Consider the following 56,139-nt stretch of genomic DNA (forward strand, 5'->3'; position numbering starts at 1 on the left):
TGGTAAAGGTGGTGGGTGACTCTGTCAAAGTGGAAAGTATTGAAGGTATTATTCTAAACCTTGAAAACATCGAAAAAGGTTTAGGAAAAGCAATGAGTGAAGTATCTAATAAATTGACGGTAGAGGCGGAGATGTTGGCTGAGTTAACCGAAGATATCAATGAGGAAAAAGAAGATTTAGCGAAGTTGTACGACTTAAAAGTTGAAAACGGTATTTTGGATGAATTGGTGAATGATTATGAAGCATCGAAAGAAACTTTTGAGGATGAATCGGACAAGAGACGCAAAGAGTTTGAAGAAGATATTGCCGAAAAACGCAAATCTTGGGACAAAGAACAAGACTTGCACTACCAGAAAACAGCTGAAAGAGATGAGGAAAACCAAAAACGACAAGAAAGAGAGCGCGAAGAGCACGAATATAGCCTTGAGCTTGAGCGAAGCTTGAAAGATGACGAGTATGAGCAAAGAAAAAATGCCTTGCAGCTTGAACTCGACGAATTACGCGAAGCAAAAGAAACTGCCTGGGCTGCTGATGAAAAAATGCTTTCTGAACTCGAAAAAGAATTTAATGATTATAAAACTAAGTTTGAGGAAATTCCTGAAAAACTGGACAAGGCGATCAAAAGGGCAGAAGCTGAGGGCAAGGCAGTGATTGAACGCGACGCCAAAGAAAAAGCAGAACTACTAGAGAAAGAGGTGGAAAGCGAGAAACGAATATTTGAGCTTACCATTGAATCTTTAGATAATACTATTCAAAGTCAAAACTCACGCATCACAAGTCTATCCAAACAACTTGAAAATGCTTTACAACAAGCACAGGATTTGGCGGTTAAAGCAATTGAAGGCTCGTCAAACAGCGAATCTTTCAATGCCATTCGGGAAATTGCTCTCGAACAAGCCAAAACCCAGACTAAATCTAAGTAGTGTTATTTTTATTTAGTAAGTTCACGAAAAACTGTGCTGTCTCGATACGGCACAGTTTTTTTGTGTGCTCAAAACAATGTTCAACCTCTTTTGTGGATGCTTTGCGGTGAATTGAGTATTTAGATTATTTGTTTTTTGTAATATTATTGGCTAATAATAGGCAAAATATCAAACGATACTTTTAGTATCTTTCGGTGCTATACAAAAAAACAGATAAATGTTGTTATGAATCGTGAAAAAAATAAAGTAGTAAAACCGGTTAAAATATCAGAAAGGCTTGTATACTTTGTGATTATTATAGGCTTGGTTGGTTTTGCTGTGTACCAAACTACCAAATCGTCGACACTGAAGCAAGACAATGAGATTGCCTTGCAAAAAAACGAGGTTTTGAACCGTTATACCCTTTCGCTCGATCAAATTATTAAAGAAAAAGAAGGCAGGCTAGGGCAACTTCGCCAAGCCGATACCCAACAAAAGTTGCGAATTCAGGAGCAAATAGAGCAACTAAAGCAAAAGAAAAGAGAAGTACAACAACTGAAAAAAGCCCGTCAGGTAGATTTTCAAAAACTCATTAAAATCTCTGCCGAACTGGAGCAAATGCGTCAAAAAGATGAAGCACTGCTTGCTCGTTTGGCATCTCTTAAAGAGAATACAAAGCAAAAAAAACCGCTAGTAAATCGTCCAAATCTTCCAAATCGTCAAGAGCATAAGGACTTACAAGCTGAGTACGGAAAGTTAGAAGCAGCACTTGAGCAAGCACTGAAAGAAAACACTGAGCTTAGTGGGCAACTATTCGCCACTCATTTTGTAGTTACCCCCGGCGAAATCAAAAAAGGTCACTTTAGCCCTTCTACCCGTGCCCGTCGTACTACACACCTTAAAGTAGGGTTTACGCTTACTCGGTCGCTTAAGTCAGGCGAATCTATTGTACTCGATCTGTATAACAATGGAGAAGTTTTGCCAGTGATGCAGGTATACAGTAATGAACTGAAAGTATTGTCAGGCAACCGGGTAACCATGAATGTGGTACGAGTAGGAGGTAAACCTTTCAGGAAGGGCAACAATGTATTGAATATTTACCGAATGCATGAGGGAGTAAAAAGCAAGATAGGGAGTCATGTGGTGTACTTACGGTAGTATTGTTTATGTTTCTTTGTGTTTCAAAATAGCTGTACCATTGGGTACTCAAGAACGAAGGGTTTGATGAGGTGGTCTCGCCATTTAAACATTGCCAAGTTGTATGAAGGAAAAACGTTTTTAAAAACCTCTACCTTCCAGATTTCTGAAACCTGAAAGGTAGAGCTTAGAGGTGTCCATTTATTAAGTATTTTTCTCTAATTGATTCACCAATGCTCGCATATCTTTAGGATAAGGTGCTTCTACTATTTGGGTTTCGCCATTGAGCAACTTAAAGTGCAAAGCGTGGGCATGCAATGCGACCCTTGAGATCAAAGGTCGTTCTTCCTCATATTTTTTAAGGTTAAAGTGTCTTTTAATTTGAGAAAGAAAAATCGGCTTGCCTCCGTATTGCTCATCTTGTACTATAGGTGACCCCAACACCGCCAGGTGAATCCTGATTTGGTGCATACGCCCTGTTACTGGGCGTGCTTCTATCAAAGTGTGAGCTTTGTATATTTTCAGGGTTTTAAAATAAGTTTGTGCAGGCTTGCCTTTGAGGTCTATCTTGACTGTACCAGTGCGGTTGGGCAAAATAGCCCTGTCTACCAAAGTATCTTTATACTCTTGAATCCCACCAATTACAGCATGGTACACCTTGTTTACTTGCCTTTTTTCAAATTGAATGGCAAGGTGTCGGTAAGCCTCTGGGTTTTTGGCAATGGCTAATATACCTGATGTTTCTTTATCAAGGCGGTGGCAAACCTGTGCCGACTCCAGATAGTCTTTTGCCATCCCTATGATATTATCTTTCCCTTCAGGGGCACGATCGTCCAAGGTAGACATGTGTGGTGGTTTATTTATTATGAGGTAATCTTCATCTTCAAACACAATTAAATCTTTGAACTGGAGTTTTTTCATCTATTTCTATCAATAAAGTTATTTAAGGGGGAGTTGCAATAAATTTTTTGCGAGGTAAACATCAATACAACCCAAAAAATCAATTTACAATAATGCTAAAATTAACGAAAAAAGTGATAGAAGCCGAACTAAGGAATGCTTCCAAAATAAATTTACACTCTTAACCTCATCTTTTGTTGCTATACTTTGTTAAAAAATAGCCGAATAGCGCTGCTATTAGCCGACCATCCCTCAAGCTCGCTCAATATCCACTGGATATTGCCGTACCGCGTCTAGCTTCAAAATATTTTGTAAACTATAGAAATTTATTTTTACACCATTCCTAATGCGTTATCAAGACTAAACTTTAGGGGCGATACCATAGATTTAGCGCTTGATTCCCATCCAAAGAATATCATCGTGTTGTTTGGTTTGACTCCTGTGTGTTTCTAAAGCCACCTCCAATGTTCCTTGTTGTTTTATTAAACTTAGGTGTGCATGTTCTTCTAGTATATCTTTTGCCCTGGGTTGTGTCCTCATAGCCCGATCGATAGAATTACGCAAGCTCCACTGACAGTGTATTGAGATTTCTCATTTTTTATAAGTAAGTCCTACTTGTTTTTAATCTTCTATAGAGGTAGGTTCTAATGCTCTAGGGGGTATTACCTTAGTAATTTCTTCGTTGTCAACCGGAGTAGTCTGTAGTTGAAAAGTAAATGCAGTACCTTTTTTTACCTTACTGTTTACCTTTATCTCAGTATCATGAGCGCTTAAAATATGTTTGACAATGGCCAGCCCCAACCCTGAGCCTCCTTTGTCTTTAGAGCGGCTTTTCTCCACCCGGTAAAAACGCTCAAAGATGCGGTCAAGGTGTTCTACCGAGATACCCGGACCATCATCTTTTACCATTATATCTAATAAGTTTTTTTCACTGTTTGAAAAGCCTACCTCTACATTGCCGTTTTTAGAGCCATATTTGATTGCATTTTCCAGCAAGTTAATCATTACCTGGCGTATACGCTTGGCATCGGCATATACCATTACTTCTTGGTAGGGTTGGTCAAAACGTAAAGTGATTTTTCGTTGGGCGGCTTGCTCTTCCAGTTGCTCAAATACATCGCGGGTAAGCTGACTTATGTCAAAAATGTCGTAGTCCATTGTAATAAAACCTGCCTCCATTTTCGAGAGCGTCAACAAGTCCTGAATCATCGTATTCAAACCGTCCAGACTCTTTACTGCTTTAAGCAAAAACTTGTCACGCACATTTTCGTCGTCTATGGCACCATCAAGCAAAGTATGCAAAAAGCCTTGGGCAGCAAAGATAGGGGTTTTTAGTTCGTGCGATACATCAGCAAGAAACTCCCGGCGAAAAACTTCCATTTGCTTAAGGTGATCAATTTCTTTCTGTTTATTGGCACCATAAGTGTAAATCTCCTGGTTGAGTTTTTTTACAAAGCTCAGTAAGGGTTTACTTCGTTTTTTAGCTATTTTAAAATCCTTTTTTCTAAGCTTTTCTATCATTCGGTATGCCTCGTTGATTTCTCTGAATACCAAAAACTCAAGGGCAAAATAAAACAGTAAATAAGAGGAGAAAAAAGCCATTGTAAAGCATACCAACAGTGCTACTGTAGATACCCCCGACAATAATGAGGTAAAAGCAGTAGTAACTATGGCTATAGATACAGACAGCAGTAAAGAAACAATACGCGAAGACATAAATTTAGATGTTTATAGTATAGCAATGATAGCATTGGAGTAAGGAGGACAAAAGATTAATCCGTCACTAGTTTATAACCCACCCCTTTCACAGTTTTGATATAGCCACCACCTATTTTTTCGCGTACCTTTCTAATGTGTACGTCTACTGTTCTTGCCAATACATATACATCAGTTCCCCAAATGTTTTGTAGCAATTCGTCGCGGCTAAATACCTTGTTAGGGTTTTGTGCTAAAAAGAACAACATTTCAAACTCTTTTTTAGGTAACGTAATGGGCGTTTTATCATTATACACAATGTAACTTTCGCGATCTATAGTAAGGTTGCCCACTTGTATTTTATCTTTTTTCTCGTTTTTCTGGTGCTTCTTTTGTTCACGACGAAACAACGCAGCAATGCGACTCAACAAAGCCCTTGGGCGAATAGGTTTAGTTATGTAATCATCAGCACCCACATCAAACGCGGCAAGTTCTGAGTATTCTTCTACTCTTGCGGTAAGATAAATAATATAAGTATCTGCAATCTCAGGAATTTCTCTCAATTGTCTACCAGCCTCTACCCCGTCCATCTTAGGCATCATGATGTCCATCAAAATCAAATGAGGCAGAAACGTTTTAGCTACCTTAATTGCTTCTTTTCCATTGTTAGCAGTTTTTACTTCGTATCCGGCTTTTTCGAGGTTGTATTGCAACAACTCTACTATATCCGGCTCATCATCAACCACCAATACTTTATATACAGGGGTATCTTCCATTGTAGTATTCCGATTTAAGTTTAATTATGCACTTTTCGTCAACAGTTCTGTAGAACTGTAATGTTTATCAATGTTTTAAATAATAATAGTCCTTTTACCCTATGCTTCAACTTACACCAAGTTTACCTGAGGGCAAAGTGTTGAGTGTAATAGATATTTTGTAAAACAAGTTTGAAGAGACATTAAAAGGTTGTACCTCAGTAAGGGAAAGGTGTGGGAGTTAAAAAAAATACAGTATATAGCAATGAGTGCTCTTGTATTTTTCACGACTTAATAGGTTAATTTTTTGTTAATCGTTTAACACAAAGTTACAACAAATATTGAGATTATTATGCTAAATATCCGGTCTTATCCTTACATAGCGTTGTTTTTACTAAATAAAATCAGTCTTGAAAGACAAGCCATTTCCTGTTTCTTTATAAAACAAAATATAATAGAAAAATAATGCTTTTTTTGTAACCCAAACCACTGATAGAATACATAATTCATTTACTTAACTATTCCAGTGTGGTTCTGTCTTCTAAAAACAGCGCACAACTTAGGCAGTTTTTGGTATTGCTTTGCTGCAAAACTTACACTTGTCGCTGAATGATTTTGTAAATGTTTGTTTTGGAAGTTACGTAATGGGAGCGTAACAAAGATAAACAGGAAAGGTTGGAAGGTATTTATAGGCTGGTGATAAGTAATTATAAATAAAAAAAGGCGCCTAAGCGCCTTTTTTACGGTTAATTCAAATACTTTTTATTTGCGTGCCATTGCTTTGCCATCTTTTTTGTTTTTTGCTTTGAAGGCAGCCAAACCTGCATCCAAAAACTTGACAAACTTATCTACATCAGGGTCATAGCCTGGAGTATTTTTTACCAGCAGTGTTTCGGTAGCAGGGTCAAGCAGGCAATAATAAGGCTGAGCATTTCCGTTAAACTTACTTACCTGGAAATCAAAGTTTTGAGCACCAATGGTTTTCTTCACCTTATTGTCATAGGTAGAGGTATACCACTCCGACTCAGGCAAAGTAGTTTTATCATCTACATACAAGGCTACTACTACATAATCTTCTTCCAAACGCTTTAGCACTGGCGCTGCTGCCCACACCGATTGCTCCATTTTTCGGCAGTTTACACAACCGTGTCCGGTAAAATCAATAAAAATAGGCTTGTTTACTTTTTTGGCGTAAGCCAATGCCTCTTTATAGTCAAAGAAACCCTTAAGGTCGTGGGGGAGGTGTAACTTATCGCTGTGTTTTACTTTTGAGAAATCTACCTTATCATTTTTTGTTCTAGAGTTCTTTGCTAGTTGTACGTTGCCATTCTGAATAGCCTCTACCAATTTCTCTAGCTTACGTTCGTTTTGTTCTAGTTTGCGGTTTACCCGGTGCAGGTCAAATTTTTGGGTATTTTGTGGAGGCAAATAACCCGCCAAGCCGTCTAACGGGGCACCAAACATACCAGGAATCATATACACTACAAACGAGAAAGTAATCACTGCAAGCACTGCTTTGGGTACGCTTATTTTCTCTACCGGACTGTCGTGGGGCATTCTTAGTTTGCCTAACAGGTAAAAACCTATCATAGATGCAATTACAATCCAAGCGGCAAGGTATACATCACGATTGAGCAGCTCCAGGTGGTATACCTGATCTATTACGCTCAAAAACTTAAGGGCAAGACCAAGCTCCACAAAACCTAATACTACTTTTACATTGTTGAGCCAGCCACCCGATTTGGGCAAACTATTGAGCCACGAAGGAAAAAATGCAAATAGAGTAAATGGCAATGCCATAGCGATAGAAAAACCAAGCATGGCAACGATAGGTTTTACTACAGTACCTCCACGAGTTAGTTCGAGCATCGCAGAGCCAAAAATAGGTCCAGTACAAGAAAATGATACCAACACTAAAGTAAAAGCCATAAAAAATATTCCTGCATATCCACCTTTATCGGCTCTACGATCCATTTTATTCACCCACGAACTGGGCAATACAATCTCGAACATGCCCAAAAAAGAGAGGGCAAATATGAAGAATACGGCAAAAAATATAAGATTAGGCACCCAATGTGTGCTAAGCCAGTTAGCGAAAGAAATACCGAAAATGATCGTAAGCCCAGAACCAATAATAGTAAAAATACTTACAATAGATAACCCATAAATTAAAGCTTTTACTCTGCCTTCTTTTTTGGTTTTGCTTTGTTTGGTAAAAAAAGTAACTGTCATCGGAATCATAGGGAACACACAGGGAGTAACCAAAGCCACAAGTCCACCCCCAAAAGCAAAGAGAAATAAGGTAAGTAGAGATGTAAATGATGTATCGCTAGGCTTATCAGGTGATTTGCTGCCTTTTTTCTGTTGAGTGGTAGCTAACTTTTCGTTATTGACAGTATTACTGGTGAGGGTATCTTTATTCTTAACAGCCACCGTCTCGCTTGAATCTTTCTTCTCTTCATCACCTTTCTCTTCTTTGTCTCTGTCCTCCTTTTTTATCTCTTCATCCCTTTTGTTATTCGCTTCTTCCTTGTCGTTTTGCTTGTCAGTTTTGTCTGTTTTTTTAACTTTTTCTGCTTTTGCTACTTTGAGCAAAGCATTGTCAAAGCTAAAGTCTACATCGCCCGGAATACACTGCCCACTTACCTCAGAGCATACCTGAAAGTTAGCCGAGCCTTTGACATTGAGCTTGGGCTGCAATACTTTGACGGTTTGGCGAAAAGTGGCAGTGCCCACAAAATACTTCACAGTACCTTCAAAAATAGAATCATACTTTACTTTAGGTTTAATTGCCTTTACCCCACCCACCAGTTGATAAGAGGGATCTTTAGTAAACTCAAATGTAGTAACAGTAGGTCCTATCTCTGGCGAGAAATCAGAAGAGTACATATACCAGTTGGGGTCTATCAATACATTAAAAATAAGGTCTACCGTTTCACCGACTTTCACTTCTTTTTTCGACACTTTATAAGACCAACTGTCGTGTTTTTGGATTTGTGCCCACCCACCCAAAGTAGTAAGCAACACGAGTAGCAAAGGCAAGAGTATTTTTTTCATGAATTTTAATATCAGTATAAATATGTTTTTCTGTCAGGCAGAATATATGAGTTCAACCTGTACAGCGTTGTGGCAATACTGCTTATACAACAGGCAATCTATAGTCAAAAGTCGGTGTAAACCCCGTTTAACAAAAGTTTAACAGGCTTTTGGGCTTATTCTCTTTATGGTAAATTGAACTCAATTAAAAAAGCAATTTAACCAATTATGCCGCAGTAATCAATAAAGTATCTTTATTTGCCCACTACTGCCCATCAAAAAAGCCTGATGCTTACTCCTCAATCATTTACTATATCAAGTTTATCCATTATATTGACTTTTTACCATTATACAATTATGAAAATAACGCTATTCAAAAGTATCATCTTAGGGGCGCTGTGTTTGTGGATAGCCACTGCTCAAGCCCAGCCTTCTTCATTGGTAATCAATGAAGCCTACTATTATGTGTTTGCCCCCAATGGTCTTATCCTAAGGCAATCACCCAATACTTCGACTAAAAAAATTGCCAAATTACCCTATGGTACCAAAGTAAAATACCTTGCTGGAGTGCCCTCTAAGCAAATAATAGTAGACAACCTCAAAGGAGGCATGGCAAAGGTAAGTTACCAAGGCAAAACAGGCTATGTGTTTGAAGGCTACCTGAGCAAGTTTGCCGCGCCAGTCAAAAATGCCGAAGTAAGTAAATATGCCGACTTGCTACGCAAAAATGGGGTAGAAGTAATGAATGAAAAGATAAAGCGTGATTGGGGCGGTTACCAACAAATAGAAGAAGCCATTATATTGAACACCCAGAAGTGGTCAGAAGCGTTTTTGGTGGCAAAACAACTATTTGGTATTCCAGCAAATATGCATTTTCCCATACCTACAGGTCAAACCACCTTTATTGTGAAAAACCCGAAGAAGAAAAAGCACGTGTGGACTGACCAGATAGAAGTGAAAAATAACCGTAGAGGCTACCTTCAGTCTATTGTTTACAGCTCGCGGCAGGAGGGAGGCGGTATGCATGTCTCTATTAAAAAATCAACCAACCACAACGCCAAAGGCTTTCGCCTGAGCGTAGTGTATATTGTCGATTGATCAATACTAAGACGGCATTCAGATAGCTGATAAGCAAGTGTAATAAACATTACTTAGCCTGAATAGCTTATGTTTATTATATTTGCAAATACGCAAGTAAGCCCTTTAAAAAATCAACGACCAACGCGTAAAAAACAGACGAATATAGCCTATGACCTTCATAAAAAAATACTGGAAACATATCATTGCTTTTAGCTTACCCATACAAGTACTATTGGTACAGTGGACTGCTGCCCATCCTCAAGCCCTTGAGCGTTGGTATACCTATGGTTTTTATCGTTTTCTGAGCAAAACTCTCCGTCTTATGTTTGGTTTTATGCCCTTTGCCTTTGGGCAAATCGTGTTTTACCTGTTGGTATTTGGAGCAACCTATTGGTTTTTTAAACAAGTATACAAGCGTATTAAAAAACGCCTCACCTGGAAACAATTCTTTAGCAAAGTGGCATTGCATGGGTTATTTGGGGTATCGTTGTTTTATGCCCTCTTTATGCTCTTTTGGGGGCTCAACTATCACCGCCCCAACCTGTTGCAAACGGTAAAGTTGGAGTTGAAAAAAATACAGCCCCAAGAGTTAGAGCAAATGTGTGATCGTCTGGTGACCCTCACCAACGCCAGCCGGAATGAAATCACCAAAGACACCACCCAAGCACTGAAGATAAAAATGACCCACACCGAAATGTTGCAAGGGGCAGTAAAAGGATATGAGAACCTTGCCAAAAAATTTCCTCAATATACCTACGAATACGTCTCAGTAAAAAGCGTATTTGTACCCAAACTCATGTCATGGGTAGGCAACGGAGGTATTTATTTCCCCTTTACGGGAGAAGCCAACGTAAATATGGATATGGTCGATTTTGTACTGCCTGCCACCATTTGCCACGAAATGGCACACCAAATAGGCATTGCCTCCGAAACCGAAGCCAACTATATAGCCTACCTCACCAGCCAGCATCATCCTTCACCCGTGTTTAGGTATTCGGGCAATGTGTTGGCGTTGCGCTATGCCATGAGTGCCTTGCGTTATACCGACTCTACCGCTTTTAAGCGCTTACGCAAAAAGTTTAATCCCGGTTTTGTACACGACTTACGCGCCGATCGTGCCTACTGGCAAAAGTTTAGAAGCCCCCTTGAGCCTATTTCAAGGGTGTTTTATGACCTTTTTCTTAAAGCCAACTCCCAGCGTCATGGGGTAAAAAGCTATAGTTTGATGACCCATTTGATCATGGCTGAATTTAGAAAGAATGGCTTAAAGTATGAGGTAAAGAAGCGAGCCAATGAGTGAAAACTTAGCGTTTACACTGGGCGAAGATCCACACAATATTGGCTACTGCCAATGCCCAAACAAAATAAGAAACGCTTCCTTTTGATGGTTGGTGGCTTGTTTTGTTGTAAACTTGTAGAATACTCATTCCTTTGGAGTAACACTAAATAGAGCATAATCAAGATGAGCTTAAATATAAGACAAGCCACCACACTTGATGTGTACTCAATTACCGAGTTATTTCGTAATACTGTTACGTCTATCAACCGACAAGACTATACAAAAGAAGAAATCCAGGTATGGGCGGAGTCTGCCCACAATATTGCTCGATGGGAGCAAAAAATAGCTACACAGTATTTTCTGGTAGCCGAAATAAATGCCCAAATAGTAGGTTTTGCTTCCATCAACCAAGCAGGCAACTACCTTGATTTTTTGTATGTGCACCATCATTTCCAGCGACAAGGCATTGCACAGAAACTTTACAACACTCTAGAAAACTACGCTATTGGGCAACAGGCAAACGAAGTAACCTCAAACGTAAGTATTACGGCACGCCCCTTTTTTGAAAAAAATGGTTTTGAAGTGCTCCAACCGCAACAAAATCTACGTCAACAGGTGGTATTAGTTAATTTTAAAATGCGTAAAACATTAAAACCTAATCTCACAACCAGGTAGTAAAGCCTGGGCTTGACTTTTGGCTTTTTCATCTTTCTTTATGGGGTTACCTTCCAGGTTCAAGGTTTTTAATTGCTTAAGTACTGCTATGCTTTCGGGCAATTGGCTCAATTTATTGTTGCGCAGGTTAAGGCGTTTTAGTTTGGTTAATTTGCCAATGTTATCAGGCAGTTTTTCAATTTTATTAGACGATAAGTCGAGGTTGTCTAGTTCGGGTAAAGCCAATAGTTGCAAAGGAAACTCTTGAAACTTGTTCTTTTTGAGCGATAACACATACAGCTTTTGTAATTGTGTAAATTCGCCTGGCAAAGTAGATAAACTGTTGTTGTGCAGGTACAAAATTTTAAGGTGGGTATATTTACCAATGCTGTCGCTCAATAAGTCAAGCTTGAGCCCGGTAAGCCTAAGTACCGATCCTTTTACCTCTTGTTGACATACCTCTACAAACGACTTGGGGTAACGCAAACAAAACCGTTTGCCCCGATTGGTAATTTGAAAAAAACGAATGCCCAATTCGTTGGCGTCAATATCAGGGTGTGCACAAATGTTTTCCAGGTAAGTGCTGATGGCGTCTTCGCTGGGATCATTGTAGTAGTTTTTGGCGTTGGTTTTCAGGTGGATAAACAAGTTAGAACTTAGGTGTTTTTCCAGTACCTTTTCAGTTTGGTTTTTAATTTTTAGGTTTCGGTTCCATAAATACAGCAACAATAAATCATAAAAAAATGAAGGGTGTATTCCACCTCCCATGGCCATTTCGAGCCCTAGTTCCTGGTTGTTTTCTTCGTGACTTTGCAGCAAATCCGCCAGATTTTTAGCCATTTGCAAAGTAGCCGCATCATTTTTGGCAAGATAATGATCTTCAATTGTATGCAAAAAGTCTTTCAAACGCCCCTGTGCCACTATCGGGATACCCATCTCCAAGGCTTTATTAAGTTTTTTCTTGGGATTTTCGCCCACTACCAGGTGTGTTGTGCTTTTTTTGAGGCGCTCATCTATTACAATATTAGTGTTTTGCAGTTGTTCTTCCAGCTCTTTAGTGTCAAACCCATTAAACTTACCTGCCAAGTGGATATGCATTTGTTGAGGGTTAGGGTTGATAAAAGGGTTGGGGGCTTTTTCAAGCAAGTAAGACAAAGTATTGAGGCGAATTACTTGATTTGGAGAGTTTAAGCCCTCTAAAAGCTCTTCATAGGATGCCAGTTTTTCTGCTTCGTCAGTCACCCCCATAAAGATTTGAAAATACAATTTACGCTGTTTTTCTGTATAGTTCCTGTGTTGAAATTGTTTAAGCAAAGCCCCAATTGTTTTTTGTTTTTGCCCAAGGTTGTTATAAAAAGGGTTAGATCCCAAGTGTAACTTGCTTACATTGAGCAAGGCAAATTCACTAGGTAAACCCTGAATGTTGTTGTTGGTAAGTATGAGACTCTGGAGTTTACTCAGTTGTCCAATGCTGACAGGTACCTGTTCTATTTGGTTGTTTTCCAGGTTCAGGGTTTCCAGTTGTTCCAGTTTATGAATGTTGGCAGGAAAAGCCTTAAGTTTACAGTTGTGTAGCAAAAGTTCCCGAAGATGTACCAGGTTTTGCGCATTGTGAGGCAGGCGGCTAATAGGGTTGTACGACAAGTTAAGCGACTGCAAAGAGGTAATGTCAAATATAAACTCTGGTACTTTTGCCGAGCGGGTGTGCATCAGGCTCAACGTGTGCAGTTTTGACAAACTCTGGAGGTTTTCAGGTAGGTTTTTAAAAGGATGGTGGTGCAAGTGCAATACCTCAAGGTTTTTTAACTGGGCAATTTCTTCCAGTGGTAAATCTTTCTGGTAGCGTAGTATAAGCTCTGTTACCTGTAAGGGGTTTTTAAGGGCTTGTTCCAGGTTATAAAACTGTTGTTTTGTCATAGTTGTTTGCGTGCCAACTCCATTCAAAAGTAAGAGGTGAAACAGTTAGAGTTTTTTGATAAAATATCAACAAATACCGTGACAAACAATTACTGTTTATTTTTGGTATCAATCATAATCGTTACTGGTCCGTCGTTTAACAACCTTACCTTCATATCAGCCCCAAACTCTCCGGTGGATATAGGTTTGCCTAGTTGCTTTTCCATTATTTTTATAAAGCGTTTGTATATAGGTATGGCCACATCGGGCTTGGCTGCCTTTATATAAGAGGGGCGGTTGCCTTTTTTGGTACTGGCGTGTAAGGTAAACTGGCTAATGAGTAAAATATCTCCAACTACATCATTCAAAGATAAATTCATTTTTCCTTCTTCGTCGCCAAAAATCCTTAAATTGATGATCTTTTTTACAAGCCATTCAATATCCTCATCATTGTCTTCACTTGCAATGCCCAACAAAACCAATAGTCCTTGGTTTATCGCTCCTTTTACTTGTTGGTCTATAGTGACTGAGGCCTCTGATACCCGTTGAATGACTGCTATCATGTGTTTATTTTAGTTTTGCTTCAAAATCAAATTTATATATACTCACACACATTTACAATGAAATTCAACTGTTTGACTCACCACAAATTGTCGAGAAATGACCATCACTACTCAAACTAAACAAAATTTTTTACAATTACTTCAGTCTACACAAGAGCAAAACGTGGCTTTAGCCCTGCAAATGGCTCAAAACAACGCCCAACTTCAGGCGCTCATTCCCAATTACTTGCCTTTGGTTCAATGCTTCATTAATAGGGAGGCTACCCAAGTAGAAGCGAGTCATATTGCCCGGTTCAATCATACTGTTTTAGAGTTTACAGACCACCCTGCAATACAAATACCTAAAGAAATAGCCCTGTTACAACACGTAGAAGAGTTGATGATGTATGATAACTTGCTGACTTGCCTGCCAGTGGAAATGAGCCAGCTTATTCAGCTCAAAAAGCTTAATTTATTTCATAACCCCTTCAAAGAATTTCCCAGGGTGGTTTGCCAAATTCCACACTTGGAATGGCTTTATATAAGCAGCAAAGAAATTTCCAGTTTGTCAACCGACATTGCTCAAATGCAGGCCTTACGTTGGTTTTCGATAGTCAATACCCAAGTGTCAGATTTGCCGCCTGAGCTATTTCAATTACACCAACTCCAGGAATTATTATTGAGTAATAATAAAATTGAAGTATTGCCTGATGCTATTGGGCAACTTACTGGTTTAAAAAGGTTGGTACTGGCTGACAACCCTCTGACCAATATCTCCAACGAAATAGGTAAACTTAAGAACTTAGAATACCTAAACTTGGAAAACACTCAGGTTGATTTGCCTCCTACTTTGGTAGAACTTGATAGGTTAGAAATATTAGATTTATCTCAAAATGTTTTTGCTGAACTACCCTGGCAAGTGTCAGAACTATCAGGTTTACGCTTGCTTATTTTAGGACGAAATAAGCTGACCCAACTGCCTGACACAATCAGCAAGTTACAAGGTTTGCAGGAGTTGTATCTAAATATGAATAACTTTACTTTTTTGCCTGATAGTATAGGCGATTTAATCAATTTAAAAGTGTTGTTCGTACCTGGCAATAAACTTACTACTTTGCCCAAATCATTCAAAAACCTTCAGCAACTCGAAATGTTGCAGATGGATAGTAATCAGTTGAAATACATTCCACCAGAAGTTTTTATGCTTCAAAACCTAAAAGATTTAATTATCCGTGACAACCAACTCGTACGCATTCCTGAAGAAATAAAACAGCTAAAGAAACTGGAATCCTTATATTTAGAAAAAAACCATTTGCCCACAGAGGTTATCCTGCAAGTAAGGCAATGGTTGCCACACTGTGCAGTACACGCTAATTGATAGATCAAATGCCACAAAAAGTTTTTTTGCATATCGCCTTTAGTTGTACAACCGTTTTGGTGTTGTGGTACACCACAAGTATGCAACCTTCGGTACCTTATGATGCTTGTGCACTTTGCGACGGCAAACAGTATTTGGCAGCTTATGATTATTTTAAAGGCAATACAAGTACCTACTGTGTCAAGTTTCCTTTTCATAGCCGGGTGGCAGTACCTTGGTTAGCGGCTCAGCTCCCTACCAATAACGCCCAACAAGCTTTTACCTGGTTGCATTGGGGTTTTACTTTGCTGGCAATACACTTTCTACTTTTTTGCTGGCAAGCAATGAGTTTACCCAGACATTTGCAAGTGATAGGGGGGAGTTGGTTACTTTTTCATTGGACAGGCATTGTACGATTCAATGTATATGACTTTGCTACAGTAGATGTACCACTTTACCTATTGCATAGTTTATTGTTACTGGTATTTATTCGTCCCCGTTGGCTATGGCTACTGTTGCCCATTACTCCTTTGGCAGTGGCTCAGAAAGAGTCTTGGTTTGCCCTGATCATTATATGGGCACTATATGAACTTATTCAACAGCGGTTTTTTTCCGCAAAACCAACTTATAAGCGGTTTAGGTGGTTGGGCATTGCTGTGCTACTAGGCTTTATTACCAAGGTTTTGCTCAATCACTGGTTTGTTCCAGTAGGAGGGGAGGGTAAAAATTCGCTCATCACCTTGCTATTTTTTGTGCGCGAAACCCTACAAAACCCTCTAGACCTGTTGCGTTGGGTAGTAGCCATGTTTGTGGGTTTTGGTGGTTGGTGGTTGCTTGCCTGGCAAAATGTAGGAAAACTTCCTAAAAAACTGAATATATTGCCTATGCTGATTGTGTTCAGTGCTTTACATCTGTTGCTAGGCATATTGGCAGGGCGTGATATGACCCGTATTATGTTTTTGGGTTATCCTTTTATCATGACATTGGTGCTTTGGCGTATTCAAGCCGAAAGCAAGTGGGTACTGGTGGCTACGGCAACCCTAAGTTTACCAATTATCCGATTTTTTTCGCTCATTCCTCTTCAAACTAGCCAAAACGAAGCCTTCAAGACTTGGTTTCCCGAATATGCTGACTTGGGCACAGTAGCTGCGTGGGCAGCCTATATGGTACTTAGTTATTGGCTCATTGCTCAAAGTCGGCGTTGGTGGTCTTTTTTATTCAGGCAATGGCAAAAAAATGAACCAAAAAGTAGGAAGGATTGATAGGAGGAAACCGGCTACATTCGGCAGTATCAGTCTGTTTGTCTAAAAGCATTTACTATCAAAAGCAATTTACTTCACTATTCCTAATTGTGCCAGCTCTTCTGGAGTAACTGTAGGAGGAAAGCCCTGTGTCTTAATCTTATTGACCACAAAATCGGCTACTTTTTGAGCTTGAGCTTTGGTGTCAAACCCCTTAATGCCTGGTAAACTTGGTTTGTGTGTTTGACGGATGCGTTGTGTTTTACCGTTCACTATTGCTGTTATTTCGTAGCCAAAAGTGCCCTCTTCACCATCAATTATCTTGGTCTCAAACAATGCTTCGGCATAAGGATTTACAGCAGGTGTATTACCTTGAGGTTTATTTGGTTTTGAGGGTTGATCAGTAGTAGAATGGCTACTCGAATCTTTTTGATTACCTGAACCCTTAGAGTCAGAAGGCTTACAAGCCCCCATCATCCATAGTAACAATAAGCAAAATAAAGAGAATTGTTTCATCTTGATGTTGAATTGACGATAAAAGTAGGCAACGAGCAACCAACCCGTTGCCTTTAGGTATTTAGGCTTTATCTAACGCCAGGTTTTCCAGGTTCTTTTGCCAATTCCAGGCATCTCGCAGCCCTTCTTCTATGCTCCTTTGAGCTACCCAACCCAATTGTTGCTGGGCTTTGTCTACTGAGGCATAAATTTGTTCAATGTCTCCTGGGCGGCGTTCGCCTAATAAATAATTGAGTGATAAACCACTTACTTGCTCAAAAGTTTTTACTAACTCCATGACCGAGTGCCCCTTGCCAGTACCAATATTAAAAGCTTCGCAAAGCCCTTTCTTGTCAGCAACATTGGCCGCAAATCGCAAAGCCTTTACGTGAGCATCTGCCAGGTCGAGCACATGTATATAGTCACGTATACAAGTACCATCAGGGGTATCGTAGTCGTTGCCAAATACTGTAAGTTGCGGGCGTATGCCAGCGGCAGTTTGTGTAATAAAAGGTACTAAATTGCCTGGTACACCTAGTGGCAGTTCTCCAATTTGTCCACTGGGGTGTGCCCCAATAGGGTTGAAATACCGCAATAATACCGCATTCATTGGCGATTGCTCAGGATTAAGAACATTGCTGGCAACCGTGTCTCTGATAATTTCTTCACACACTTGTTTGGTATTGCCATAAGGCGAAGCCGCGGGTACTACTGCTGCCGTTTCTGTAACAGGAAGCGTAGCTGGTTGCCCGTATACAGTACAAGATGATGAAAAAACCAAACTGCTTACCTTATGCCTCAGCATAGGGTCTAGCAAGTTGATAAGTGATCCAAGGTTATTTCTATAATACTTCAAAGGGTTTGCTACCGACTCGCCCACTGCTTTGTGCGCAGCAAAGTGGATGACCCCCTGAATATTGCCTTCTTGCACAAACACTTGGTCAAGGGCTTGTGCATCGTTGCAATCTACATTATAAAAAGAAGGTTTCATTCCTGTTATTTTCTCTAACGCCTCAAGAATGTAAGGTGATGAGTTATCAAAGTTGTCTATAATCACAGGGTCGAGTCCCTCCTTTACTAATGAAATAACCGTATGTGAGCCAATAAAGCCTGTGCCTCCTGTTATTAAAACTTTCATTAGTGCATGTGGTTAAACCTGGGCTTCTTGAGCCGATTTTTTTGCTAAGTAATTTTTAAAGTATTCGTAAGTAATTTTAAGCCCCTCAGCACGCGATACCTTTGGTTCCCAACCAAGCATTTCTTTGGCGCGGGTAATGTCTGGTTTTCGTTGCTTAGGGTCATCCTTCGGCAAATCTTTGTAAATAATTTTTTGATCGGTACCCGTAAGCTTTATTATTTCCTCAGCAAAATCTTTGATGCTGATTTCGTCAGGATTACCAATGTTTACAGGGTGGGCATAGTCGCTCATTAGCAAACGGTAAATGCCTTCCACCAAATCATCTACATAACAAAACGAACGCGTTTGTGAACCATCACCAAACACTGTCAAATCTTTGCCTTGTAAAGCTTGTCCTATAAACGCTGGCAATGCACGACCATCATCCAGACGCATGCGAGGACCATAAGTATTAAATATTCTAATGATGCGGGTTTCGAGTCCATGAAATGTGTGGTATGCCATAGTAATAGCTTCCTGAAACCGTTTTGCTTCGTCGTATACTCCACGGGGACCAATGGGGTTTACATTGCCCCAATAGTCTTCGTTTTGAGGGTGTACCAAAGGGTCTCCATACACTTCAGAAGTAGACGCAATTAGCATACGAGCCTTTTTTGACCTGGCGAGCCCCAATAGATTGTGTGTACCTAAAGAGCCCACCTTAAGTGTTTGAATAGGAATCTGAAGATAGTCGATAGGGCTGGCAGGTGAAGCAAAGTGTAAAATGTAGTCTAAGTCGCCTGCTACATACACATATTTAGAAACATCGTGATGATGAAACTCAAATTCTTTGAGGGGCATTAAGTGCTCTATGTTATCCATTGAACCTGTAATCAGGTTATCCATTCCTATAACATGATACCCTTCTTTGATAAAACGATCGCTAAGGTGAGAGCCCAAAAAACCTGCTGCTCCTGTGATCAAAACCCTTTTCATGAATATGTATTTATTAGATAAATTTAGAAGAAATCTGACAGTATTATTACATTGTAACTTAAATAAGTTGTTGCGTAGTTCGAGGTTCGTTTGGTTTCTGACGATGATCAAAATTTATCCCGCAGGGAACTAGCAGAGTTAGTTTACAATTCCGATTCATATCGGAACCAAAGCTACGCGATGTTTTTGATAAGAAGTCAGAGGGCAAACGAAGCCGAAAAAAGCATAAGATATTTAGTTTACAGTGTAATTATAACCATCTACATAAAATAAGCCCATAGAACCACTTTATAAGAGTGTTTTATGGGCTTATCATCCTGTCTTAGTTTTTTACTACTTCTCGTCCAATGCTATAGTATTTGTAACCAAGTTCTTGCATTTGCTCCAACTCAAACAAGTTTCTTCCATCGAAGATCACCTTGTTTTTGAGCAACTTGTTTACTACCTCAAAATCTGGTGTTCTGAATACCGGCCACTCTGTAAAAATCAGTAGTGCATCAGCGTCTAACAGTGCACCATAAGGGCTGTCTGTATACTCTATTTTATCGCCAATTACTTGTTTTACATTGTCCATGGCCTCAGGGTCATAAGCTTTTATTGTTACACCCTCCTCCAACAATGCGTGAATGTTTTCCAATGAGGGTGCCTCGCGTATATCGTCGGTATACGGCTTAAACGAAAGTCCCCAAACAGCTAATGTTTTACCTTTTAGATCATTATTAAAATGCGTCTTGAGCTGAGGTAATAACTTGGTTTTTTGTTCTTGGTTTACACTCATTACCGAATTGAGTATTTTGAAATCGTACTCATATTCATTGGCAGTTTTGGCCAGCGCCTGTACATCCTTAGGAAAACAGCTTCCTCCGTAGCCAATGCCTGCAAATAAAAAGCGCTTACCAATACGGGCGTCAGTACCAATCCCTTGACGAACATTGTCAACATTGGCACCAGCCTTCTCGCAAAGATTGGCTATTTCGTTCATAAAAGTGATTTTGGTAGCCAAAAATGCGTTGGCAGCATACTTTGTCATTTCTGCTGAGCGCTCATCCATAAAAATGATAGGATTGCCTTGGCGTACAAAAGGCATATAAAGCTTTTCCATACGTTTACGGGCTTTATCAGATGACGTACCCACTACCACCCGGTCGGGTTTCATAAAATCTTCTACCGCCACACCTTCACGCAAAAATTCAGGGTTTGATACTACATCAAAGTCTACCTTGGCATTTTCGGCAATTTTGGCATGTACTTTTTCGGCTGTTCCTACAGGTACTGTACTCTTGTCAACAATTACAGCATACTCCTCTAGCAAATGCCCTAAATCGCTGGCTACTTGTAAAACATATTTTAGGTCAGCGGAGCCATCTTCACCTGGGGGGGTTGGCAACGCCAGAAAGATGATTTGAGCCCCTTTGATGCCTTCTTCAAGGTTGGTGGTAAACTTAAGGCGTTCTTGTTTGATATTGCGGTCAAACAATACATCTAAACCTGGCTCGTAAATAGTGATTTTACCTTTTTTTAGCTTGTTTACCTTCTCGGTATCTATATCAACGCACGTAACATTATTACCGGTTTCGGCGAAGCAGGTACCTGTAACTAAACCTACATATCCAGTACCAACTACTGCTATTTTCATATATCAAATTATTAGTGATGGCAATGTGTTTTTTATGTCAAAGAGTGCCAATAAAACAACATACATATTCTTATTGTTGTACAATTACTGGATATCCCCTTCATTAAATATGAATAGCTAAATAGCAAACAGTTGCTTGATTTTAGAATGACATAACTAATGAATGTTGATGCTCACATCAATCACAATTTAGTAATTTGTGTGAGAAATTAATACCATAAGGGATATATTTAAGGGTGACAAAGTATAAATGATCCTCTGATCCCTCCTTCATTGGCCAGAACCTGTAATGATGTTTTGTTTGCTCCCTTAGGAATGGTGAACAAAATAAAGCTCTATAGAGTGTTAAATAGTTATTTTTCCGACAAATGAAGTAAGGCGATATCCACTGGGTGCTAAGCCAAATTTACAGGATAAATTGCTTACAAAGCATGTCAGAAAAAGCAACCGTTAAAAAAGTTTATAGCCCTGATTTACCAGAGTAAGCTTATTTTTGACACATTCCTTAGAAATATTCCATTTAATAAGCTTCCCACTTCAGGGTTTGGTAAAGCCTTCGCAGTAAAATATGCCCTAAAATCAGAAAGTTATTTTTTGTCCATTTCTTAAAAGACAAAACTATAAGTTTATTACTTTAATTACCAGTTTTTGTGAAATAATGCAGCAATCATTATCACTTATTCATGAAAGCCATCAACAAGTGTAAATTCAGGTAGGTTGTAATGTTATAAACAAAACAAAAGTATGTCTGATAATGTTAGATGTAAGAATTTGAAACAGAAAAAATTTTTTTGAAAGAAAACTACCTCTCAAAGAAAAATTAGTTCGGCTTTTTAAGTTTTCGCCAAATTATATCTTAATAAACAGTAACTCAGTAGACTTGAATTACCCCTAAAATAAATGAGAATAAGCGAGAGGTTGTTATAGTATGATTTTATTTCTATTTTCGCATTGAAAAATTCAATTTAACATGCACACAGAAACTTTGTCCAATCGAGAAGAAATCATTGCCGAAATAACCCAAAGCGTTACCGATTTTGGTGAAAAACATATCCGCCCCTACATGATGGACTGGGATGAAACACAAACTTTTCCACGAGAAATATTTACCCAAATGGGTGAACTTGGTCTAATGGGAATGTTAGTTCCAGAACAATATGGTGGATCTGGTTTTGGGTATAAAGAATACGTAGCTGCTATTGTGGCGGTATCTAAAATAGATAGTTCTATTGGTTTGTCCATGGCAGCGCACAACTCTTTGTGTACCAACCATATTTTACAATTTGCCAGTGAAGAACAAAAAAAACGCTGGTTGCCTAAACTTGCCACTGGCGAATGGATAGGAGCTTGGGGGCTTACCGAACCCAATACTGGATCTGATGCTGGTAATATGCGTACTACTGCCGTGTTAGATGGAGACGAATGGGTGCTCAATGGAGCCAAAAACTTTATTACACATGGTATTTCAGGAAATATAGCAGTGGTAGTTGCCCGTACAGGCGAACCCAACGAGTCTGGTAATGCATCTGCTTTTGTAGTAGAGCGTGGTACAATGGGGTTTACCGGAGGCAAAAAAGAGAACAAACTTGGAATGCGTGCTTCTGAAACAGCTGAAATGATTTTTGATAACTGTCGCATCCCTAAAGAAAATATGCTGGGTAATGTAGGTGATGGTTTCCGTCAGGCATTGGCGATTTTAGACGGTGGACGTATTTCTATCTCAGCATTGTCGCTTGGTATTGCTGAAGGAGCGTATGAAGCTGCGTTGCAGTATGCCAAAGAGAGACAACAGTTTGGACAGCCTATAGCCAACTTTCAGGGAATATCGTTCAAATTGGCAGATATGGCAACCGAGATAGACGCAGCCAAACTATTGACTGAGCGTGCGTCTGATTTAAAAGATGCTGGTAAGAAAGTAGGTAAAGAATCTGCAATGGCCAAGTATTATTCTTCTGAGGTAGCAGTGAGAGTGTCTAACGAAGCTGTACAAATATTTGGAGGATATGGTTATGTGAAAGACTTTCCGGTAGAAAAGTTTTATCGTGACTCTAAACTCTGTACCATTGGCGAAGGAACCTCTGAAATTCAAAAAGTAGTGATTTCAAGAGCCATTTTGAAAGGATAAGAGTTTTTTGATATATAATAAAAACCCTGAGCATTTTCACGCCCAGGGTTTTGTTTTCGAGGTTAGTATAATACTATTCGCTTGGCAACGTTGTAGTCGGAGGTACTTATTTTTAAAATATAGACTCCTTGCTTATCCTGAGCATTTGTAATGGCAAATGATTGAAATTGAGCCTTGGAAATTTTCCCAGATCTTACCTTTTTACCCGTAAGATCAAATAATGCCCAATCAAGCGTAGTTACTACTGTTGGTAGTTGCAAATTTGCTTTGATATCTGTACCCCGTCCAGGGTTGGGAGTAATGCGCACAAAATCATTGGGATTGGTCGACAAGGGGGCAGTCGTCAAAGATACATCATCTATATAAATATTGTTTCCATAAGCATTTACCCCAATAAATGCTACCTGAAGCTGCGAGTTACCCAGCCAGGCACCTAAGTTTACTTTTTCGGTACGCCAATGACTATCCTGTGTTGGTTTCCAGTTTTCCTTCACTGCCTCATCGGTAGCAAGCGTATCGCCATATTTTTCATAAGCTGTTATAAAGGTTTTACCACAATCAGTAGTTATCCCCACTTTTAGCCCATCTCTCGACACCAAGTCTTCGTCTTTAAAGGGAGCATAAGCCACCCTAAAGCTTAAAGTAAGGCTTTGAGCATTGCTTATATCCAGCAAGGGCGAAATCAGGTAATCGAGTGCACCTGTTTGTGGATAGTCAAAGTAAGACAATAGCATCGCGTCATTTGCCGAAATTTGGTTTTGTACAGCCAATGTAGTGAGTTGCCAGGTTTCGTTATCATCTGGGTTGTTAATTTGCCAGAGGGTGTTTAAGATGGTATTATCAGTAAAGTCATACCTCAAAGGCAGCTCGTTCAATGGCAGTACCTTAAAGGTTTGCGTTTTAGTATCGTTGGCTGGCTGAGAATCGGCATTACCGTTAGGTAGCTCGCTGTATACCTTAAGCTCATGTGTAGTTCTTGATACTTGAGTACCAGGCAAAGCAACTGTAGTGGTGTCCAGCGAGGCAAGGTTACCCTGCCATTCAAAAGTTTGTACATTGTCCCCATCTACCTCATACTTAATCGTAAGCGATGTTAGTTCATTGTTTCCAAAGTTTCGTACCAACACTTTAGGTGCTATTTCCTGTGTACACAACGAGTTTTGGATTTGGCTAATGGTTACTATACTGGCATTGTCTGGTGTAAGTATTGCCACCTGCAAACCAGGAGAGTTCTTAAAGTTTCTCCGAGGACTATTTGCCAATACGGTGCGCATGCGTTTTTTTTGTTCCTCTGTAAACAGGTTCATACAAGGATCATCCGAATAGTCCATGTAGTTTTCTATTTGTGCCTCTGCACCGTCACAGGCAAGTGGTTTAGGATTGGGGCAACCCGATGTCTGAAAGTTTACAGGAGGAGTATCAGTGCAATAATCATCGGTAGGGCAATTACCATCGCCCGATATATGTAGTAAACCCAAGTAATGACCTATTTCGTGGGTAGCAGTACGCCCCAAGTGAAAGGGAGTTTTTACATTGCCTGTATTTCCAAAAGCTTGATAGTCAACAACTACTCCATCTGTTAATGGGTTTTTAGTAGTACCATTCTGAGGAATACCTACTACATCGGTTTCCGGAAACTGAGCATATCCTAAAAAACCGTCCAGATCACATACCCATATATTCAAATAATTAGCAGAGTTCCAGTAACTCAAGGCCTTCAGAGTTTGGTCATCTGGCACATCCCAAATATTTTTGTTTCCTTTTACCCGTACAATACCATCAGTAGGTATACCTTCCGGCGATTGAATCGCAAGTTGAAATTCTACCTCTATATCTGCTCCTGCCGGGTGAGCATTATACCCATTCGTATGGAGTTTTTTTCTGAAATCTTCGTTCAATATCCTGATTTGAGACACTATTTGTGCTTGCGATATATTGGTGCCTTCACCTACTGGTTCGCCGTTATGCACCACATGTACCACCACCGGAATAGTGATTACTTCTTCAGTTGTTCGTTTATTACCAGGGTTGGTGACTTTACGTTGTAACCATTGCTCAAAGTCAGGCGAGGACGAATGGGGCACACAACGCACTGGAGTTTGTTGAGCGTTGGCCTGAAATACATTCGTCAACATCAATAAAAGAACAAGCAGAGGTGTAGTAGTGTAATTTGCCATTAGATAAAGTATTGTTGTGTGCTATACACATTCATAGTAAAAAAATGCCTGTCTGAGAGGCAAAAAAAATGAGGTGACATAAAGTACCTCATTTCTCATATAAAATATGCCTTCCCTTTATATTATTTACATAGGGGTCATGTTAATTGCCTCTACTGCAGTAATCTCTGGTACTGCCTTACGGATAGACTCTTCTATACCTGCCTTTAATGTCATAGCTGACATAGGGCAAGAGCCACAAGAACCCATCAGCTCTAGTTTAACAACCCCATCTTCACTTACTTCCAGCACTTTTACATCACCTCCATCTGTTTTGAGGTAGGGGCGAATAGTATCTAGTGCGTTATCTACGCGCTCTATCATATCTATTGTAGTATCCATAAATTCGTTTGGTTTGAGCTAAGCAACCCCAGGTTGCTATACTTTAATTTCTACTTTTTGTGTTTTAGGCTGGCTTGCATTACGTATAGCTACTTGCTGGGCAAGGCTTTGGGCAAGCCCTTCAAAGGCTTTAACGGTGGTTTCATCAGCATCTTGTACTGCAGGTACTCCATTATCTCCTCCTTCTCTTATACCTTGTACCAAAGGTATTTCTCCTAGAAATGGCACCCCAAAACGTCTTGATAACTCTTTACCGCCATCTTTGCCAAAAATATAATATTTATTATCGGGTAATTCGGCAGGTGTAAAATAAGCCATATTTTCTACTACTCCTAATACTGGCACATTAATTTGAGGCTGACGGAACATAGCCACTCCTTTGATAGCATCGGCCAAGGCTACTTTTTGTGGAGTAGTTACAATCAATACCCCAGTTACAGGAACTGCCTGTACTAAGGTAAGGTGTATGTCGCTGGTGCCAGGAGGCAAGTCAATGAGTAAGTAGTCTAGCTCGCCCCACAAAGTATCACCCAAAAACTGAGTCAGTGCTTTACTAGCCATAGGACCACGCCAAACTACAGCGTTTTCGGCGGGTGCCAAAAAACCCATAGAGATAATTTTAACTCCCAGGCTTTCTATGGGCAAAATCATATTCTTACCATCTACTTCGGTTACTTCAGGTTTGCCGTTTTCTACTCCATACATTGTAGGTATAGATGGTCCATAAATATCAGCATCGAGCAAGCCAACCTTTGCTCCACTTTTAGTAAGCGCCATTGCCAGGTTAGAGGTAACTGTAGATTTACCTACCCCACCTTTGCCAGAGGCTATAGCAATCACATTTTTTACTTTGGGCAATACCGGTGTAGTACCAAATCGAGTAGAAGTGACCTCAGCTGTCATATTAACTGTTACTTCCACTTCTTTATTTACATGTTCATGTATGGCGTCTTCACAACGTTTTCTTATCAATTCTTTTAATGGGCAAGCAGGAGTGGTTAATATTATTGTAAAACTAACTTTATTACCATCTATGCTAATCTTGTCTACCATATTCAAAGTAACCAAGTCTTTCTTAAGATCTGGTTCTTCTACTGTACTAAGAGCTTTTAAAACCGCTTCCTGAGTAATATTCATATATGTTGTTCTTTTCGAATCCTATTTAAATTTTAGCTATACAAAGATAACACATAATTCTAACTAATTTGGGTTTTAAATGGTTTGTCGCTGCACTCACTTGTTTTGTTTTTGAGTGTGCTAAAGATTCATTCAGGAAAAGATTAAGCGGTTTTTTTTGTAAAAATGTGTGGGAAAAAAAAGTGTTAATAAGTAGTAAGAGTGCTTAAAAAGAGCCTTTTTTTGATATTATGTTTTAAAATGAAATATATAGATTGGTTGTAATATTTTTACCCCATTCGAGCATATTATCGATTTTAAACAGCTTTAGAAACCTGCGATAAGAAACAAATCATTGGTTTAAACGGAGCAATCGCTATTTAATAAGTAAAAAACACGATATATCAGATCGATTGGTTTTTTTTAGGAAAGCCAAAGAAATGAAGGTTTAATGGGTGTATACCATATATATGTAAGGCTAAATACACATGTAGCTAAGCAAAAGACATTGATTTTTTTAGGTTAGAGAATAGTAATACTTTTATGATGACGAGAAATATAAATTATTTGACCCTGTAACTTTACAACAAGAGTGAAAAGTTTTTTAAATAAAATCACCTATATATATTACGATTCTAGATTACATGTAATTCGTATTCGCTTATTTGGTTATTCATCTCCTGATTTGTACAAAGAAGCCTGGACTCAAGCACTAAAAATTGCTAAAGACAACCAGTGCAACCATTGGTATTTAGATCAAAGAGAGTGTTATGGCATTACTGCCGAAGACTTGGAATGGCTTACCGAACGTTGGTATCCTCAGTCGGTAGAAGAAATGGCACAATTGAATTTGAGCGAAAAGCGAGTCAATGCATTTTTATTACCCTTAAATATTTCGGGACGTTTTTTAACCAAAATCACGTCTTTTCATCGCAAAGGCAATACACCAGTTACCCATCGTGGTAATTATTACTTTACCCGTGAAAACCAAGCATTGAGTTTCTTGGCGCAACCTGCCTGATCCAGGTTTACAGATAGGTGGTCAATGTTTATTATGAAATTTATTGGTAAAAACCTCTCAAAGCCGTGGAGGTTTTCTCACCCTCAAGCAATATGCTTCTATTAAATCCTTCCCTTATATATTCCAACCAATCCAATTAAACATTTTCTGTTAATTATTTTCACTACAAAACATTGACCATCTACTAAATTAGCTTGCTTCTGATTGAGCGTCTTTCATTCAACCTGAGCCTGTATTGATGATTTACAGCTATGCCAGGTAACAAACTATACCCACCAATATCCCCAAAAAAATAATCCCTACAAACCACATGATCATATCTTTACGTTGACGTTCTTTTCTGAAATGATTTTGCCAGGCTTGCTTCTCCTCTAGTGTTGTATCCCTTTCAGGAAAACCTGTATTTTTAACTTCACCTATCCCTTTAGGGTTTGTGTTATCAAACGGCAATTGTCTGTTACGTTGATTGTTTTTCAAAGACGTAATCATTGCCTGAATAGATCCAAAACTCATACTCATTTATATTTAAGTTGATTACTGATTTATATAAACTTCAACGAGGGTTTAGACCATTGGTTAGGTTTGGCCACGAACAAAGTCAAAATACGGGTTTAAACTTTTTGATTAGCTTGTTTCATGCATTTTTTGATTAGTTTGTAAGCCCAATCATAATGGCTGGCTGTTGCTGAAATCAGGTAAGCCCCCAATGATGTAGACCCTGTCCAAGGGTAATGTTTCTTTTCAAACAACTCTTCATTGCTATGTTGGTGAATGAGTTTTTGGACAATGTTAAAAGAAGTTTCTAGTAGTATTTTTACGCGAAACAACTCTGTATTGGCGTATTTTTTTTGAATTACCTGATTGAGTTTTGGAGTATCCTTCCAGCGATAGCCCTCAGCAGGCATGGCAGGCTTTTGCCCATTCATTCCTACAGTATACCACTCAGTCATTAACAAATGCCAATGATGCAAGTGAGCCAACACATCCCGAATATTACGGTTAAGATACCCCTCAGGAAATGTAGTATTTTGTATATCTTCATCAAAACCAGCAATAAACTCGCATAAACGCGAATAATTTTTCTGACTGGTGTCAAGTAGTTCAGCTTTAGTTCGAGGTTTAGGCATACGATCTTAAAAATGAAAGGTGTATCATATACTGCAAATTTAAGTTTTATAGATCATTTTTCAGATGATCTAAATCATTGTTCAAAAAAAAATAAAGTCGTCTGCCTGTAAAAGATCCTACTGAAGGAATATATCTCGTAAAAGTAAAAATGAAAAAAAGGCTGTACAGAAGTTGTTGAAAAAATAAATGTATATTGTCATATAGCCTTTTTACATTCTTGCAAAAAGGTTACTTTACATCTAATACCTAAACAAATTACTGATATGGCAAAAGCTGTAGTGATTCCGAAAATGAACGAAGTTGAACCTGATTACATTATATTGAGTCATTGGCTAAAAAAAACGGGATCTTTTGTGAAATTAAATGATCCACTGCTAGAGGTAGAAAGTGATAAAGCTGTACTTGAAATAACATCAGATTTAGAGGGGACATTGCTATACAAAGTGGCACAAGAAGATGACAAACTTGTGGAGGGTATGTTGATTGGGATTATAGGCGAAGCACACGAAAAATTTGAGGATTATAAAAGTATTTTGGCTGAATATGGTGTACTAGAGGCTGACGCTCTACTTGTGAGAGAAAAAAAAATGCATGAAACCGAACCTGCTCAATCAACCACTATCTATACCCCTCAACATGGACAGGGTGGCTTTATAGCAAGCAATGCTACAGTTGTGGGTAAAGTTACCTTAGGCAATCAGGTATCGGTTTGGTATCAGGCAGTGTTACGTGCCGATGAAGACCAAATCGTAGTGGGAGATCGCACCAATATTCAAGATGGTTGCATTATTCATTGTGATGAAGGCAAGCCTACCACCATTGGGCAAAGTGTAACTATAGGGCATGGGGCTATCGTGCATGGAGCCTCCATAGGCGACTTTTCTTTGATAGGTATGCGTGCTACGGTGTTAAATGGGGCTCAAGTAGGTAAATACTGTGTCATTGGTGCCCATGCTTTGATTACTGAAAACATGGTTGTGCCTGATTACTCCGTGGTTATGGGGACTCCTGGAAAGGTGACGAAACAACTCCCTGAAAGTTATAAAGCTACTCTTGAAAAAGCTGCCAGTATTTATGTGCATCTAAGCGAAGAGTATATCAAAGGTATTTACAAAGCATTGTAATTTGCTAAATGAGTAGTGAGGCAGGGTTATTTTCCTGCCTGTTTTTCTACTGCCTTCCATACCCTGAGCACGTTGCCAGCACAAATTTTTTCAATATCTTTCTCAGAATAACCTTTTTTAAGCAAGTAATAAATCAGATTTGGGTAAAAAGAAACATCTTTTAAGCCTTCAGGCAGTGCATCCCCCACTCCGTCAAAATCTGAGCCTAATCCTACATGGTTTATTCCCGCTATTTGTACCACATGATCAATGTGTTTGACTACTTCGTGAATGTCAGCCTTTAATGGATGCTGTTTAATATATGCTTTAGCAGCAGCTTCACGCTTTTGGGGTGAAAGCTTTAGGTTTGAACGAATTTGAGTCATTTTGACATAAGCATTGCCTGAGCTTTCATTCAAAAACATTGCGCCAAAATTAATTTGAATTACTCCTCCGTTTTTAGCCAAAACCTTAATCATGTCATCTGTCATATTACGGGCAAATCCTGGGGTGAACTTTCGACATGAAGAATGTGACGCAATGACAGGAGCTTTGGACAATTGAATTACCTGATAAAAAGTCTCATCAGATACGTGCGATACATCTACCATCATTCCCAAACGATTCATTTCTTTGACTACTTTTTTACCAAAAGGACTTAAACCACCCCACGTCTTACGAGGATCGGTAGATGAATCACAAATATGATTATCTTTGCCGTGGGTAAGGCTGATGTATCGTATACCACGTTTGTAAAAGAAACTTAAGTTTTCTAGTCTTCCCTCTATAGGTGCTCCATTTTCCATGCCCATAGGCAGCGAAATAAGTCCTTTACGAAAGTGTTTCTCTATATCACGCGGAGTACGTGCCATCGCAAACTTTTGAGGGTTTCGCTCTGCTAACTCTTCTACTGTTCTTATCAATGCATTGGCAAAAAACTTAGCTCGTCCATTTTTATTTTGAAAAAACGCAGGAATAAAAATAGACATAAAAGGAGCATTTAATCCTCCTTTTTTTGCCCTGTAATAATCAAAGTCTCCCTTAGAAGTAGGCTTGGCTACATTTTCTTTACTGATTTTTATTCTGTATGGTGTATCTATGTGTCCATCAAGTATGATGAATTTTTGAGCCAGTTGCTTTGCTCGTTGATATAGTGGTTGGTCAGAGGTTTGCGATTGACAATGAACTGTGCTTCCAAAAATTAATAACAAACTTAACAGTGTTCTTTTGGTATTATTCATAAGGCGTGTGACTAAAGAATGATAAAAGAGGGTTTTTTCTAATATCAAGAAAATATGGCAGACTTGATAAAACTCTATCAAAATATTTTATCTTGACTACAGTTTATATAGTTAAACTGCTCTTTCCGAATATCCAATAATATGATCTCAATTCCTCAAAGGTTGCTTCATCAGCCTTTTATCCAACAGATATTAAGTGATGGAAAATCTTTTGTTTTAAAAAAGCAACTATCTGAACCTGCAGTTAACCGTGAAGGTTACATTAGTAAAGCTGTACTTTCTATGGTAACGAAAGGTTGCCAGCAAATTACTACCTGTGAGGAGCAAGTTATACAAATACCGGCAGGTACAATGACTTTTCTTCCCAAAGGTTTATACAATGTGTCAGACTTGTTTGCCAACAATGAAGGTTTCGAGAGTATATTGTTTTTTATAAGCGATGATGTTATTACTCATTTTTTAGAACAATCCCCTTTCGCTTCAGGAGTTTCATTAAAATCAACTAGCCATCTATCCTTTGTTGAAGTTAACTTGGTGATGGAATACTTTCAAGGGTTGGTACACATACTACCTAAAATGCCACTCATTCAGCCTGCTTTTGTTCAATTGAAAATATTAGAACTTTTGTATTTATTAGAAGCTCAAAACACTACTTTTCCTTACTTTTTGTGCCAAGCCCAACAAGGTGCCTCCCGAAATATCAAAACATTTATGGAAGCCCACTACGATAAACCACTTAGGGTAGAAGACTACGCCTACCTTACTGGAAAAAGTGTATCGACTTTTAGGCGTGAGTTTAAAGCCCGCTTTGGCAACACTCCACAAAAGTGGTTGATAGAAAAACGTCTTGATAAGGCTTACGAAGTGTTAATAAAAGCTGAAAGTAGTGTAACACAAATTGCTTATGATACAGGGTATGACAACGTATCTCACTTTATCAAAGCATTTAAAAAGAAGTATCAACTTACACCTAAACAACTTTTGCAAGAGCATAAAAATGTAAAATATTGACGCAAAAACACAATGCCTGATCATTTTGGAGTAGATTATCCTTAGTTAGCCCCGTACTTTTGTTTTGTATAACTCAAGAAACCTCTAAATCAAATCAGAAGATGAAAATAGCATTTATTGGATTAGGCATCATGGGGAGTCGCATGGCTAGTAATTTATTAAAGCATAAGGTAGATTTAACGGTCTATAATCGTTCTCTAATAGCAACCACACCTTTGGCGGCTCTGGGAGCCAAAGTAGCACATACTACTGTCGCAGCAGTCAAGGAAGCCGACATTGTATTTAGTATGCTTGCCAGTCCTCAAGTAGTGAAAGCCGTTGCTTACGGTCAGACAGGCTTTTTGTCGAAAATGAAGCCGAAAGCCTTGTGGATAGATTGCTCCACTATAAGCCCCGCATTTGCCCTCGCCTCTGCTCAGGAAGCCTCAAAACATGAGGTAGTATTTGTAGAAGCGCCAGTAGCAGGTACCAAACCCCATGCCGAAAATGCTGAACTGGTATTTCTTGTTGGAGGAGATACTACAGCCATTACACAAGCAACTCCCTATATGGAAATGATGGGTAAAAAGGTAGTACATATAGGCGCCATTAGTAAAGCCTCATCCCTGAAGGTTTTAATCAATTACCTCTTGGCTCAAGGAATGCTGGCTTTTGCCGAAGCTCTGGTAGTAGGAGAAAAACAAGGCTTGGATCGTTGTTTTTTACTTGAGTTTTTACCCAATTTACCTGTAGCAGCACCTTTCTTAAAGTCTAAAGCAAACAAGTTAGTACAACACGATGACGAGGTACAGTTTCCCCTGGAACTCATGTATAAAGATATAACACTGTTTGCTGATACTGCTGAAGCGAATAATATTACCAACTTGTCGACAGATGTAAGCAAGAACTTATACAAAACAGCCATAAAGCAAGGCTTAGGTCGAGAAGATTTTTCTGCAGTTTATAATTCATTGCTTCAACGTTTTTTGCCAATGCATCCACAAGAATAGTAGGGAAGTTATTGTAGCGGGCTAATTTCAATGCTCCAACTTCTTAACAGTTTATTAACAATGTTTAGTTTGCTGATAATAAGTGGGTTAGCTGTTAGGCACAATCTTTCCGAATTTTTTTTATAAAGTAGTGCAACTATTTAGCTTTGTTCAGCATCTTTGAATTGAATATTAATTAACAAACCATTTTCCATATAACCATTTGTTATAACCATATTACCACCATACACCATATAACCAAAATAAACATTAGTCTCAACTTAATGAGACATTTTGAAACCTTACAAATAATTAATCATCAAAAACACCCCCCACTTCTTATGAGTTTTGGAGGGTGTTTTTTTATGTACAGACAGTAAGTTACTCGTTTATGATACCTAAAAAATAATAGAAGAATTAGAAGAAAAGCATAGTTAAAAAACAATGAATTAACGAAGGAAAAAGAAGGAAATTATAAGTTGTAAAAAACACAAAACTTTATTTTGTTTTGTGTTTTTTATAAACGTTATTTGTGCCAAATTTTAGAGCAATTTAAACTTCAAAAAATATGCTGTTGTTTCAAAACGAAGTGGCTGATATCAATTTGGATGCTACTAACAATAGTTTGACGATTTCCTGGAAAGAAATTGTGTTTAAGCAAGATTACGAAGAAGTTTGGAAACATGCCTGGAATCTGGCATCTCCTTATGATATTACTGATTTTGTAAGTGATGAGACCAGGCTCTTAAGTGTAGCTGGTGATGGTATGGACTGGGTAATGAAAAAATGGGAGCCGCTTTGTGCCAAACGCTTGGGACTTACCCGTAAAATTGCTTTTGTACTATCTCCGGGTTTCGATGAAAGATTACAGACTCAAAACCTTATACAACAAGTAGGTTCATTGACTAATGAATTTATTTTTCAGCAATTTACAGATATGTATCAGGCCAAAGGATGGTTGTTTGCAGAAGAAGCAACACTTACAGTCTAGCAATAAGGTTCAAAAATATACTTATTACGAAAATGGCTACTTGTCTTGGATTGAAGACAAGTAGCCATTTTTATGTTTTGTCCTTCTTTATTGCTAAAAATTCACGTAACATAAGTTCTAATAGATGTTGGGATTCAAAGAGTGAACTTTGCTTACTTTTAGTGTCTTGCACTACTTTGCTGTTTCACTAAACCCTATGCTTATTCTATCCTAGACTATAGGTGATTAATCATTTTTAGTTTCAAATCTTTTAAGTATCCTATTTTGGTTGCAGGTTATTTTATCTAAGCAAAGCCTACTTAGTTAAACCTGTTTTTGCGCCTGATGACTACCCCAAAACACTTGAAATTTACTTGGCTAAATCCCGCAAAAACGCTCCAAAACCCTAAAAATCTTTCTTTTCAGACCTATGTTTATTTTTTGTGATCTATTTGCAATCTAATTATTAATTCCTAACTTTGCACTCCGTTTGAAAAATGTGATGGTAACTACTTATTATTCAAGTAAGTAGTTTTATTTTGAATAAAGATTGCTGAAATGTCAGGTCTAATCGGAAAAAAAATCGGAATGACTAGCATTTATAGTGCCGAGGGAACTGTTGCCAAACAGATTCCATGCACGTTAATACAAGCTGGTCCTTGCGTGGTTACGCAAGTAAAAACAACAAAGAATGATGGGTACGAAGCTATTCAAGTAGGCTTCGATGACAAGAAGGAGAAAAACACTCCCAAACCTTTACAGGGTCATTTCAATAAAGCAAATACAACTCCAAAACGCAAGTTGGTGGAGTTTCAGTTCAACAAAAATGTTGAGTTGGGACAGGAAATCACTGTAGGTGATGTATTTGCAGAAGGTGACTTTGTTGATGTCGTTGGAACATCAAAAGGTAAAGGTTTTCAAGGAGTTGTGAAGCGTCACGGGTTTCATGGTGTCGGAGGGGCAACCCACGGACAGCATAACCGACAACGCCATCCTGGTTCTATTGGTGCTGCATCTTATCCTGCAAGGGTATTCAAAGGTCTGAAAATGGCTGGACGTACTGGTAACAAGCGCGTAAAAATTCAAAACTTACGCATTGTTAAGATTTACCCAGAGCAGAATCTTATCTTAGTAAGCGGGTCAGTACCTGGCGCAAAAAATTCATACGTAATTATAGAAAAGTAATCTCGATGGAACTGGAAGTAATAAACAGGGAAGGCGAAAGTACTGGTAAAAAAGTTACTTTGGCAGATGCTATATATGCCATTGAGCCTAATGACCACGTAATTTATCTGGACGTAAAACAGCACTTAGCGAATCGTCGACAAGGTACACATAAAGCAAAGGAAAGAGCAGAAATTGTAGGTTCTACCAAAAAGCTTAAAAAGCAAAAGGGAACTGGTACTGCTCGTGCGGGTAGCATCAAATCGCCATTGTTCAGAGGTGGAGGACGTATCTTCGGACCTCGTCCGCGAGATTATCACTTTAAACTAAATCGTAAAGTGAAATCACTTGCTCGTAAGTCTGCTTTGACTTATAAAGCCAAGGAAAACAATATCACAGTTGTTGAGGATTTCAATCTTGAGGCTCCAAAAACGCAAGACTATCAAAAAGTTTTGAATAACATTTCTGAAAAGAATGAAAAAACTTTATTGATCTTGCCTGATCACAACAAGAACTTGTATTTGTCAAGTCGTAACCTGCCTAAGGCAAAAGTACTACCTTGTAGCCAAATAAATACTTTTGAGCTATTGAATGCAGACAAAGTGTTGATTTTTGAGAGTTCAGTAGAGCAAATTGAAAACTTATTCAATTAGGAAAATGAACGAGAAAATGATACTAAAGAAGCCTTTAATTACAGAAAAGACTTCTAAAATGATCGAAGAAAAAGGGCAGTATACTTTTATCGTAGATGCTCAGGCTAACAAGATTGAGATCAAGAAAGCCATAGAGAAAATGTACAATGTGACTGTAGAATCGGTAAATACCATCAATTATGCTGGTAAGCCGAAAACCAGATATACAAAATCTAAGGTAATTACAGGACATACTCCTAATTATAGAAAAGCGATAGTTACTACCGCTCTGGGAGAGGATGGAGAGAGAGAGATGATTGATTTTTATGACAATATCTAATTTGAAGGTATAATGGCAGTAAAAAAACTAAGACCAATTACACCTGGACAGCGTTTTCGTTCAGCACCTTCTTTTGATGAGTTGAGCTTCGGTAAGATAACTATCAAAGAGAAAGAGGTTGATCGTAAAGGAAAACCTGAAAAATCTTTGTTGAAGTCTCGCAAAAAATCTGGCGGACGAAACAACAAAGGTCGTATGACTATGCGGTATATGGGTGGTGGTCATAAACAACGTTACCGCGTAATAGATTTTAAAAGAGAAAAGTTTGATATTCCCGCTACTGTTAAATCTGTAGAATACGATCCAGCAAGAACTGCTCGTATTGCACTACTTTATTATGCAGATGGTGAAAAACGTTATATTATAGCTCCTGAAGGTCTAAAAGTAGGACAAACCATTGTTTCAGGTGAAAATGTTGCTCCTGAAGTAGGAAACACTCTACCATTAGGTAATATTCCTTTAGGTTCTGTGGTTCATAACCTTGAGTTAAAGCCTGGTAATGGTGCTGTATTGGTACGTAGTGCAGGTACTTATGCTCAACTGGTAGCTCGTGAAGGTAAATATGTGACCTTAAAAATGCCTTCTGGCGAAATGAGAATGGTTTTACAGAGTTGTTTGGCAACTATTGGAACCGTTTCTAACGGCGATCATATGAATGTTCGTTTGGGTAAAGCTGGTCGTAAACGCTGGTTAGGTCGTCGCCCTCGTACTCGTGGGGTAGCAATGAACCCGGTAGATCACCCAATGGGTGGTGGTGAAGGTCGTTCTTCTGGTGGACACCCACGTTCTCGTAAAGGTTTGTATGCCAAGGGTAAAAAGACCAGAAAGAAAAACAAATATTCAGATCGTCTAATTGTTAAGAAGAGAAAATAATGGCACGTTCACTTAAAAAGGGACCATACATTCAGCATCACCTTCAAAAGAAGGTAGAAGCTATGAGCGAATCTAAGAAAAAATCGGTGATAAAAACCTGGTCTCGCAGATCTATGATTTCTCCCGATTTTGTTGGGCTTACCTTTGCTGTTCATAATGGGAACAAGTTTATCCCTGTATTTGTAACAGAAAACATGGTAGGTCACCGGTTAGGTGAATTTGCACCTACTCGTAACTTTAGGGGACATATTGCCAAAAAAGATAAGAAAAAGCGATAAGGTATCATGGCTGAAAAAGAGACTTTAGAAGAAATACAAGAAGCTCCGAGAAAAGTAAAAAAGTCGGTTCGAATCGCGCAAAGAAAAGAGGAAATCAGAGAGCGTAAAGAACAAATGGCTGGAAAGCGTGGTGCAGTGAAAGCTTCTTTGAATAATGTACCTACTTCTCCTCGCAAAATGCGCTTAGTAGCGGACTTGGTTCGTGGGCAAAAAGTAGATCGTGCTTTGAACATTCTTAGGTTTGATTCAAAAGTAGGGTCAGAGTACATTGAGAAATTACTACTATCTGCAATTTCTAACTGGGCAAATGAAAACGAAGATCGTAAGATCGAAGATGCCAACTTATATATCAAAGAAATTTTTGTAGATGGTGGTCGTATGTTGAAGCGTTTACGTCCTGCTCCACAAGGTAGAGGACATCGTATCCGTAAACGTTCTAATCACATTACTATCGTGATTGATAGTTTGAATCCGGCAGATGCGGATAATACTACTTCGGACAACGATAACACTGAAAACGAAAACTAAGGATGGGACAAAAGGTTAATCCAAACGGTTTACGACTAGGCATCATCAAAGGATGGGAGTCAAACTGGTACGGAGGAAAAAACTACTCCAATAAATTATTAGAAGACGAAAAAATTCGCAAATATATTCACGCACGTATTCCTAAAGGTGGTATTTCACGAATTGTAATTGAGCGTACACTAAAACGTATCACTCTTACTATTCATACTGCCCGTCCCGGAGTTGTTATTGGTCGTGGAGGAGCAGAAGTAGATAAGATCAAGGAAGAGCTTAAAAAACTTACAAGCAAAGATGTTCAAATCAATATCTTTGAAGTAAAGCGTCCTGAGCTTGATGCTAAACTAGTAGGCGAATCAATAGCACAACAACTAGAAGCTCGTATTTCTTACCGACGTGCAATGAAACAAGCTATTGCGGCTGCTATGAGAGTAGGTGCACAGGGTATTAAAATTAAAGCTGCTGGTCGTTTAGGTGGAGCTGAAATGGCTCGCTCAGAACAATACAAAGAAGGGCGTATTCCTCTTCACACTTTAAGAGCTGAAATTGATTATGCAATCTCAGAAGCCAATACCATTTACGGTAAAATTGGCATAAAAGTGTGGATATTCAAGAAAGAAGTATACGGTAAGCCTGATTTGTCTCCAAATCAAGGAGCAGACAACGAACGTTCAGGACAACCACGTCGTCGCCGCGATCAACGCAGAAAAAAGCGTAACTAGAAAACGTAATTTTAAAAGATATTGGTGAGAAAGTTTAATACTGTGGTAATACCATTCTTTAAACTTTAAATTTTAAAAGCCATGTTACAACCAAAAAGAGTAAAGTTTAGAAAACAACAAAAGGGAAGAATTAAGGGGCTTGCAGGAAGAGGTCACACAATTGCTTTCGGAACTTTTGGTTTGAAATCTCTCGAAAGCGGTCGTATTACTTCTCGTCAGATTGAGGCGTGTCGTATCACTATATCCCGTACTCTTAAGAGAGAAGGTAAAATTTGGATTAGAATATTTCCTGATAAGCCTATTACGAAAAAGCCTGCTGAGGTTCGTATGGGTAAAGGAAAGGGTGCTCCTGAATACTGGGTGGCTAAAGTTAAGCCTGGTACCATCATGTTTGAAATTGATGGTGTAAGTAAGGAGTTAGCTGCTCGAGCTTTAAAGCTTGCTGCTTATAAACTTCCAGTAAGTACCAAATTTGTTGTACGTAGAGATTACGTAGAGTAGAGTAGAGTAGAGTTATGAAAAACGATGAAATTAGGTCTTTAACGACTGAAGAACTAAAAGAGCGAACCAACGCTGAGCGTGATAAATTGCAGAAGCTAAAGTTTGCACATGCTATTTCTCCTATAGAGAACCCAATGAAAATTAGGGTAGCACGTAAAATTATAGCACGGTTAAATACCGAGTTGAGAGCACGTGAACTTGCGGAAAAATCAAAATCTTAACGTATTATGCAAGTAGAAAGAAACGCACGAAAAGAGAGAATAGGGAGAGTTGTAAGTAATAAGATGGATAAATCTATTACTGTACTTGTAGAAGGAAAAGTGAAACACCCTATCTATGGTAAGTTTGTGAACAAGTCTAAAAAGTTTGTTGCTCATGATGAAAAAGATGAGTGCAACATTGGAGACACTGTTAAAATTATGGAATGCCGTCCGTTAAGTAAAAGAAAGCGTTGGCGTTTGATTGATATTATCGAACGTGCTAAATAACAGCTTTCTGTCCTAATAGGGGTGGAAGTCCAAATGGAATTATTTTAAAATTTGATTTAACGGATTTAAACCATGATACAACAAGAATCAAGACTCAGTGTAGCCGATAATAGTGGCGCAAAAGAAGTACTTTGTATTCGTGTATTAGGCGGAACTAAGAAGAGATACGCAAGTATAGGTGATAAGATAGTAGTAACTGTCAAATCTGCAATTTCTTCTAGTAACCTAAAAAAAGGTACGGTTTCCAAAGCAGTAATTGTAAGAACTAAAAAAGAAATTCGTCGTAGTGACGGATCATATATTCGCTTTGAAGACAACGCCGCTGTATTGTTAAATAACAATGACGAACCTAGAGGTACCCGTATTTTTGGACCTGTTGCCCGTGAGTTACGGGAAAAACAATTTATGAAAATTGTTTCTTTGGCTCCTGAGGTACTATAAAGGCTAAAAAAGTAAGAATAGACGATGGAACGTAAAAAGAATAAACAGCCTAAATTACACCTTAAAAAAGGCGATAAAGTAAAAGTAATCGCTGGAAACTCTCGTGGCAAAGAAGGGGATGTACTTGAGGTGATAATCGAAAAGAACAGAGTAGTTGTTGAAGGCGTGAATATGATTAAGAAACACCTTAAACCTTCTGCTAACAACCCACAAGGTTCTATCCAGGAGATAGAAGGTTCTATTCACATCAGTAACCTAATGGTAATTGACCCGGCTTCTGGAGAACCCAGACGTTCAGGCAAGAAACGTGATGAGAACGGTAAACTTCAAAGGTATTTCAAGGAACATACGTCGCATAAGAAAGCATAAGAATAATGGCTGGAACACCAAGAATCAAAGAAAAATACTTGAATGAAGTTGTCAAAGGTTTAAGAGACAAATTTCAGTACAAGTCAGTGATGCAAGTGCCTAAAGTTACTAAAGTAGTAATTAACAAAGGTATAGGTGCCGCAGTTGCCGATAAAAAATTAGTAGATGTAGGAATAGATGAACTTACATTAATTGCTGGTCAAAAAGCAGTACCTACTTACGCTAAGAAATCTGTCGCAAACTTTAAACTCCGTGAAGGAATGCCTATCGGTGCAAAAGTTACCTTGCGAGGAGACAGAATGTATGAATTTATTGACAGATTATTTACAGTAGCACTTCCACGTGTTCGTGACTTTAAAGGTGTAAATGAAAAAGGCTTTGATAGCCGAGGTAATTACACCCTAGGAGTAAAAGAACAAATTATCTTTCCTGAGATTAGCATAGAAAAAGTTAATAAAATTACAGGAATGGATATTACCTTCGTAACAACTGCTTCAACTGATGAAGAAGGTTATGAACTGTTGAAGCTACTCGGTATGCCATTTGCAAATTTGAAAAAATAAATATTACCCATGGCTAGAGAATCCATAAAAGCAAGAGAGCGTAAAAGAGAACGCATGGTTGCTAAATATGCCCAAAAAAGAGAAGATTTAAGACTTAAAATCAAAGAAGCTATCAAAGCTGGTGAAGATCCAACAGAGTATTATGTTGCTTTGGATAAGTTACCTAAAAATGCTTCTCCAATACGTTTACACAACCGCTGTAAAGTAACAGGTAGACCTAAAGGGTATATGCGCAAATTCGGTATTTGTCGTAATGTATTCCGTGAAATGGCTTCTGAAGGGAAAATTCCAGGTATCACAAAGTCTAGTTGGTAATTTTCTTTTTTGTTTTTGTACGAAAAGTGTTAATTTTGCACCCCTGCCTTTGCAGGAGCGAATAAAAATTTTGAGTTTAGATGAATACGGATCCAATTGCCGATTATTTGACGCGAGTTAGAAATGCCATAAAAGCAAGGCATAGAATCGTGGAAATACCTTCCTCTAATATAAAGAAGGAAATCACTAAGGTATTACACGAAAAAGGCTACATCCAACACTATAAATTTGATGCTGAGAGTTCTGTTCAAGGTACCATAAAAATTGCTTTGAAATATAATCCTGTATCAAAAGAATCTGCAATCCTTAAGTTGCAGCGTGTAAGTAAGCCTGGGTTGAGAAAATATGTACCATCCAATGAGTTACCAAGAGTACTGAATGGATTAGGTATAGCAATACTTTCTACTTCTAAAGGTGTAATCACCGACAAAGAAGCTAGAAATTTGAATGTAGGTGGAGAAGTTTTGTGTTACGTGTATTAACGAGTATATATAATGTCTCGAATTGGTAAAAAACCTATTGCTGTTCCTCAGGGAGTAACAATAACCGTTGATAAAAATAATCTGGTAAAAGTAAAAGGCTCAAAAGGTGAACTTTTGCAGCATATAGACCCAGATTTGAAAGTAAATGTAAATGAGGGAGAAATATTGGTTGAACGCCCCTCAGAACAAAAACGTCACAAGGCACTACATGGGCTTTATAGAAGTCTTATAAACAACATGGTTGTTGGCGTTTCAGAAGGTTACAAAATTGAGTTAGAAATTGTTGGGGTTGGTTTCAAAGCCACTTGTACTAACAATATTCTTGATTTGAACCTAGGATATTCTCACAATATATATTTTGCGTTACCACCAGAAGTAAAAGGTACTGCAGAAACAAAAAAAGGATCTAATCCTATAATCACTCTTGAGAGTATTGACAAGCAATTAATTGGTCAGGTAGCTGCTAAGATTAAAGCTCTTCGCAAAGTTGAACCTTACAAAGGTAAAGGTGTTCGTCTTAAAGGTCAGGTACTTGGTGTTGATTTGAGAAAGAAAGCTGGTAAAACTGCTGCTAAGAAATAATAGTTGAGAGATGGCTACAAAAAAAGAACAGAGACGATTAAGAATTAAAAGAAGTATCAGAAAAAGAATTACTGGTACTCAAAGTCGCCCAAGATTGAGTGTATTTCGCTCAAATAAATGCATCTATGCTCAGATTATTGACGATGTAGACGGTAAAACCCTGGCAAGTGCTTCATCTCTGGAATTAGAGGGAAGTAAAAATAACATAGAAAGTGCAGGCGCTGTTGGAAAATTATTGGCTGAAAAGGCTTCTAACAATGGAATTACTTCTGTAATATTTGACCGTAATGGTTACTTATACCATGGCAGAGTAAAAGCCTTGGCTGAAGGTGCACGCGAAGGAGGTCTTAAATTTTAAGTATTTGAACCATGCAGCAAAGAAAAAAAGCAATCAAAGCAAGCGAAACGGATCTTAAAGAGAAGGTAGTAGCAATTAATCGTGTAGCGAAAGTTGTTAAAGGTGGTAGACGCTTCAGCTTTTCTGCGATCGTAGTAGTAGGTGATGGCAATGGTACAGTGGGGTATGGATTAGGGAAAGCCAACGAAGTAACTGATGCGATTACAAAAGGAGTAGAGGATGCCAAGAAAAACTTGGTAAAAGTTCCTATTCTTAAAAATACAATTCCTCACTCAATGGAAGGAAAATACAGTGGAGGCTTTGTATTATTGAAACCCGCTTCTCCTGGTACAGGGGTTATAGCTGGTGGTGCTATGCGTGCTGTACTTGAAAGTGCAGGAATTAAGGATGTATTAGCAAAATCTAAAGGGTCTTCTAACCCTCACAACGTAGTGAAAGCTACTTTTGATGCATTGAAAAAAATGAAAGCTCCTCACGAAGTAGCTTATCAAAGAGGTATTTCGTTGGAGAAAGTTTTTAAAGGATAAAACAATGGCAAAGGTTAAAATAACGCAGGTAAGAAGCACTATTAATCGTCCTAAAAAACAGAAAGCTACTATCAAAGCCTTGGGGTTGGGAAGAATTAATAAGAGTGTTGAGAAAGAAAATACCCCGCAAATTGCAGGTATGATCCGTAAGGTTCAGCATTTAATAGCTGTTGAAGAACTAGGATAATAATCAATATCTTAGACTTGTATATTTTAGTGCTGGTAGCTGGTTTAACTTAATTTGATTATTACAATGAAATTGCATACATTAAAACCTGCAAAAGGTTCAGTAAAAAACAGAAAAAGAGTAGGTAGAGGACAAGGATCTGGAAGAGGTGGAACATCTACTCGTGGTCATAAAGGTGCTCAATCGAGATCTGGGTATAGTAGAAAAAGTGGTTTTGAAGGTGGACAAATGCCCTTGCAGCGTCGTTTACCTAAATTCGGCTTTAATAATATACACAGAGTATCTTATAAACCCATAAACTTAGACACCATCCAGGAATTGGTAGAGAAAACCAATGCTACAGAAATAACTGTGGAATTGTTGAGAGAGAACGGTTTGGCTTCTAAGAACGATTTAATTAAAGTATTAGGGAGAGGAGAGCTGAAAGCTAAGGTGGAAATACAAGCAAATAAGTTTTCTAAATCTGCTATTGAAGCCATAGAAAAAGCTGGTGGCAAAGCAACAAAACTGTAAGTTATGAAAAAGTTCATCACTACAATTAAGAACATTTATGCAATCAAAGAACTGAGAAGTAGACTCATCAATACGTTTTGGCTATTGGTGGTATTTCGTTTGGGTTCTTTTATTGTCGTGCCTGGGGTTGATTCTGCAATTTTAGCAGCTAATGGACCTAAAGGAGGCGTATTTGGTATGCTTGATGTCTTTTTGGGAGGTGCTTTTAGCAAAGCCTCTATTTTTGCTTTAGGTATCATGCCATACATTTCAGCCTCTATTGTTATTCAATTAATGGAGGTGGCTGTTCCTTATTTTCAAAAGTTGAAAAAAGAAGGTGAGTCAGGTTTTAAGAAAAAAACTCAAATTACACGTTACTTAACGATTGTAATTACAGCGGCTCAGGCAATAGGCTATATTCAAGCCACAATACCAAGTAATGCCATAATGGTTAGTCAGCTTTCTTTTACTATATCAACAGTAATTATTCTTACTGCTGGTACTGTATTTACAATGTGGTTAGGAGAGAAAATTGATGACCGAGGTATTGGACAAGGTATTTCTTTATTAATTATGATTGGTATTATTTCTCGTTTACCACAATCTCTTGTAGAAGAAGTGGTAGCAAGATCTACTGGTAGTCAAGTATTGATATTAATCCTTGAAATGGTAGTTTTGTTCTTTGTAGTAATGAGCGTTGTAATGCTTACAGAAGCCACAAGGCGAATCCCTATTCAATATGCAAAACAAGTTGTTGGCAATCGTGTTTATGGTGGACAACGTCAGTATCTACCTTTAAAAGTAAATGCAGCTGGTGTAATGCCTATCATTTTTGCTCAGGCATTGATGTTTGTCCCTGCTCTCATTACTCCTTATGTTGGAGGAGCCAGTTCTGCGTTCTCAGACATCACAACCTGGCAATATAACCTTGTTTTTGGGTTGTTGATTATCATCTTTACATATTTTTATACTGCAATATCTGTAAACCCAAAGCAGATTGCAGATGACTTAAAGCGTAATGGTGGATTTATTGCTGGTGTTAAACCTGGCAGTGACACTTCTGAATACATTGACAAAATCATGTCTAAAATTACTTTACCTGGTTCAATTTGGTTAGCTATTGTCGCTATTTTGCCAGCAATTGCGGTGAAATTTGGGATTCAGAATAGTTTTGCCCAATTTTACGGTGGGACTTCTCTTTTGATTATGGTAGGAGTAGTATTAAATACTCTACAACAAATCAATGGATACTTGTTAATGAGAAGATATGATGGATACATGAAGTCAGGAGATGTAAAAGGACGTTCTCAAAACATTGCAGTTGTTCAATAATGATAGTATATAAGACACAAGAAGAAATCGAGCTGATTCGACAAAGTGCTCAAATCTTGGGTAAAGCACACGCCGAAGTAGCAAAAATGATTCAACCTGGAGTCTCAACTATTGCTTTGGACAAGAGAGCTGAAGAATTTATTAGAGATAATAAAGGAGAGCCTTCATTTAAAGGATATAATAGTTTTCCAGCATCCTTGTGCATTTCTGTTAATGATGCCGTAGTTCATGGTATTCCAGATAAGTATGAGTTGAAGGAAGGAGATATTATATCTATTGATTGTGGAGTTTTTCTTAATGGCTTTCATAGTGACAGTGCTTATACTTACCCAATAGGAGACGTAAGCGCTGACATTAGAAAACTTCTAAAAGTAACAAAAGAGTCTTTGGATATTGGTATCCAGCACGCCTTGGCTGGCTCCAGAGTTGGAGATATTAGCTACTCTATTCAAAAACACGTAGAAAAAAACGGGTTTTCGGTTATCAGAGAGTTAGTAGGACATGGCGTAGGTCGTTCTTTGCATGAATCTCCAGAAGTTCCAAATTTTGGGAAAAGAGGGAGAGGAGCTAAATTAAAAGAAGGGCTGGTTATTGCTATTGAGCCAATGGTTAATCTAGGAAAACGAAATGTGGTTCAAAGTAATGATGGCTGGACAATAAAAACATCTGATCATAGTCCATCAGCACACTATGAACATACAATAGCCATTAATAATGGTAAGTGTGATGTTTTGACAACATTTGAATATATAGAAGAAGTTTTCAAAATATAGATAATGGCAAAACAACCATCCATAGAACAAGACGGTGTAATAACAGAAGCCCTTTCTAACGCAATGTTTCGCGTAGAGTTGCAAAATGGCCACGAAGTTATTGCCCATATCTCTGGTAAAATGAGAATGAATTACATTAAGATTTTGCCAGGTGATAAAGTAAAACTGGAGATGTCTCCTTATGATTTAAGTAAGGGACGTATTGTATATCGATACAAATAAAGAGATATGAAAGTTAAAGCATCAGTAAAAAAACGTAGCGCTGATTGCAAAATTATCAGACGCAAAGGTAAAGTTTACGTGATTAATAAAAAGAATCCGAGGTTTAAACAACGACAAGGATAATGGCTAGATTAGCAGGAGTAGACATCCCTGACAAAAAAAGGGGAGAAGTAAGTTTGACTTATATTTACGGCATTGGTCTTAGCACAGCTCGTACTATTTTAGAGAGAGCTGGAATTGACCGCAATAAGAAAGTAATTGACTGGACAGATGAAGAGTCTAATGAGATTCGAAGTATCATCAGCTCTGAGTACAAAGTTGAAGGTGCTCTTAAGTCTGAAGTACAGTTGAGCATCAAGCGATTGATGGATATTGGATGTTACCGTGGCATTCGTCACCGTAAAGGGCTTCCATTGCGAGGACAAAAGACTAAGAATAACTCTCGTACTCGCAAAGGTAAACGTAAAACTGTTGCCAATAAGAAAAAAGCGACTAAATAATCAATAAGCTGAAGCTGTTAATTTAATAGTCGTTTATAGAGAAAAGAGTTATGAGTCAAAAAAGAAAAGACAAAGCTAAAAAGCGAGTTGTAAATGTAGAGGCGGTAGGACAAGTTCATATCAGAGCCTCTTTTAATAATATCATTATTTCAATTACCAACTCTACAGGACAAGTTATTTCTTGGGCATCTGCTGGTAAAATGGGATTTAGAGGTTCTAAAAAGAACACTCCTTATGCTGCGCAAGTAGCTGCCAAAAACTGTGCAGAAGTTGCACATGGTTTGGGTATGAGAAAGGCAGAGGTTTTTGTAAAAGGACCTGGTTCAGGACGTGAATCTGCTATTAGAACTATACAAAACATAGGTATTGAAATAACTGCGATTAAAGATGTTACACCATTGCCTCATAATGGATGTAGACCTGCAAAACGCAGAAGAGTATAATGAGGGTTTGTATAATCACTGAGAAAGAGTAGAAAATGGCTAGATATAGAGGTCCAAAATCAAAAATTTCAAGAAAGTTTGGAGAGCCTATTATGGGTCCAAGCAAAGCCCTTCAAAAGAAGGCTTACCCTCCAGGACAACACGGAAAAGGTAGACGTAAGAAGCAGTCTGAATATGCAATTCAGCTTCAGGCGAAGCAAAAAGTAAAGTATATTTATGGTGTGCTTGAGCGTCAGTTTGCAAATTTATTTGATAAAGCTGCCGGTAAACAAGGAATCACAGGTGAAAACTTGTTGAAGTTCTTGGAGGCTCGTTTAGATAATACTGTGTATCGTTTAGGAATTGCTCCTACTCGTAGAGCTGCCAGACAATTAGTTATCCACAAACATATCACTGTAAATGGTGAAGTGGCTAACGTGCCTTCTTATTCATTAAAACCAGGTGATATTGTTGGAGTTCGTGAGAAATCTAAATCTTTAGAGGTTGTTACCGAAAGTTTGATGAGCAACAGCAAGCGATTTAACTGGCTTGAGTGGGATAGCACAATGATGGCTGGTAAGTTTTTGAGCTACCCTGAACGTGATCAAATTCCTGAGAAGGTTCAAGAGCAGTTGATTGTTGAACTTTACTCTAAGTAATATTTTGTGGCGATTTTTCGCCGTTCTATACCCTTGATTACATAACATTCATAAATTCAGGAGGACACAAAATGTCATTATTAACCTTTCAAATACCAGAAAAAGTTGTAATGGATAAAACTACCGATTTTCACGGTATGTTTGAGTTTAAACCATTAGAGCCTGGTTTTGGTGTAACTGTCGGAAACGCGATACGACGAGTTTTGCTATCTTCATTAGAAGGATATGCAATTACTTGTATCAGAATACCGGGGGTGCAGCATGAGTTTTCATCCATCAAAGGAGTAATGCAAGATGTTGCAGAGATTATTTTGAACCTGAAAAAAGTACGTTTCAAAAAGATTTCTGAGAACGTTGACAGCAAGATAGTGGTGGAGGTGAGTAATCAAGAGACGTTAACGGCTGGTGATATAGGAAAATTTACTTCCTCTTTCGAAATTTTAAACCCTGATTTGGTTATTTGTAACCTTGATGAATCAGTTGATTTAGAGGTAGAGCTCTATATTGAAAAAGGAAGAGGATATGTATCTTCTGAAGATCAAAAGTTGCCAGATGCAGCTATTGGTCATATTCCTATAGATTCAATCTTTACTCCAATAAAGAACGTGCGTTACGCTGTTGAAAATACAAGGGTTGAACAGAGAACTGACTACGAAAAATTGTTGTTAGATATTCAAACTGATGGGTCTATTCACCCAGAAGAAGCTTTGAAAGGAGCTGCGAATATTCTTATTCAGCATTTCATGTTATTCTCTGATCAAAATATTATACTTGAAACAGCTAAGAAGGAAGAAGTTCAAGAGGTTGATGAGCATTTCTTACATATGCGTAAGTTGCTTAAAACACCAATTAGTGACTTAGATCTTTCGGTAAGAGCGTATAATTGTTTGAAATCTGCGGATATTAGAACATTGGGTGATTTAGTGAAATTGGACATTGCCGATATGATGAAATTCCGAAACTTTGGTAAGAAATCTCTTACTGAGTTGGAACAACTAGTTGCTGAGAAGGGATTGTCGTTTGGCATGGACGTATCGAAGTATAAACTTGACGAAGAATAAAGATGAGACATAGAAAGGGATTCAATCATTTGGGAAGAACTGCCCCACACAGAAAGGCAATGCTTTCCAATATGGCGTCTTCTTTAATTTTGCATAAACGAATTAAAACTACAGTTGCCAAGGCAAAAGCATTACGTCAGTATGTAGAGCCTCTTTTAACAAAGGCTAAGAATGACAATATGCATTCTCGTCGTGTAGTGTTTTCTTATTTGCAGGATAAAGAATCTGTAAAAGAATTGTTTGACGAAGTTGCTGATAAGATTTCTAATAGAAACGGTGGTTATACCCGCATTATTAAATTGGGTAACCGTTTGGGTGACAACGCTGAGATGTGTTTGATAGAGTTAGTTGATTATAACGAAACCTATCAGCCTGAAGCAAAAGCCAAGAAACCTAAAACTCGTCGTAGCCGTCGTGGAGGTGGTAAGAAGAATACAGAAAATACTCCAGACACAGATGCTAAAGTAGAAGATAAAGCGCCTGAGAACAAATCTGAGGATGCTAAAGGTGACGATAAGGAATAATAGCATTTATCTGGTTCATATAAAATTTATAGGATTAAACTGCGGTTTAATCCTTTTTTGCTTTAGTACTTTTATTAAAATTAGTTGAAACTGATATGTGGTTTGAAAAATTAACAGGTTTCAAAGAAGAGTCACCTAATCAGGTAAGAGCAAACCTTCAAATGAAAGGCAATACTTTGACCTCTTTGGTAAATGGTAGAAGCTGGAACTTTGGTAGGTTGGAAATACCACGGTTAGAAAGTTTAAGAGAAACAGCTTTAGTCATTGTAAAGAGACTACCCTCACAAGGCATCAAGGTGGCAGAGATAGTTGGTAATGTGCAGGTTTTTCATAAACAGAAAGAAAATCAAGGGGCTTTGTTTCAGGCTGCTTCACAGTTTAACTTGCTTGAGATGGTGGGGCCTGGGGTAGTCCCAGAAAGAGGAATAGGTATTTATTCACTTGATCATACCCAAGGACCCGCTTGTGCTATTGCTTGTGGGGCAGGTACTATTTATCGAAACTATTTCGTTGAAGTAAATGGGCAAATCGGTCAAACTAGAGGACATCAGATTGATTGTTTGGAAGATGTAGGAGATGCCTTACAAAATGAAGATGATAAACTCTGGACAATGCGGAATGGCTATGCCTTGGCTAACAAGCAAGGATTAAAAAATATAACACAGCAGATAAAAGCCTTAGATGCGACTGGTTATGAAGCTTTGAAAGGAAAGCTAAAAATTGGGTTGCAGTGGGATACAGAAGTAACAATTGACGACAATGCTCAAAGAGTGGCGCAGGCGTATTGTTCTGCGTTACCTGTGGCGTACTCCTTATTAGATGAGAGTTTGTGGGAGGCTTTTGCCCGATTGGTATTAGAGGCTACCTATGAAGCAACCTTGGCAGCAGGTGTGATCAATTTAGAGCAAACAGGGTGTAACAAGGTTTTTCTTACACTAGTGGGAGGCGGTGCTTTTGGTAATGACACGGTTTGGATAACTGACGCTATAAAGCAAGCCATTAGGAAGTTTGAAAATACAGGCTTAGATATTGGGATAGTAAGTTATGGTAGATCGAGTTCGCGAGTAAAACGATTGGTTAATGAAATAAGCCAAGGAGAGTAAAAATGTAATTTTGAGCGATACATTTGACAGTTTTAGAGAGAGGAATAGCAATATATAAAGTTTTTGATTTGCTTGATGAAAGCAAGCTATAGAAAGAAAGAATCATGCAGCAATATACAGATTTGGTACAGCACGTATTGGAAAATGGCGTGTGTAAGGGTGACAGAACTGGAACAGGTACATTAAGCGTTTTTGGGTATCAAATGCGTTTTAATCTGGCAGATGGTTTTCCTTTGGTAACTACCAAAAAAATACATTTACGGTCGGTTATTCATGAGCTTTTGTGGTTTTTGAAGGGTGATACCAATATACGCTATTTGCAAGACAATGGAGTGACTATTTGGGATGAGTGGGCTGATGATGACGGGAACTTAGGGTCGGTATATGGAGCTCAATGGAGAAGCTGGCAAGCTGCAACTGGTGAAACGGTTGACCAGATTACTAATTTGATTGATCAAATTAAGCGAAATCCCAATTCGCGCCGCCTGATGGTAAGTGCGTGGAACGTGGGCGAAATAGATAAAATGGCCTTACCGCCTTGTCATACTATGTTTCAGTTTTATGTAGCTGAGGATAAGCTATCGTGTCAGTTGTATCAACGAAGCGCGGATATAGGGCTAGGAGTTCCGTTTAATATTGCATCTTATGCTTTATTATTAGAAATGGTTGCCCAGGTTACTGGCCTAAAGGCTGGCGAGTTTATCCATACTTTTGGTGATGCTCATATCTATGCTAACCACGAAAAGGCGCTACGTGAACAAATTCAGCGTAAACCTTATGCTTTACCACGACTTGAGTTAAACAGTGAGGTAAAAGACCTGTTTAAGTTTACCTATGAAGATATTAAGGTGATAGATTATCAATATCATCCAATGATAAAATTACCAGTAGCTGTATAATATATAAATAGGGTTTGGTTACCTTAATGGCAGGTTTTCGGTAAAATAGTTGTTTAGTAGATGTCCCGACCATATTTTTTATCCGGATGGGGTTACTATGCTAAAAAAATCTTATAAAGGTTTTATTTATCATTCGTGATTATTTTTTAAGTTTGTTACTGATAACATTATCTTAATTCTAAAATGGCTTAGACTATGAATTTGAAAAAACTACTTCAAACTAAATACATCCTGGTAGTACTAACTGTGTCGTTGTATGCTTGTGGTGGCTCTAAGGAGGGTAAAAATGGCAATGCAGATACTGGGAAGGATACTGCCAAAAACATTGTAAATGATATTAAAGAACAGAATAAAAAGGTACTGACTAAAATTCCCGAGCCTTCTGAAATTCCATATATGATTAAACAAACGGGAGCAGAGTTTGACCCTAAACTCGCTAACTCTCCTGCTTCAAGTGATAAATACAAGACAACTAACAGTAAAGCTGCGTTGAACTTGGGTGTTTATGCTACTGATCTGGGGTATATGGTGATTTATGACAAAGTACAAAATGCCATTGATTATATGAATGCTACTCAAGGTTTGGCTGATAAATTGGGCATTGCTGGGGCTTTTTCACCTGCTACTGTGAAGCGTTTTAAGGATAACCTTTCAAGCATTGATTCATTGACTAAGATTATCAATGAGTCGATGAAGAAATCGGATGATTACCTGAAAAGCGAAGAACGAAATGATATTGCAGCGTTGATTTTTACAGGGAGTTTTCTTGAAGGTTTGTTTGTGGCAACAGAGCTTGTGGCTAACTACCCTAAAGATGAGTTGCCAGAAGAAGCTCGTATTCAGGTTTTAGTAGGCTTGGTAAGAGAAGTTATTAAACAAAAAGTGCCTTTGGGTGAGTTGATCAAAGCTTTGAAAGCCTTGAACGATAAGCCTGCCGATGTAAATAAATTAGTAACTGATTTGGAAGAGTTATATAAGATTTACGAAGATTTGAATATGGAAGAGAAGATCAGAAAAAACAAAGGCGACTTGATTTTGTCTGATAAATCATTGATTGGTATTACTAAAAAAGTAAATGCTATAAGGGCAGACATAGTAAACTAAATGAATTAGGTAAATGTTATTTTCCGCAAGGAAAACATAAGATAAATAACAAAAAAAGCACGGGTCTTGTGATCGGTGCTTTTTTTGTGGTGGTGAGGAGCCTATGAAGATTTTTAGATTTGCGAAAAATATACGTAGGTATAAAAATTATTCAAGCTTTTTGCTATTTTTACAGAGTAAGAATAATAAATTTTGAGAATTAAATGACCTTATAGAAATAAGATACGTCAGTGTAAACTAATATTTTGCTGTTGGGCAAGGCAAAAATACTGTCTGATTTAGGTACACCGCTTTTTTGAAGTGGGCAACAAATAAGTATGTATAGTTTAACAAGCGTATGTTATTTGGTTAAGGTTGTTAAGCAGCTTTACTTATCTAAACTGATTAATTTAGGTAGGGATATAATTGTATTAAACTATGAGTGAACCTGTTCTGAAGTCTATTATCCAATTAATGGCAATATCTGCAAGTGTTGATGGAGTTATATCGGCTTCGGAGAAAAGAGTAATTACAGATTTTATTCAAGAACAGTTAAGTGCTGAGGCGACTGATGCTTTTATTCAGTTGTTTAACGAGTATGCAGACATTGCATTGGCTGGGCATATCCAAACGATTAATATTTGTAAACGAATTAATGAAGAACTAAATCAAAAGCAAAAAATTATTGTATTGTTTCACTTGTTGGAATTGGTAAATTCTGATGGAAACTTGCACAGTGATGAAAGTAACTTTATAGATGAAGTTGCCCAAGCTTTTAATATAGATGAGCACGAGTACAGTATTATTAAGGCGTTTGTAATTGATGATGATGCGCTTAAGCTGGGTTTACAAAATATACTGATTATTAGTAGTCAAAAATTTGACAGTAAAATAAAACATGTACATCGACCTAATTTTAAATCATCGGTAGGCATTTTACGCATACCAAGTGTAGAAATGTATATGTTGAAGTATTTTGCGGGTGAAACAGATACCTACCTCAATGGCTTTTTGCTCAAAGATCGTCATATCTATACCTTCTCTAATGGCTCTTCTATTCGTGCCGACCTGATTGACCCTATTTATTACAGTGATGTAGTCAGTAACTTTCTTCAAGAGCAAAACGTAGCACGTATTACCTTTGAAGCTTCGCATGTGTACTATACTTTTCGTGGAGGTAAAATAGGCTTACGTGATATTAATGTGACCGAAGAGTCAGGAAAGTTGATAGGTATCATGGGGGCTAGTGGTTCTGGAAAGTCTACCCTAATCAATGTGTTGAATGGCAATGAGGCACCTTTGGGGGGCAAGGTACTAATCAACGGAGTGGATATTCATGACAGTGAAGAAAAAAGCAAGATAAGGGGAGTAGTAGGTTATGTACCCCAAGACGACTTGTTGATAGAAGAGCTTACAGTGTATCAAAACTTATATTATGCAGCAAAACTTTGCTTTGGACATTATCAAGAAGAAGAGATAGATGAACTAGTGATAAAAACACTGGTGAGCTTGGGCTTACTGGAGGCTAAAAACCTAAAAGTAGGTAGCTCCATGGAAAAGATCATCAGTGGGGGACAACGCAAGCGTTTGAACATAGGATTGGAGTTGCTACGGGAACCTTCCATTTTATTTATAGATGAACCCACCTCTGGGTTGTCATCTAATGACTCTGAAAATATTCTTGACCTACTTAAAGAGCTTTCGCTGAAAGGTAAACTTATTTTTGTAGTGATTCATCAGCCTTCGTCTGACATTTTCAAAATGTTTGACAAACTCATTATATTAGACGTAGGTGGGTATCAAATTTATTATGGTAATCCTATAGAGGCAGTCACCTATTTTAAAGACCTGGAAAACCTGATCAATAGCTCGCAGGGAGTGTGCCCCACCTGTGGTAATGTAAACCCTGAACAGATATTTAATATTATAGAAACTAAAATTGTAGATGAGTATGGACGTTATACTCCACAACGAAAAGTTTCACCAACTCAATGGCATAAGTACTTCAAAGAACGAATATCGTTACCCAAAGTAGAGGCTATCAAAGAACCTCCCAAGAGCACGCTTCACTTACCTTCCCGTTTTCGTCAATTTATGATTTTTAGCTTTCGTGATATACTCGCTAAGCTAAGTAATGCTCAATATATGGCGATTGGCTTGCTGGAGGCACCGTTGCTTGCCGTAATACTGGCGTATATTGTACGGTTTTATAGGGTAGACCAAGAGACTGGGAATGGCTCGTATGTGTTTAGTGAAAACATGAATGTACCTGCGTATATTTTTATGAGTATTATTGTGGCATTGTTTATTGGGCTGACCATTAGTGCTGAAGAAATATTTAAAGATGCGAAGATACTCAAACGGGAGCGGTTTTTACACCTGAGCCATAGCAGTTATTTGTTTTCTAAAATCTTTATACTTTTTGCTTTTTCGGCTTATCAAACAATGACTTTTGTATTGGTAGGAGCGCTCATTCTGGGAATCAAAGGCATGACCTTTACCTATTGGATGGTGCTGTTTTCTATTGCTTGCAATGCCAATATGATGGGGCTAAATATCTCTCGTACTTTTAACTCAGTCATTACTATTTACATTCTAATTCCTTTACTTATTATCCCACAATTGATCTTAGGGGGAATTGTAGTAAAGTTTGAAAATGTTAACCCACAGTTGGCCTCTGAAAACAATGTGCCTTGGATCAGTGAGTTTATGGTGTCGCGTTGGTCATTTGAGGCACTTGCAGTCAGCCAGTTTAAAGATAACCCACACGAAAGAGGTTTTTACGAGTATGATCACCAAATGGCAACTGCCGATTATAAAAAGGTGTATTTTATTCCTACGCTTGAGTCTAAACTATCGTATTGCCTTACCCATATCAAAGACAATGATGACAAGGTCAGGAACAAAGTACAGAGAGACTTGAAAATATTGCGTAATGAAGTGGGTAAAGAACTGAAAAAAGTGCCAGGTATTCAGCTAAAAAAATACCCTGAATTAAGCTACGAAGGTTTTGATTTTGCCGTAGGCGAAGCTACCAAAGTGTATCTGAAAAAGCTAAGGTTGTATTATGTGCGTATGTATAACAAAGCAAGCAAAGCCAAAGATAGGCTCATTCGTGAACGGACTAAAACTAAAGAAGGCAAAGCGGCTTTCTTAAGTTCGTTGAATCGCTACCACAACAAACAAGTAGCAGACATGGTAAAAAACACTAGCAACCCATTACGTATTTCTGAGTCAGACGGCAAGCTTATTCAGCATATTTACCCTGTGTTTCAGGATCCCGACAATGTAAGTAATTTGTTGGACTTTAGGGCACACTTTTTTGCGCCCCGCAAACACTTTATGGGTTTTTATATAGATACACTTTGGTTTAACCTTGGGGCAATATGGTTTGCCACCTTGATGCTGTTTATTAGCCTGTATTTCAAACTGTTTAAGCGGGTACTTACTTTCTTAAGCTTTCGCAAAAGCTTCCGTTAATTTTTTTGAATCATAATACTGGATCAATATCATAACAACCTGTTGGTATATAACTAAAAAATAAGTACTCAATGAAAATACTACATACAGCAGATTGGCATTTAGGAAAAAAGCTGGAAACGTATACTCGTTTGCCAGAGCAGGAAGAAGTGCTGGACGAAATTTGTCAAATAGCTGATCGTGAGGCCGTAGATGTAGTGATAGTAGCCGGTGACCTGTACGATACCTTTAATCCTACCAATGATGCCATCACACTATTTTATAAAACCCTCAAACGTATCTC

At 38.3% G+C, this 56,139-nt stretch carries 64 protein-coding genes (2 of these 64 only partly in view); 47 read left to right on the forward strand and 17 right to left on the reverse strand.

Annotated features, from left to right (window positions below):
• Window positions 1-923, forward strand: the 3' portion of a protein-coding gene (locus tag Q0954_RS00445) for a hypothetical protein (protein ID WP_299452229.1). Its footprint begins 181 nt before the window's first position; only the last 923 of its 1,104 coding nucleotides appear in the window; its start codon lies off the left edge, out of view; its stop codon occupies window positions 921-923.
• A 225-nt stretch (window positions 924-1,148) separates the two neighbouring features.
• Window positions 1,149-2,060, forward strand: coding sequence for a hypothetical protein (locus Q0954_RS00450; RefSeq protein WP_299452231.1), 912 nt, complete (start codon window positions 1,149-1,151; stop codon window positions 2,058-2,060).
• Window positions 2,061-2,243: 183 nt separating this feature from the next.
• Here the strand turns inward: Q0954_RS00450 and Q0954_RS00455 are convergent, their stop codons facing one another.
• From Q0954_RS00455 to Q0954_RS00475, 5 genes are all read right to left on the reverse strand, one after another.
• Entirely contained in the window at window positions 2,244-2,960 is a 717-nt protein-coding gene (locus Q0954_RS00455) for an RluA family pseudouridine synthase (RefSeq protein ID WP_299452233.1), read from the reverse strand.
• A 366-nt stretch (window positions 2,961-3,326) separates the two neighbouring features.
• A complete protein-coding gene (locus Q0954_RS00460; RefSeq protein WP_299452235.1) occupies window positions 3,327-3,479 on the reverse strand; it encodes a hypothetical protein in 153 nt (50 codons plus the stop codon).
• Window positions 3,480-3,560: 81 nt separating this feature from the next.
• The gene (locus Q0954_RS00465; RefSeq protein ID WP_299452238.1) at window positions 3,561-4,655 is read right to left on the reverse strand and encodes an ATP-binding protein; all 1,095 of its coding nucleotides are present in this window, start codon (window positions 4,653-4,655) and stop codon (window positions 3,561-3,563) included.
• Between the two features lie 56 nt (window positions 4,656-4,711).
• Window positions 4,712-5,410: a response regulator transcription factor gene (locus Q0954_RS00470; RefSeq protein ID WP_299452240.1), complete on the reverse strand. Its 699-nt coding sequence runs from the start codon at window positions 5,408-5,410 to the stop codon at window positions 4,712-4,714.
• 741 nt (window positions 5,411-6,151) lie between these two features.
• On the reverse strand, window positions 6,152-8,446 hold the full coding sequence (locus Q0954_RS00475; RefSeq protein WP_299452242.1) for a protein-disulfide reductase DsbD: 2,295 nt from the start codon (window positions 8,444-8,446) through the stop codon (window positions 6,152-6,154).
• Between the two features lie 336 nt (window positions 8,447-8,782).
• On the opposite strand from Q0954_RS00475, the gene Q0954_RS00480 reads away from it, so the two are divergent.
• From Q0954_RS00480 to Q0954_RS00490, 3 genes are all read left to right on the forward strand, one after another.
• A complete protein-coding gene (locus Q0954_RS00480) occupies window positions 8,783-9,523 on the forward strand; it encodes an SH3 domain-containing protein (RefSeq protein ID WP_299452244.1) in 741 nt (246 codons plus the stop codon).
• A 151-nt stretch (window positions 9,524-9,674) separates the two neighbouring features.
• Window positions 9,675-10,805 carry a DUF3810 domain-containing protein gene (locus Q0954_RS00485; protein ID WP_299452247.1) on the forward strand — a complete coding sequence of 377 codons (1,131 nt, stop codon included), beginning with the start codon at window positions 9,675-9,677 and terminating at the stop codon, window positions 10,803-10,805.
• A gap of 162 nt (window positions 10,806-10,967) precedes the next feature.
• Window positions 10,968-11,459 (forward strand): GNAT family N-acetyltransferase, encoded by a 492-nt coding sequence (locus Q0954_RS00490; RefSeq protein WP_299452249.1) that lies wholly within the window; start codon window positions 10,968-10,970, stop codon window positions 11,457-11,459.
• Here the strand turns inward: Q0954_RS00490 and Q0954_RS00495 are convergent.
• Both Q0954_RS00495 and dtd read right to left on the reverse strand, forming a co-directional pair.
• Window positions 11,433-13,355: a leucine-rich repeat domain-containing protein gene (locus tag Q0954_RS00495; RefSeq protein WP_299452251.1), complete on the reverse strand. Its 1,923-nt coding sequence runs from the start codon at window positions 13,353-13,355 to the stop codon at window positions 11,433-11,435. The two genes, Q0954_RS00490 and Q0954_RS00495, sit on opposite strands and share 27 nt — an antisense overlap.
• An 89-nt stretch (window positions 13,356-13,444) precedes the next feature.
• On the reverse strand, window positions 13,445-13,897 hold the full coding sequence (dtd, locus tag Q0954_RS00500) for a D-aminoacyl-tRNA deacylase (protein WP_299452253.1): 453 nt from the start codon (window positions 13,895-13,897) through the stop codon (window positions 13,445-13,447).
• Window positions 13,898-13,994: 97 nt separating this feature from the next.
• Here dtd and Q0954_RS00505 point away from each other — a divergent pair, with 97 nt between their 5' ends.
• Together Q0954_RS00505 and Q0954_RS00510 are read left to right on the forward strand one after the other, a co-directional pair.
• Window positions 13,995-15,254 carry a leucine-rich repeat domain-containing protein gene (locus tag Q0954_RS00505; protein ID WP_299452256.1) on the forward strand — a complete coding sequence of 420 codons (1,260 nt, stop codon included), beginning with the start codon at window positions 13,995-13,997 and terminating at the stop codon, window positions 15,252-15,254.
• A gap of 8 nt (window positions 15,255-15,262) precedes the next feature.
• The gene (locus Q0954_RS00510) at window positions 15,263-16,495 is read left to right on the forward strand and encodes a hypothetical protein (protein WP_299452258.1); all 1,233 of its coding nucleotides are present in this window, start codon (window positions 15,263-15,265) and stop codon (window positions 16,493-16,495) included.
• A gap of 69 nt (window positions 16,496-16,564) precedes the next feature.
• Here the strand turns inward: Q0954_RS00510 and Q0954_RS00515 are convergent, their stop codons facing one another.
• From Q0954_RS00515 to Q0954_RS00530, 4 genes are all read right to left on the reverse strand, one after another.
• On the reverse strand, window positions 16,565-16,990 hold the full coding sequence (locus Q0954_RS00515) for a DUF4907 domain-containing protein (RefSeq protein WP_299452261.1): 426 nt from the start codon (window positions 16,988-16,990) through the stop codon (window positions 16,565-16,567).
• 61 nt (window positions 16,991-17,051) lie between these two features.
• Complete coding sequence (galE, locus tag Q0954_RS00520; RefSeq protein ID WP_299452263.1) at window positions 17,052-18,107, reverse strand: UDP-glucose 4-epimerase GalE; 1,056 nt, start codon at window positions 18,105-18,107, stop codon at window positions 17,052-17,054.
• A 12-nt stretch (window positions 18,108-18,119) separates the two neighbouring features.
• Window positions 18,120-19,082: a UDP-glucuronic acid decarboxylase family protein gene (locus tag Q0954_RS00525; protein WP_045114667.1), complete on the reverse strand. Its 963-nt coding sequence runs from the start codon at window positions 19,080-19,082 to the stop codon at window positions 18,120-18,122.
• A 322-nt stretch (window positions 19,083-19,404) separates the two neighbouring features.
• Window positions 19,405-20,718, reverse strand: a complete 1,314-nt coding sequence (locus Q0954_RS00530) for a UDP-glucose/GDP-mannose dehydrogenase family protein (RefSeq protein ID WP_299452271.1) — start codon at window positions 20,716-20,718, stop codon at window positions 19,405-19,407.
• Between the two features lie 970 nt (window positions 20,719-21,688).
• Between Q0954_RS00530 and Q0954_RS00535 the strand changes: the two genes are divergently transcribed.
• Window positions 21,689-22,843 carry an acyl-CoA dehydrogenase family protein gene (locus Q0954_RS00535; RefSeq protein WP_299452273.1) on the forward strand — a complete coding sequence of 385 codons (1,155 nt, stop codon included), beginning with the start codon at window positions 21,689-21,691 and terminating at the stop codon, window positions 22,841-22,843.
• A 62-nt stretch (window positions 22,844-22,905) separates the two neighbouring features.
• On the opposite strand, the gene Q0954_RS00540 is transcribed toward Q0954_RS00535, so the two are convergent.
• From Q0954_RS00540 to Q0954_RS00550, 3 genes are all read right to left on the reverse strand, one after another.
• On the reverse strand, window positions 22,906-25,020 hold the full coding sequence (locus Q0954_RS00540) for a M43 family zinc metalloprotease (protein ID WP_299452276.1): 2,115 nt from the start codon (window positions 25,018-25,020) through the stop codon (window positions 22,906-22,908).
• Window positions 25,021-25,146: 126 nt separating this feature from the next.
• Window positions 25,147-25,401, reverse strand: a complete 255-nt coding sequence (locus Q0954_RS00545; protein ID WP_002703225.1) for a NifU family protein — start codon at window positions 25,399-25,401, stop codon at window positions 25,147-25,149.
• Window positions 25,402-25,437: 36 nt separating this feature from the next.
• On the reverse strand, window positions 25,438-26,538 hold the full coding sequence (locus Q0954_RS00550; protein ID WP_299452288.1) for an Mrp/NBP35 family ATP-binding protein: 1,101 nt from the start codon (window positions 26,536-26,538) through the stop codon (window positions 25,438-25,440).
• 571 nt (window positions 26,539-27,109) lie between these two features.
• Here Q0954_RS00550 and Q0954_RS00555 point away from each other — a divergent pair.
• Window positions 27,110-27,538, forward strand: a complete 429-nt coding sequence (locus Q0954_RS00555; RefSeq protein ID WP_299452291.1) for a hypothetical protein — start codon at window positions 27,110-27,112, stop codon at window positions 27,536-27,538.
• Window positions 27,539-27,787: 249 nt separating this feature from the next.
• Here Q0954_RS00555 and Q0954_RS00560 read toward each other — a convergent pair whose 3' ends face one another.
• Both Q0954_RS00560 and Q0954_RS00565 read right to left on the reverse strand, forming a co-directional pair.
• Window positions 27,788-28,051, reverse strand: coding sequence for a hypothetical protein (locus Q0954_RS00560; RefSeq protein WP_299452293.1), 264 nt, complete (start codon window positions 28,049-28,051; stop codon window positions 27,788-27,790).
• Between the two features lie 98 nt (window positions 28,052-28,149).
• Entirely contained in the window at window positions 28,150-28,665 is a 516-nt protein-coding gene (locus Q0954_RS00565; RefSeq protein ID WP_299452296.1) for a ClbS/DfsB family four-helix bundle protein, read from the reverse strand.
• Between the two features lie 264 nt (window positions 28,666-28,929).
• On the opposite strand from Q0954_RS00565, the gene Q0954_RS00570 reads away from it, so the two are divergent.
• On the forward strand, window positions 28,930-29,790 hold the full coding sequence (locus Q0954_RS00570) for a biotin/lipoyl-containing protein (RefSeq protein WP_299452299.1): 861 nt from the start codon (window positions 28,930-28,932) through the stop codon (window positions 29,788-29,790).
• Between the two features lie 26 nt (window positions 29,791-29,816).
• Here the strand turns inward: Q0954_RS00570 and Q0954_RS00575 are convergent, their stop codons facing one another.
• The gene (locus tag Q0954_RS00575) at window positions 29,817-31,010 is read right to left on the reverse strand and encodes a dipeptidase (RefSeq protein ID WP_299452302.1); all 1,194 of its coding nucleotides are present in this window, start codon (window positions 31,008-31,010) and stop codon (window positions 29,817-29,819) included.
• A 141-nt stretch (window positions 31,011-31,151) separates the two neighbouring features.
• Here Q0954_RS00575 and Q0954_RS00580 point away from each other — a divergent pair, with 141 nt between their 5' ends.
• From Q0954_RS00580 to Q0954_RS00760, 37 genes are all read left to right on the forward strand, one after another.
• The gene (locus Q0954_RS00580; protein WP_299452305.1) at window positions 31,152-32,021 is read left to right on the forward strand and encodes an AraC family transcriptional regulator; all 870 of its coding nucleotides are present in this window, start codon (window positions 31,152-31,154) and stop codon (window positions 32,019-32,021) included.
• 59 nt (window positions 32,022-32,080) lie between these two features.
• Entirely contained in the window at window positions 32,081-33,010 is a 930-nt protein-coding gene (locus Q0954_RS00585) for an NAD(P)-dependent oxidoreductase (protein ID WP_299452307.1), read from the forward strand.
• Between the two features lie 547 nt (window positions 33,011-33,557).
• Complete coding sequence (locus Q0954_RS00590) at window positions 33,558-33,980, forward strand: hypothetical protein (protein WP_299452309.1); 423 nt, start codon at window positions 33,558-33,560, stop codon at window positions 33,978-33,980.
• A 537-nt stretch (window positions 33,981-34,517) separates the two neighbouring features.
• A complete protein-coding gene (gene rplC, locus Q0954_RS00595) occupies window positions 34,518-35,144 on the forward strand; it encodes a 50S ribosomal protein L3 (RefSeq protein WP_299452311.1) in 627 nt (208 codons plus the stop codon).
• A gap of 5 nt (window positions 35,145-35,149) precedes the next feature.
• On the forward strand, window positions 35,150-35,776 hold the full coding sequence (rplD, locus tag Q0954_RS00600; RefSeq protein ID WP_002695040.1) for a 50S ribosomal protein L4: 627 nt from the start codon (window positions 35,150-35,152) through the stop codon (window positions 35,774-35,776).
• 16 nt (window positions 35,777-35,792) lie between these two features.
• Window positions 35,793-36,095 carry a 50S ribosomal protein L23 gene (rplW, locus tag Q0954_RS00605; RefSeq protein WP_299452429.1) on the forward strand — a complete coding sequence of 101 codons (303 nt, stop codon included), beginning with the start codon at window positions 35,793-35,795 and terminating at the stop codon, window positions 36,093-36,095.
• 12 nt (window positions 36,096-36,107) lie between these two features.
• Entirely contained in the window at window positions 36,108-36,968 is an 861-nt protein-coding gene (rplB, locus tag Q0954_RS00610) for a 50S ribosomal protein L2 (RefSeq protein ID WP_299452323.1), read from the forward strand.
• The gene (gene rpsS, locus Q0954_RS00615; protein WP_002695048.1) at window positions 36,968-37,246 is read left to right on the forward strand and encodes a 30S ribosomal protein S19; all 279 of its coding nucleotides are present in this window, start codon (window positions 36,968-36,970) and stop codon (window positions 37,244-37,246) included. The genes rplB and rpsS overlap by 1 nt, the downstream gene beginning before the upstream one ends.
• Before the next feature lie 114 nt (window positions 37,247-37,360).
• On the forward strand, window positions 37,361-37,774 hold the full coding sequence (rplV, locus tag Q0954_RS00620; protein ID WP_232296791.1) for a 50S ribosomal protein L22: 414 nt from the start codon (window positions 37,361-37,363) through the stop codon (window positions 37,772-37,774).
• 2 nt (window positions 37,775-37,776) lie between these two features.
• Window positions 37,777-38,493: a 30S ribosomal protein S3 gene (rpsC, locus tag Q0954_RS00625; protein ID WP_299452327.1), complete on the forward strand. Its 717-nt coding sequence runs from the start codon at window positions 37,777-37,779 to the stop codon at window positions 38,491-38,493.
• A gap of 81 nt (window positions 38,494-38,574) precedes the next feature.
• The gene (rplP, locus tag Q0954_RS00630; RefSeq protein ID WP_002695051.1) at window positions 38,575-38,994 is read left to right on the forward strand and encodes a 50S ribosomal protein L16; all 420 of its coding nucleotides are present in this window, start codon (window positions 38,575-38,577) and stop codon (window positions 38,992-38,994) included.
• A 14-nt stretch (window positions 38,995-39,008) separates the two neighbouring features.
• A complete protein-coding gene (rpmC, locus tag Q0954_RS00635) occupies window positions 39,009-39,215 on the forward strand; it encodes a 50S ribosomal protein L29 (protein WP_299452330.1) in 207 nt (68 codons plus the stop codon).
• 6 nt (window positions 39,216-39,221) lie between these two features.
• A complete protein-coding gene (rpsQ, locus tag Q0954_RS00640; protein WP_299452333.1) occupies window positions 39,222-39,482 on the forward strand; it encodes a 30S ribosomal protein S17 in 261 nt (86 codons plus the stop codon).
• Window positions 39,483-39,554: 72 nt separating this feature from the next.
• On the forward strand, window positions 39,555-39,923 hold the full coding sequence (gene rplN, locus Q0954_RS00645) for a 50S ribosomal protein L14 (RefSeq protein WP_002695055.1): 369 nt from the start codon (window positions 39,555-39,557) through the stop codon (window positions 39,921-39,923).
• A gap of 24 nt (window positions 39,924-39,947) precedes the next feature.
• Window positions 39,948-40,292: a 50S ribosomal protein L24 gene (rplX, locus tag Q0954_RS00650; RefSeq protein ID WP_299452336.1), complete on the forward strand. Its 345-nt coding sequence runs from the start codon at window positions 39,948-39,950 to the stop codon at window positions 40,290-40,292.
• 5 nt (window positions 40,293-40,297) lie between these two features.
• Complete coding sequence (gene rplE / locus Q0954_RS00655) at window positions 40,298-40,855, forward strand: 50S ribosomal protein L5 (protein WP_299452339.1); 558 nt, start codon at window positions 40,298-40,300, stop codon at window positions 40,853-40,855.
• A gap of 9 nt (window positions 40,856-40,864) precedes the next feature.
• Window positions 40,865-41,170 carry a 30S ribosomal protein S14 gene (gene rpsN / locus Q0954_RS00660; RefSeq protein WP_002695060.1) on the forward strand — a complete coding sequence of 102 codons (306 nt, stop codon included), beginning with the start codon at window positions 40,865-40,867 and terminating at the stop codon, window positions 41,168-41,170.
• An 80-nt stretch (window positions 41,171-41,250) separates the two neighbouring features.
• Entirely contained in the window at window positions 41,251-41,652 is a 402-nt protein-coding gene (gene rpsH / locus Q0954_RS00665; protein WP_299452342.1) for a 30S ribosomal protein S8, read from the forward strand.
• A 12-nt stretch (window positions 41,653-41,664) separates the two neighbouring features.
• Window positions 41,665-42,234 carry a 50S ribosomal protein L6 gene (rplF, locus tag Q0954_RS00670; protein WP_299452344.1) on the forward strand — a complete coding sequence of 190 codons (570 nt, stop codon included), beginning with the start codon at window positions 41,665-41,667 and terminating at the stop codon, window positions 42,232-42,234.
• A 10-nt stretch (window positions 42,235-42,244) separates the two neighbouring features.
• The gene (gene rplR, locus Q0954_RS00675; protein ID WP_299452347.1) at window positions 42,245-42,592 is read left to right on the forward strand and encodes a 50S ribosomal protein L18; all 348 of its coding nucleotides are present in this window, start codon (window positions 42,245-42,247) and stop codon (window positions 42,590-42,592) included.
• 11 nt (window positions 42,593-42,603) lie between these two features.
• Window positions 42,604-43,119, forward strand: a complete 516-nt coding sequence (gene rpsE / locus Q0954_RS00680) for a 30S ribosomal protein S5 (RefSeq protein WP_002695066.1) — start codon at window positions 42,604-42,606, stop codon at window positions 43,117-43,119.
• Window positions 43,120-43,123: 4 nt separating this feature from the next.
• Complete coding sequence (gene rpmD / locus Q0954_RS00685) at window positions 43,124-43,306, forward strand: 50S ribosomal protein L30 (RefSeq protein WP_002695068.1); 183 nt, start codon at window positions 43,124-43,126, stop codon at window positions 43,304-43,306.
• 66 nt (window positions 43,307-43,372) lie between these two features.
• A complete protein-coding gene (rplO, locus tag Q0954_RS00690; protein ID WP_299452352.1) occupies window positions 43,373-43,819 on the forward strand; it encodes a 50S ribosomal protein L15 in 447 nt (148 codons plus the stop codon).
• Between the two features lie 3 nt (window positions 43,820-43,822).
• On the forward strand, window positions 43,823-45,130 hold the full coding sequence (gene secY, locus Q0954_RS00695; RefSeq protein WP_002695071.1) for a preprotein translocase subunit SecY: 1,308 nt from the start codon (window positions 43,823-43,825) through the stop codon (window positions 45,128-45,130).
• Window positions 45,130-45,903, forward strand: coding sequence for a type I methionyl aminopeptidase (gene map / locus Q0954_RS00700; RefSeq protein WP_299452359.1), 774 nt, complete (start codon window positions 45,130-45,132; stop codon window positions 45,901-45,903). The genes secY and map overlap by 1 nt, the downstream gene beginning before the upstream one ends.
• A gap of 3 nt (window positions 45,904-45,906) precedes the next feature.
• The gene (gene infA, locus Q0954_RS00705) at window positions 45,907-46,125 is read left to right on the forward strand and encodes a translation initiation factor IF-1 (protein WP_002695075.1); all 219 of its coding nucleotides are present in this window, start codon (window positions 45,907-45,909) and stop codon (window positions 46,123-46,125) included.
• 6 nt (window positions 46,126-46,131) lie between these two features.
• Entirely contained in the window at window positions 46,132-46,248 is a 117-nt protein-coding gene (gene ykgO, locus Q0954_RS00710) for a type B 50S ribosomal protein L36 (RefSeq protein WP_002695078.1), read from the forward strand.
• Window positions 46,248-46,625, forward strand: coding sequence for a 30S ribosomal protein S13 (gene rpsM / locus Q0954_RS00715; protein WP_002695079.1), 378 nt, complete (start codon window positions 46,248-46,250; stop codon window positions 46,623-46,625). The genes ykgO and rpsM overlap by 1 nt, the downstream gene beginning before the upstream one ends.
• Window positions 46,626-46,675: 50 nt before the next feature.
• Entirely contained in the window at window positions 46,676-47,068 is a 393-nt protein-coding gene (rpsK, locus tag Q0954_RS00720) for a 30S ribosomal protein S11 (RefSeq protein ID WP_002695081.1), read from the forward strand.
• A gap of 35 nt (window positions 47,069-47,103) precedes the next feature.
• Window positions 47,104-47,706: a 30S ribosomal protein S4 gene (gene rpsD, locus Q0954_RS00725; RefSeq protein ID WP_002695083.1), complete on the forward strand. Its 603-nt coding sequence runs from the start codon at window positions 47,104-47,106 to the stop codon at window positions 47,704-47,706.
• A 71-nt stretch (window positions 47,707-47,777) separates the two neighbouring features.
• The gene (locus Q0954_RS00730) at window positions 47,778-48,767 is read left to right on the forward strand and encodes a DNA-directed RNA polymerase subunit alpha (RefSeq protein WP_002695085.1); all 990 of its coding nucleotides are present in this window, start codon (window positions 47,778-47,780) and stop codon (window positions 48,765-48,767) included.
• Between the two features lie 2 nt (window positions 48,768-48,769).
• On the forward strand, window positions 48,770-49,291 hold the full coding sequence (rplQ, locus tag Q0954_RS00735) for a 50S ribosomal protein L17 (RefSeq protein WP_299452375.1): 522 nt from the start codon (window positions 48,770-48,772) through the stop codon (window positions 49,289-49,291).
• Between the two features lie 95 nt (window positions 49,292-49,386).
• Window positions 49,387-50,394: a hypothetical protein gene (locus Q0954_RS00740; RefSeq protein WP_299452377.1), complete on the forward strand. Its 1,008-nt coding sequence runs from the start codon at window positions 49,387-49,389 to the stop codon at window positions 50,392-50,394.
• A gap of 104 nt (window positions 50,395-50,498) precedes the next feature.
• Window positions 50,499-51,293 carry a thymidylate synthase gene (locus tag Q0954_RS00745; RefSeq protein ID WP_299452380.1) on the forward strand — a complete coding sequence of 265 codons (795 nt, stop codon included), beginning with the start codon at window positions 50,499-50,501 and terminating at the stop codon, window positions 51,291-51,293.
• 195 nt (window positions 51,294-51,488) lie between these two features.
• Window positions 51,489-52,397, forward strand: a complete 909-nt coding sequence (locus Q0954_RS00750) for a hypothetical protein (protein ID WP_299452382.1) — start codon at window positions 51,489-51,491, stop codon at window positions 52,395-52,397.
• A gap of 417 nt (window positions 52,398-52,814) precedes the next feature.
• Window positions 52,815-55,856, forward strand: coding sequence for an ATP-binding cassette domain-containing protein (locus tag Q0954_RS00755; protein ID WP_299452386.1), 3,042 nt, complete (start codon window positions 52,815-52,817; stop codon window positions 55,854-55,856).
• A 71-nt stretch (window positions 55,857-55,927) separates the two neighbouring features.
• On the forward strand, window positions 55,928-56,139 hold the 5' end (the start) of the coding sequence (locus Q0954_RS00760) for an exonuclease SbcCD subunit D (protein WP_299452388.1). The gene runs 1,006 nt beyond the window's last position; 212 of the gene's 1,218 nt are visible here — the first part of the coding sequence; the start codon lies at window positions 55,928-55,930; its stop codon lies beyond the right edge, outside the window.

This window comes from uncultured Microscilla sp. (genome assembly GCF_947493425.1).
Taxonomy (GTDB): domain Bacteria; phylum Bacteroidota; class Bacteroidia; order Cytophagales; family Microscillaceae; genus Microscilla.

What these genes read in the sequence shown, in the direction of transcription:
- Q0954_RS00450 (WP_299452231.1), top strand. Translation starts at nt 1,149, where the DNA reads ATGAATCGTGAAAAAAATAAAGTAGTAAAACCGGTTAAAATATCAGAA.
- Q0954_RS00455 (WP_299452233.1), bottom strand. Translation starts at nt 2,960, where the DNA reads ATGAAAAAACTCCAGTTCAAAGATTTAATTGTGTTTGAAGATGAAGAT.
- Q0954_RS00460 (WP_299452235.1), bottom strand. Translation starts at nt 3,479, where the DNA reads ATGAGGACACAACCCAGGGCAAAAGATATACTAGAAGAACATGCACAC.
- Q0954_RS00465 (WP_299452238.1), bottom strand. Translation starts at nt 4,655, where the DNA reads ATGTCTTCGCGTATTGTTTCTTTACTGCTGTCTGTATCTATAGCCATA.
- Q0954_RS00470 (WP_299452240.1), bottom strand. Translation starts at nt 5,410, where the DNA reads ATGGAAGATACCCCTGTATATAAAGTATTGGTGGTTGATGATGAGCCG.
- Q0954_RS00475 (WP_299452242.1), bottom strand. Translation starts at nt 8,446, where the DNA reads ATGAAAAAAATACTCTTGCCTTTGCTACTCGTGTTGCTTACTACTTTG.
- Q0954_RS00480 (WP_299452244.1), top strand. Translation starts at nt 8,783, where the DNA reads ATGAAAATAACGCTATTCAAAAGTATCATCTTAGGGGCGCTGTGTTTG.
- Q0954_RS00485 (WP_299452247.1), top strand. Translation starts at nt 9,675, where the DNA reads ATGACCTTCATAAAAAAATACTGGAAACATATCATTGCTTTTAGCTTA.
- Q0954_RS00490 (WP_299452249.1), top strand. Translation starts at nt 10,968, where the DNA reads ATGAGCTTAAATATAAGACAAGCCACCACACTTGATGTGTACTCAATT.
- Q0954_RS00495 (WP_299452251.1), bottom strand. Translation starts at nt 13,355, where the DNA reads ATGACAAAACAACAGTTTTATAACCTGGAACAAGCCCTTAAAAACCCC.
- dtd (WP_299452253.1), bottom strand. Translation starts at nt 13,897, where the DNA reads ATGATAGCAGTCATTCAACGGGTATCAGAGGCCTCAGTCACTATAGAC.
- Q0954_RS00505 (WP_299452256.1), top strand. Translation starts at nt 13,995, where the DNA reads ATGACCATCACTACTCAAACTAAACAAAATTTTTTACAATTACTTCAG.
- Q0954_RS00510 (WP_299452258.1), top strand. Translation starts at nt 15,263, where the DNA reads ATGCCACAAAAAGTTTTTTTGCATATCGCCTTTAGTTGTACAACCGTT.
- Q0954_RS00515 (WP_299452261.1), bottom strand. Translation starts at nt 16,990, where the DNA reads ATGAAACAATTCTCTTTATTTTGCTTATTGTTACTATGGATGATGGGG.
- galE (WP_299452263.1), bottom strand. Translation starts at nt 18,107, where the DNA reads ATGAAAGTTTTAATAACAGGAGGCACAGGCTTTATTGGCTCACATACG.
- Q0954_RS00525 (WP_045114667.1), bottom strand. Translation starts at nt 19,082, where the DNA reads ATGAAAAGGGTTTTGATCACAGGAGCAGCAGGTTTTTTGGGCTCTCAC.
- Q0954_RS00530 (WP_299452271.1), bottom strand. Translation starts at nt 20,718, where the DNA reads ATGAAAATAGCAGTAGTTGGTACTGGATATGTAGGTTTAGTTACAGGT.
- Q0954_RS00535 (WP_299452273.1), top strand. Translation starts at nt 21,689, where the DNA reads ATGCACACAGAAACTTTGTCCAATCGAGAAGAAATCATTGCCGAAATA.
- Q0954_RS00540 (WP_299452276.1), bottom strand. Translation starts at nt 25,020, where the DNA reads ATGGCAAATTACACTACTACACCTCTGCTTGTTCTTTTATTGATGTTG.
- Q0954_RS00545 (WP_002703225.1), bottom strand. Translation starts at nt 25,401, where the DNA reads ATGGATACTACAATAGATATGATAGAGCGCGTAGATAACGCACTAGAT.
- Q0954_RS00550 (WP_299452288.1), bottom strand. Translation starts at nt 26,538, where the DNA reads ATGAATATTACTCAGGAAGCGGTTTTAAAAGCTCTTAGTACAGTAGAA.
- Q0954_RS00560 (WP_299452293.1), bottom strand. Translation starts at nt 28,051, where the DNA reads ATGAGTTTTGGATCTATTCAGGCAATGATTACGTCTTTGAAAAACAAT.
- Q0954_RS00565 (WP_299452296.1), bottom strand. Translation starts at nt 28,665, where the DNA reads ATGCCTAAACCTCGAACTAAAGCTGAACTACTTGACACCAGTCAGAAA.
- Q0954_RS00570 (WP_299452299.1), top strand. Translation starts at nt 28,930, where the DNA reads ATGGCAAAAGCTGTAGTGATTCCGAAAATGAACGAAGTTGAACCTGAT.
- Q0954_RS00575 (WP_299452302.1), bottom strand. Translation starts at nt 31,010, where the DNA reads ATGAATAATACCAAAAGAACACTGTTAAGTTTGTTATTAATTTTTGGA.
- Q0954_RS00580 (WP_299452305.1), top strand. Translation starts at nt 31,152, where the DNA reads ATGATCTCAATTCCTCAAAGGTTGCTTCATCAGCCTTTTATCCAACAG.
- Q0954_RS00590 (WP_299452309.1), top strand. Translation starts at nt 33,558, where the DNA reads ATGCTGTTGTTTCAAAACGAAGTGGCTGATATCAATTTGGATGCTACT.
- rplC (WP_299452311.1), top strand. Translation starts at nt 34,518, where the DNA reads ATGTCAGGTCTAATCGGAAAAAAAATCGGAATGACTAGCATTTATAGT.
- rplD (WP_002695040.1), top strand. Translation starts at nt 35,150, where the DNA reads ATGGAACTGGAAGTAATAAACAGGGAAGGCGAAAGTACTGGTAAAAAA.
- rplW (WP_299452429.1), top strand. Translation starts at nt 35,793, where the DNA reads ATGATACTAAAGAAGCCTTTAATTACAGAAAAGACTTCTAAAATGATC.
- rplB (WP_299452323.1), top strand. Translation starts at nt 36,108, where the DNA reads ATGGCAGTAAAAAAACTAAGACCAATTACACCTGGACAGCGTTTTCGT.
- rpsS (WP_002695048.1), top strand. Translation starts at nt 36,968, where the DNA reads ATGGCACGTTCACTTAAAAAGGGACCATACATTCAGCATCACCTTCAA.
- rplV (WP_232296791.1), top strand. Translation starts at nt 37,361, where the DNA reads ATGGCTGGAAAGCGTGGTGCAGTGAAAGCTTCTTTGAATAATGTACCT.
- rpsC (WP_299452327.1), top strand. Translation starts at nt 37,777, where the DNA reads ATGGGACAAAAGGTTAATCCAAACGGTTTACGACTAGGCATCATCAAA.
- rplP (WP_002695051.1), top strand. Translation starts at nt 38,575, where the DNA reads ATGTTACAACCAAAAAGAGTAAAGTTTAGAAAACAACAAAAGGGAAGA.
- rpmC (WP_299452330.1), top strand. Translation starts at nt 39,009, where the DNA reads ATGAAAAACGATGAAATTAGGTCTTTAACGACTGAAGAACTAAAAGAG.
- rpsQ (WP_299452333.1), top strand. Translation starts at nt 39,222, where the DNA reads ATGCAAGTAGAAAGAAACGCACGAAAAGAGAGAATAGGGAGAGTTGTA.
- rplN (WP_002695055.1), top strand. Translation starts at nt 39,555, where the DNA reads ATGATACAACAAGAATCAAGACTCAGTGTAGCCGATAATAGTGGCGCA.
- rplX (WP_299452336.1), top strand. Translation starts at nt 39,948, where the DNA reads ATGGAACGTAAAAAGAATAAACAGCCTAAATTACACCTTAAAAAAGGC.
- rplE (WP_299452339.1), top strand. Translation starts at nt 40,298, where the DNA reads ATGGCTGGAACACCAAGAATCAAAGAAAAATACTTGAATGAAGTTGTC.
- rpsN (WP_002695060.1), top strand. Translation starts at nt 40,865, where the DNA reads ATGGCTAGAGAATCCATAAAAGCAAGAGAGCGTAAAAGAGAACGCATG.
- rpsH (WP_299452342.1), top strand. Translation starts at nt 41,251, where the DNA reads ATGAATACGGATCCAATTGCCGATTATTTGACGCGAGTTAGAAATGCC.
- rplF (WP_299452344.1), top strand. Translation starts at nt 41,665, where the DNA reads ATGTCTCGAATTGGTAAAAAACCTATTGCTGTTCCTCAGGGAGTAACA.
- rplR (WP_299452347.1), top strand. Translation starts at nt 42,245, where the DNA reads ATGGCTACAAAAAAAGAACAGAGACGATTAAGAATTAAAAGAAGTATC.
- rpsE (WP_002695066.1), top strand. Translation starts at nt 42,604, where the DNA reads ATGCAGCAAAGAAAAAAAGCAATCAAAGCAAGCGAAACGGATCTTAAA.
- rpmD (WP_002695068.1), top strand. Translation starts at nt 43,124, where the DNA reads ATGGCAAAGGTTAAAATAACGCAGGTAAGAAGCACTATTAATCGTCCT.
- rplO (WP_299452352.1), top strand. Translation starts at nt 43,373, where the DNA reads ATGAAATTGCATACATTAAAACCTGCAAAAGGTTCAGTAAAAAACAGA.
- secY (WP_002695071.1), top strand. Translation starts at nt 43,823, where the DNA reads ATGAAAAAGTTCATCACTACAATTAAGAACATTTATGCAATCAAAGAA.
- map (WP_299452359.1), top strand. Translation starts at nt 45,130, where the DNA reads ATGATAGTATATAAGACACAAGAAGAAATCGAGCTGATTCGACAAAGT.
- infA (WP_002695075.1), top strand. Translation starts at nt 45,907, where the DNA reads ATGGCAAAACAACCATCCATAGAACAAGACGGTGTAATAACAGAAGCC.
- ykgO (WP_002695078.1), top strand. Translation starts at nt 46,132, where the DNA reads ATGAAAGTTAAAGCATCAGTAAAAAAACGTAGCGCTGATTGCAAAATT.
- rpsM (WP_002695079.1), top strand. Translation starts at nt 46,248, where the DNA reads ATGGCTAGATTAGCAGGAGTAGACATCCCTGACAAAAAAAGGGGAGAA.
- rpsK (WP_002695081.1), top strand. Translation starts at nt 46,676, where the DNA reads ATGAGTCAAAAAAGAAAAGACAAAGCTAAAAAGCGAGTTGTAAATGTA.
- rpsD (WP_002695083.1), top strand. Translation starts at nt 47,104, where the DNA reads ATGGCTAGATATAGAGGTCCAAAATCAAAAATTTCAAGAAAGTTTGGA.
- Q0954_RS00730 (WP_002695085.1), top strand. Translation starts at nt 47,778, where the DNA reads ATGTCATTATTAACCTTTCAAATACCAGAAAAAGTTGTAATGGATAAA.
- rplQ (WP_299452375.1), top strand. Translation starts at nt 48,770, where the DNA reads ATGAGACATAGAAAGGGATTCAATCATTTGGGAAGAACTGCCCCACAC.
- Q0954_RS00740 (WP_299452377.1), top strand. Translation starts at nt 49,387, where the DNA reads ATGTGGTTTGAAAAATTAACAGGTTTCAAAGAAGAGTCACCTAATCAG.
- Q0954_RS00745 (WP_299452380.1), top strand. Translation starts at nt 50,499, where the DNA reads ATGCAGCAATATACAGATTTGGTACAGCACGTATTGGAAAATGGCGTG.
- Q0954_RS00750 (WP_299452382.1), top strand. Translation starts at nt 51,489, where the DNA reads ATGAATTTGAAAAAACTACTTCAAACTAAATACATCCTGGTAGTACTA.
- Q0954_RS00755 (WP_299452386.1), top strand. Translation starts at nt 52,815, where the DNA reads ATGAGTGAACCTGTTCTGAAGTCTATTATCCAATTAATGGCAATATCT.